Consider the following 50,234-nt stretch of genomic DNA (forward strand, 5'->3'; position numbering starts at 1 on the left):
CTGCTTCATCATGTCCTGAGTGCCACCACCCCATCCGTTGGTATCAAAATATTCCTATCGTAAGCTGGTTGATGCTAAGAGGAAAATGTGGTCATTGCCAGCATCCGATTAGCATTCGTTATCCAGCAATTGAACTACTCACCATGCTATGCTCTGTAGTTGTGGTCATGGTTTTTGGCGCAACCATACAAATGCTTTTTGGACTCGTCCTGACTTGGGTCCTGATTGCCCTCACCTTTATAGACTTTGATACACAACTTTTACCTGATCGCTTTACCCTGCCTTTGGCAGCACTTGGCTTGGGCATTAACACCTTTAATATTTATACCTCACCTAACTCAGCTATTTGGGGTTATTTAATCGGCTTTTTATGCCTATGGATTGTGTATTACTTATTTAAAGTGATTACTGGCAAAGAAGGTATGGGCTACGGTGACTTTAAGTTACTTGCCGCATTAGGCGCATGGATGGGGCCATTGATGCTGCCATTAATTGTGTTATTGTCATCTTTATTGGGTGCAATCATTGGCATCATCTTATTAAAGTTAAGAAATGACAATCAGCCTTTTGCTTTTGGGCCATATATTGCCATTGCGGGTTGGGTTGCCTTTTTATGGGGTGATCAGATTATGAAGATTTATTTAGGAGGTTAAGATGGCTTTTATTCTGGGAATCACAGGTGGTATTGGCAGTGGAAAATCTGCCGCAACACAATGGTTTGAGTCCCAAGGAATTCAAGTCGTCGATGCCGACATCGTTGCGCGTGAAGTCGTTGAAAAAGGCCAACCTACTCTCCAAAAAATTCAGCAAACTTTTGGAGACTGGGTACTTCAGCCCGATGGTAATTTAGATCGTCGTGCCCTACGCGAACATATTTTTCAGAACCCTGAAGCAAGACACATACTTGAGAAAATTACACACCCTGCCATTCGCCAATCGATTATTCAACAACTACAAAATCCAAAAAGTCCTTATGTGATTTTAGTTTCACCATTACTCTTTGAAACCAACCAACATGAATTGGTTAATCACACTCTATTAGTTGATGCGAGTGAACAAACTCAAATTCAGCGTGCAAGCCAGCGAGATGGGCAAAACCAAGAACAAATCCAGAAAATTATTGCAGCACAAATGCCACGCGAGCGTAAACGTGAACTTGCCAATGACATTGTGTTTAATGACGGATTACTCGAACATTTATATCAGCAACTAGAGCCTTTACATCAAAGCTATTTGAAGCGCACCAACTAATATTACATATTTTGCTGCTTAATTTTTTGTGTCAGGCTATCTTGTCTAAACCAGCGCCAAGGCTGTAAAGCGCCTATTCCCATACCTACTAAGCCCACAACAATTGATGGGCTTAATGACTCACCAAGTAAAGGTACAGCTAAAATAGCGGCAATGAACGGCGCCAAAGTGACAATACTTCCCGTTTTAAAAGCCCCAAGACGTTGAATGGCAGCCACATAAGTCAAAGTTGCAATAATAACGACAAATACGCCATGGAAAATACCCTGTATCGCTAAATGAACAGGACTAACTTCCATGAAATGCTTAGGTAAAAATAAAACATAGATAGGTAAATAAATAATTGCAGACCAAATCGCAACACTTGCCATAGAATGCCAAGCAGAGAGCTTCCACTGTTTAAGTAAAACAGTGAAAATACCCCACCAAATCGCACTAATGAAAAGAAGTAGGTCTCCAATTCCAAATGCAGAGCCACTTGTACGTAGCATCAAAATGCTCATGAATGCTAAGGCAGCGATCATGATTGCGAGACTCGCCCATGTGTGTTTATCAAACGGCTGTCTAAATAAAATATAGGCAGCTATAGCAGTACAGATTGGTATGCAGCCATTTAAAAATATTGCAGCATGTGCGGCTGGAGCATAAAGAAAAGCTGTATAAACAGTCAGACAATAGATGACACCGCCAATGAGCGCCAAAATAACCGCATGCTTACTCCATAAAAAAGCGAGATCTTTTTTATAAATTAATATAGGCATTAAAATCAGAAAGGCGATAGCGAAGCGCAGTGCGGCAATGTCCCAAGCACTGATGTGCCATTGTGCATTTAAACGAGCAAAAAGTGTAAACCCGCCCCAAATGCACATGGTCACCAATACAAAGAAATAACCTTGCTTACGGGGAGACATATGAAGACTGCTTAAAAACTAGAAAGGCAGCTCAATTATACCTCAGAACGCTGACGACAAGCCTCGTAAAGTGCCATACCTGTTGCCACGCTTACGTTTAGACTCTGTAAATTACCAGACATCGGAATATAAACTTTGTGATCACACTGTGCCTGAGTAATTGGGCGCAAACCTGTATCTTCAGCTCCCATCACAATCACGACTGGGCCAGAGAAATCACACTTTTGGATTGGCATTGCGCTTTCATCAAGCATAGTACCAATTACACGTACCTGAGTTGTTTCTTTCAGATGAGCCAATGTACGAGCTAAATTTGTGACTTGAATAAATTTAACTTTTTCAGCTCCACCCGCCGCAACTTTACGAGCCGTTGGGGTTAAACTTGCCGAACGATCACGCGGCACAATCACTGCTTGCACGCCCATTGCAGCAGCGGTACGGATACAAGCACCTAAGTTATGTGGATCTGTTACCTGATCTAATGCGAGCAATAAAGCATCTGGAGTTTCAGCCAAGATCTGATCTAGATCTTTTTCATTTAAAATCGGATGCGGACGTACTGCTGCAACCACGCCTTGATGAAACGGTAGACCTGCAAGTTTTTCAAGACTGTCACGGCTTGCCTTTTGTACACTAATTCCAAAAGGCTCTGCCAATTGCAAAATCTTTTGCAAACGTTGGTCATCCCGCCCTTTTAAAGTAAACAGGGTTAGCACACGTTCCGGCTCAAGTTCTAACAATGACTCCACTGAGTGAACGCCATAATAATATTCCGGTTTTGCCATGCTTGACCTCTAACAACGTTTGAGCAAAAAAATAAAAATCCTGCAAAGCCAACTTCACAGGATTTCTTTGGGCATAGTGTACCCGATTTAAACAGGAATTTCTTAGCCTTCTAAATGGCACACATAATCGAGCACTTCATCAGTCTCAATTTTAAAAACGCTGTTTCCAGGAACATAAAATGATTGACCAGCGCGGAACAATTCACTTTCATTGCTGTCTGCAATTTTCACGCGACATTCACCTGAAATAATTTCCATACGCTCAGGAACATGTGTTTCAAATGTTAAAGGCTGCTCAGTTGGTAAAATAACACCTAATGTTTTTTTCGTTCCATCTTCAAATTGCACGGTATGGCTGATACATGCTCCACCAAAATAAACATTTGACTTTTTGATGACCGTTACATGATCAAATTGGGTTGAACTCATGCACATTCTCCAGATAATGCCGCATTTATATAACTTATGTTGAATGTAGTTTAATTGTGCCTAAATAACTAATCAATCAGTTTTCATACGCATAGACTTGTAATTTCTACTGCTGTAGCTGAATTTTTTTAGTAAAAGCGTGGGGTAAATTTACTTCAATATTTCGATTGGTCAACATAATTTCACCTTATCTGCAAACTTCATCGTAAATTTCATCCAGAAAAACTCAGTAAACTTTCTGCGCTGTTGAATAATCAACTAGGAGCTGTAATTAATGATGAATCAACTTCTATGCCAACATGAAAGTTGTCTGGGTTATTTCGCATTGAAGCGGCCTCACAAGCTGGGAAATCGACGTTATTTCCATCAAAATGCCGACTAGCATGTACAAGCACACTTTATTTTAAAATCGGTCAAATACAATAACGCAGATAATGTTGGTCTATAACTCGTTTGTCCACATACTTTCCAGTGGCAACATAATCACCAATATGTACTTCAATATTATGAAAATACTGATATATTTTTTACTCGTCAAAATAAACTGGCAAGTAAAAAATATCTTTCTACACAATTAAATAAATGTATCCATGAATAATTCTGATAATTTTTGATATCGACGATTATTGCCAAATAATAAACGAACAAGAATCTTGCTGTTCTATAATTTCAGTTAGAATAATAGATCACTTGTAGCAAATTCAAAACTTCTCTATCTTTAACCCATAATTTGGCGCGTTGGATGCGTTTATGCTCACACATTTAACTTTAATTAATTTTGCATTAGCTGATCATTTAGCTATTGATATAGAACAAGGATTTAATGTTCTAACAGGTGAGACAGGTGCCGGAAAATCATTATTACTGGATGCACTTTCTGCCTGCTTAGGGGAACGTACAGATACAAATTATGTCCGCTATGGTTCGGACAAGGCGGATATCACCGCTGTTTTTACTTATCAGGACAATAGCCCAGAAGCAAAATGGCTACAAGATCATGAGCTAGATGATGATTCTGGGGAAATTCATTTACGTCGTGTTATTTTCGCAACTGGTCGTAGTAAAGCATGGGTCAATGGACGTCCGAGCAGCCTCTCTGAGCTTAAAGAATTAGGTCGTTTATTGGTTCAATTATATAGCCAGCACAGCCAACAACAGCTACTTGAGCCACCTTATCCAAAGCATTGGTTAGACCGTTATAACAATTTTTATGTAGAAGCGAATGATGTTCGTGAGGCCTATAGCACATGGCAACGCACAATTCGTTTACACCAAGCAGCTTTAGATGCTCAAGCAACTCGTCTACAACGTATTGCGACCTTAGAGCTGCAAATTGAAGAGCTTGAAGAGGTCATTCAAACTGATTACAAAGAAATCGAGCAAGAGTTCGATCGCCTCAGTCATCATGAACATATCATGCAAGATTGTAGCTATAGCCTGAATGCGCTTGATGAAGCTGAGCAAAACATTACTCAAGAAATGTCGTCGATCATTCGTCGTTTAGAATCTCATGCTGGACGTAGTGAACAGCTTTCTGAAATTTATAACTCATTATTAAATGCGCAAAGTGAAATTGATGATGCCACATCAAATTTACGTCAGTTCATTGATCGTCAAAGTTTTGACCCTGAAAGAATGGAAGAACTAAATTCCAAGCTTGAAGTTTTTCATCGTCTGGCACGTAAGTATCGTACTCAGCCAGAGACGCTCAAAGAAGAATATGAAACTTGGCAAAATGAGCTTGAACAGTTACATCAACTTGAAGACCCAGAGACTCTGGCAGAGCAAGTAGAAAAGTCACATGAGGAATTTTTAGAGAAAGCTCAGCATTTAGACAATATTCGTCGTGAAGCTGCTGCCCCACTTGCCAAACAGTTAACTGAACAAGTGAAACCCCTAGCACTACCAGAAGCCCACTTTGAGTTTAAGTTTGAACCCCTAGAACAACCAAGCTCAGAAGGTTTAAGCTTTATTCAACTTTTATTTACAGCTAATAAAGGTATACCCCCACAACCATTGGCTCGTGTGGCATCGGGTGGTGAACTTTCACGTATTGCACTCGTCATGCAAGTCATGAACGCGGAAAAAACAGAAGCCGAAGTTTTAGTGTTTGATGAAATTGATGTGGGGATTAGCGGTGGTACGGCTGAAGTGGTTGGACGTTTACTTGCCGACTTAGCTCAACATGTCCAACTTTTATGTATTACTCACCAAGCACAGGTCGCTGCGCAATCTGATCAACATTTGTTAGTTAAAAAGCAGCAAACTGACCCAGCCAGCAGTACCATTGTACAACTTGATGAAAATCAGATTATTTCTGAATTAGCACGTATGTCTGGCGGTGTTGAAATTAATGAAACGACCTTACAGCATGCTAAACAATTACGACAACTTAAATTTCAGGCTTCTTCAAATTAATAAAGAAAATGAGAGAAAAAGATTGGCGAAATCCGATTAACTCTTGTATGTTGATAAAAAGAACCTATATAGATAAAAGGGTCGTGAGACCCTCTAGCGACATTTTTTGAGGGAGAACCGCTTAGGTGACCAAACAATACATGACTCACCGTTGTCTGATTGCCCCGCCAGAACTGGCAGATGACTTTTTTGCAAATACAGTAATTTATCTTGCCCGTCACGATGAAGAAGGTGCTCAAGGCATTATCATTAATCGTCCTGCTGGCATTCAAATTAAAGAACTCCTGAATGATTTAGATATTGATGCAGACAATGTAAATCCACATGAGGTTTTACAAGGTGGGCCTTTACGCCCAGAAGCAGGCTTTGTCCTTCATACTGGCCAACCAACTTGGCACTCTTCTATTGCTGTGGGTGAAAATGTCTGTATTACCACCAGTAAAGATATTCTTGATGCAATTGCACATAACGAAGGTGTGGGTCGCTATCAAATCGCACTAGGTTATGCGAGTTGGGGTAAAAACCAGTTAGAAGATGAAATCGCTCGTGGTGACTGGCTTATCTGTGATGCCGATATGGATCTGATTTTCAACTTACCGTACGACGATCGTTGGGATGCAGCCTATAAAAAGATTGGGGTAGATCGCACATGGCTTGCTTCTGAAATCGGACATGCTTAATGACTGTGACACAATCCAAATCAATTATGGCTTTCGACTTTGGCACTCAAAAAATGGGGATGGCGATAGGTCAATCTGCAATTGAAAGTGCTAACCCACTACCGTTATTTGTGATGAAAGATGGAATTCCTAACTGGGACCAGCTTTTAAAAATTGTAAAAGAGTGGCAACCTGATTTGTTTATTGTTGGTCTTCCGTTAAATATGGATGATAGTGAGTCAGAGCTTTCTACACGTGCCCGCAAATTTGCAAGACGTTTACGCCATCAAACCAACATTGAAACTTGGATGGTGGATGAGCGCTTAACGACGCGTGAAGCAAGGGAAGAGCTCGGCTTCTACCAAGAACAAGGACGCGCAAAGAAATTATCAGCAGATAGTTTTGCAGCAGCCTTGCTGATCCAGAGTTGGTATCGAAATCCAGTCGGCTTAACGCCATAAAAATAAAAAAGCATGTTTTACACATGCTTTTTTATTGAGTAGAAAAACTTAAGCTTTTTATTTTTCAATAATATGTACTGTCGCAGTACGGCCAGAAACAAAAGCAAGCTGATTTTTTGGCGCTTCGTCTAACACAATTTTTACAGGTACGCGCTGCGCTAAACGAACCCAACTAAAGGTTGGGTTTACGTTTGCAAGCAATTTAGAACTGCTTGAACGCTCACGGTCTTCAATACCCGATGCAATACCTTGTACATGACCTTTAATTTTCTGACTATCACCCATTAACTGTACACTCGCTTCATCGCCAATATGAATACGGTCTAATTTTGTCTCTTCAAAATACCCTACAACATAGAGTTGTTTACGATCGAGCAATGCTGCAACTGCTTGTCCAACTTGAACATAATTACCAGGGCGCATATCAAAGTTAGAGAGTGTTCCATCTGCGGGTGCCACCACAGCGGCACGATGCATATTAAGTTCGGCTAAATGCAAGTTACTTGTCGCAGCTTCAACGAGTGCCTGTTGCTGCTTAATAGTTGCTTCTGCTTGTTCAATCGCAGCTTGAAGTTGTTCATGCTCTGCAAGGGATTGATCGCGAGTTGCAAAAACTTGATCTTGTTCTTGTTTAGAAATAGCACCATCCATTAAGTTTGAATAACGGTTTGCGTTTTTCTCGGCTAACTTAATGTTTGTACTCGACTTAATTAAGTTTGCCTTGGCTTGTGCTAAACCTGCTTGCGCCTGAGCAAATGCTGCTTTTGCTTTTGCCAAATCAGACTTTGCTTGCTCTACATCTAAAGCTCGGCGAGAGACATCAATTTTAAAAAGTACCTGACCTTTTTTGACAGTCTGGTTATCTTGAACCAATACTTCCGTTACAAGCCCTGCTACATCTGAAGAAACTTGAATGACGTCACCACGAACACGGCCATCGCGTGTCCACGGCGCTGCATTATAGTAATTCCACAAATGCACAATGGTATAGACCGCAATCATTAATGCGACAATCAAAATCACTGGACGGATGACTTTTTTCAACTCCAATTGATTCATTTCACTCACCTAACTCAATCTTTAATCTGGCAATCATCTTTAAGCACCTAACCCAACAAAAACTTGGTGTATCACCAAAAGTAATAAAAGGTAAAAACACAAATTGAAAATGCTGGGCAATGCAATCCAGCCTTGTGCAATCCATTTGTTAGTTAAAGGACTTAACAAGCGGAAACATATATATGCAAATAAGGCTTGGACGAGCAAAGCGGGCACGTAAATACCGTAGACATTAAACTCACCCATGCGCTGTGGCTCCTGTAAGCGTACGATCTGCATTCATTTGGTTTGATGAAACATGACACATGCTATAAGCAATATTATTTAGTGAAATAAATAATCTTTGGCGAATGGCCATATCTTCTATATTTGAAGCAAGCTGTTTTAGTTCAAACAAAGTCTGATGAATATGTTGTATTAATACATCTGCTTCATCTTTTTCATTCTCTTTAGCTCTAAATAGCTCATCTAAATCTTGTTGCAAACGCCCAATATGATGAGCCAGTTCTGAAGATGACTGAACCTGATTTGCTAACTCTTGCAAACGGGTTAAATCAACAATTGCACTTGATTCAACAAGTGCCTGATGAATTGATTTTTTAATCTCTTCTGACTGAACCATTTTGGTATTTAAAACACCTACACGGTCTAACATCGCACGCAAATGAACTTTGAATTCAATACCATAAGGGATATAAATCGCTTGACGCATTGCACGATAATGTAAAGCTAAAATACGATTTGCACTGGTATCTGGTGACATGGCACGTACTACATCTATCACAATGAGAGATACCAATACACCCATGACCATACCAAATGAACTGTCTAGGTAAGACACTGCATCCATGCTATAAGCATTGTGCAAGTTCAGACCCATCATGGTATTAATACCCAGCACCATGCCCACTGGCATGAGTGCTTGATTCGCCATCATAGAAACCGCAAATAAGAACATCGGTAATAAAACGAGTCCCAGTTCCCAAAATGTAGTGACATGAGGGAAAACACCAAAAGCATAAATAAACACTAAAACAGCCGATGCCACACTGCCCCATATAAAAATACGTAAGACAGGAACAGGGTTATCTAAGGCTGTTAAAATACAAGCGGTTACGGCCCCAATCTGTGCCATCATAAATCCAGCCTTCCAGCCAGACAGAATCCACACACCTGTCACAATAAATGTAATGAGTACCGCACTAATACCGCCTCTGACCGCTACCCCGTGATCTCGGTGTAAACTTGGGTAGGTCGTAGTCATTGGGGTAATGCTATCTGGAATCTCTTTATTACCCTGCTTGATGCGTTGCCATAAAACTTTTACAGCTAAAACATTACTAATAAAGTGGCGGACATCCATTTTCATGGCAGCCAATAAAACTTGCTGATGTTCAGAAGCCGAGTCATTTAAGTTCAAAAAGTCATTTTCAAACTCAGCAGGTAACTGCAAAACATTTTCATCAATCATCTGGTCTTTTTGTTCGAGAAAATGAATCACATGACATGAAAGCTGTTTTAATTTATCTGCATGACTTTCAATAAAATTCAGTTCTTGTAACTGTTTAATTCGTTCAGACAAAGCAACCAAGTTTGCAACTACCATCGACATTTGATGGAGCATTTCTTGCAAAGGCTTGGTCATGCCATGCAATTCACCTTTTTCATAACTCAAGTGAACTGCCAAAGCATGAATATCAGTTGTATCACGAGTAATTGCGGCTAAAAGCTGTGTATTGTTTTGCTGCTGGTCTGCATTTAACAAATTTGCAAATAGGTTTTCTGTATCTTTGAGTGTTTTAGTTACACGCTGCTTAATGGCTGAACCAATATGCATAGGCAAAATAGTTGCGGAAACCACGGCACTCGAAATCACACCAATTGAAATCTCAAGTACACGCGCCAAAGCAATATCAAAAATATTGTACTGATCAATATAAGTAATCGCGTTGTACGCAATCATTGCAGTTGAATAACCCGCCAGCATAAATGCATAACTGCGAGGCGTCCGGTCGAGTAAGGATACATAAAGCGCAAAGCCTACCCATAGTGATAACACTACCGTAAAGATCCACGGTGTATTAATCAGATGAGGCGTGATTGTTAACGCAACAATGGCGCCACCCACCGTCCCTAAAACACGATAGACACACTTAGACGACACCATACCCGAATAAGGGTTGGCGATAATCAGGACGGTACCGATCGACCACATTGGATTAATCAGGTCTAATTCAAACGAGACAAATAATGCCAACATGCCGGCAATAAATGTCTTTATTGCAAAAATTAGATCAAGCTTACTCGGGCGAAAAGCTAGTATTTGCTTTAATAACATGAACTCATCTCAAATACAGATTTGAACTGATGAGCATGCTCCTCATGCGTGCCCTTACCTTTTTAAAAAGACAACACGACTTTGTCATTTGCCTTATAGACAAATGAGTTAATGAGAGCATCCTTCAATACAATGATTTTTCCTACATCTTTGCATGATATGCCCAGATGATTTCAGTTTGACCGCTATTTAGGCGACCAAGCTTAGGAAAGGAGAGACATCGAGAAAGCTGGCAGAGTAAACCAATTTCTCGATTAGATATTTTGTTGCACAATTTTTTCAAATTAAAGTGATTTAGTCAACTAAAATATCTTTATTTGATAATTTGATATGTTTTTAGTTAATCATATATGATGTACGAATCAAGAGAACTTTTCTGATTCTGAGCGTAAAATATTTAAATCAGGTAGTTATCTTGCAATTGAGACAAAGCTTCAATTTTTCTGTTATAAGAACTCAAGTGTGACACTTTACTAAGGATACGAATAAGACATCATGGCAATTTCAAGTTTTGGCAAAATTTTAACCGTACTGGATTTATTTTCAGTTTCACGACCAGTGATTAATGTCGATATTATTTGCGAAGAACTTGGCTTGTCTAAACCGACCAGCTACCGTTATTTGAAAGAACTCGTATCTGCTGACTTATTAAAACGTATTAATGGTACTTCTGGCGATTACACTTTAGGCTCAAAAATAGCAGTTCTTGACTATGTATCAAGAACAACAGATCCACTCGTTCAAATCAGTACGCCATTTATGCGTAACATTGTTGAACGCACTGAACTCTGCTGTTTACTCACCTATTTAAATGATGACTATTGTATTGATATTCATCATGAGATTTTTAAAGATACAGAGCTACTTTCATATGGCCGAGGTTGTCCGCGTCCGATCTATGTTGGAGCATCACCAAAAACAATGGTGTCACATTTAAGTAAACAGCGCATGCATGACTACTATGAACGTTTTCAGAATGAGCTATCGCAGTCAGGTTTTGCTCTAGACGAAACAAGCTTTATTCAACGCATGCGTAAAATAAAAAAACAAGGCTTCTATTTCTCACAAGGTGAGATTGACCCTAATGTTTCAGGCCTTGCCGTTCCCGTTCGTTTTTCGAGTAAAGAAGTTCCTTTGGCTTTAACATTAGTTGCATCAAAGAATCGTTTTGACTTTTTAAATATTCAAAAACTGATTGAAATTTTGCAAGAAAATGCTGGATTGATTGAGCAGCGCTTTATGGAACTCTCAGAAAAAGGTGAGATATAAAATAGTATTTTTGATAATTTAAAGTTTTTTTACATTTTTAAGCATTGAAAAAACCAAAATATTCTCATATTATGATTTTAGCACCTATTGATGATTCTTTTCATCAGCAGCTCATCAATAGAAGGCTCTCCCTCAGAGGAATAAGCTCATGCAGCCATCATGGGCTTTTTTCTTGCCTAATTTTTAGCAAAAACTTATGAAAATTTGAACTGACGGAATGTCAGATTAATACGTGGTTGTAAAATTTTTGTCGAACGATTTAAATGATGTTGCCAATATTGTTGAGTTTCACCACGCATCACAATAAGTTGGCCCGGCTGTAACCACATTTCAACTTTTTCTTTAGTGTGAATATGCCTAAAAGAGAACTTTCTGGTCGCTCCAAAACTTAAAGAAGCAATGGTGGTTGTTCTAGCTAAAGACACATCTGAGTCGCTATGCCAAGCCATACCTTGCGTTCCATCCTCATAAAGATTGGCTAAGCAAGAATTAAATTTTTCTGAAAGAATTTGTTCTACCTGCTGTTTCAACTTAGCAAGCGCTTTGTCCCACGGCAAAGAATCCCGAAAAACACCAGAATACTTATATCTATAATGCTCGTCACCATACCAAGCAACTTTGCGGGGAGTAATGAAGTGCTTGCCGTATAACTTCGCTTCATCATGTCGCCATGCCAAATGTTGATACAAATACTGAAAATATTGTTCGGCCTCTTCAGCACCTAAAATACATCCATAGTCCTGAACTTCGCCATCATAAGGCAATAAATTTTCACAAGGTTCCGGAGAAAATAAATCTAGAGTCATGCAATCTCCCCTTGCTGCTTAGCTATCTCTCAAGCTAACAATGCCAGTTTAGCACCCTTTTGCCAATGGTATTTATTCATCATACCAATTACGTGAGTTACGCTATTTTTGCGCTTTGCAATAAAAAAGCCTTTCTCAAGGAAAGGCTTTTTAGAATCTTATTTGGTTTTATGGCTGCTTTAGATATGGCCACGCGGCTTTTAAATAAATAAACATTGACCACAAAGTAAGAATGACTGCTGTATATAACAAAGCATAAGCCAACATTTCTAAAGGCTGCCAGTTGAGTAAGAACACACTAATGGCAATCATTTGAAAGGCTGTTTTATATTTACCTACAGTTGACACTGCTACACTGGTTCGCGCACCCAGTTCTGCCATCCACTCACGTAGAGCAGAAACAGTAATTTCCCGTGAAATAATAACAATTGCTGCAAAGGCCATCGCAATGGTAGGTTTCCACTGTACTAAAACAATAAGTGCAGCTGCTACCATGAGTTTGTCTGCAACTGGGTCTAGAAATCGGCCAAATGCTGAAGTCTGGTTTAAAGATCGTGCCAAATAGCCATCAAACCAGTCGGTTATAGCGGCCAGCACAAAGATCGCAGTCAAGATAATATGACGAGTCATACTTCCTACGTGCTCACCAATACCTATTGCAGGCGGCCAATATGCAATCACCAAAAATACTGGAATAAGCGCGATACGCGCCAAAGTTAGGATATTTGGGATATTCAGGATTCGCCCTGTGGTCATAAACACCGCCAATTTAGTCTTCACGCATCTTTTAACAGACAAAGACACATACTTCAATATTGTATCTATCTGTAACAGCCACTTTATACGAAATATGTGAATCGAGAAAGTAGATTGCTTAGGTAAATACCGTAACAGTTTGCCTCAAAATTGCAATTAAATGATCACTTTGATCCCAAAGATATGCATATTCTGTCGAGTAACCTTCACTTGCATATTCCGTGACGACTTTATATTTAAACCAGTCACACAATTGATGCTGGACTGGGTTCACATATGTAATGTGCCACGTTAAAGAACTTGCAGGTGCAACTTGCTTAAACATTGGCAATACACCCGGCGGCCAAATGTCCATGAGAACAATCAAATCAGGCAATGTTAGTTGACGATTTTCATGTTGCTCTGGTGAGAACCTTGACCAACCACCAAAGTCTGGATACTCACTTGCTGTCACCGGATAATTACCCTCAGCCCAACACACTTCAAAGTGCTGAAAGCATTCAGGCATATGCTGACCAAAAGGAATGACAGATAAATTTTCAGGTTGTACATACGCAGGAGCAACGGGTTCTTGTTTAACCTTAATACTCGATGCACGAGATGCCCCAAAACTTGCAACCAAAATGGTTTGCACTGCGTCATCTTGCCATAAACGTGCCTCAAGCGTAGTGACTGACTTCCCCTCTCTTAAAACTTCAATAGTCAATCGGGCAGAACCTTGCTGTACAGGCCCCACAAAAGTAACACTACAACTTAATAATCTTTTATTTGAATCTTGAATATGGGAGCATGCTTTTTGCATTAATAGCCCAGCAACAAGGCCACCAAAAACCGTACGGCCCTGTAACCACCCTGCGGGTATATCAATCCATTCATTTTGTTTTACATCTTCAAATAGTTGTAATAATGACATGCATATCCCTAAGTCATGTGCGTGATTAGAAAGTATCTTTCATTATTTTGACCATCATGTGAATGGTCATTCAGCTATTAATTTACGAGCGCTTTTGTCACTCAAATTTTAAATACGTGGCTACTCATGTAAAATTTTATAAATTGTTCTTGCCATCACTTCCCCTAAGCCTGGCACTACCGTCAACTCTTTTTCCGATGCTTTTAACACGCCTTGAATGCCACCAAAATGTGTTAACAAATCTCGACGGCGTTTAGGCCCTAAGCCCGGAATTGCTTCTAAAACTGAAGTACTACGGCGTTTATCACGTTTAGCTCGGTGTTTGGTAATCGCAAAACGGTGAGCTTCATCACGGACCTGTTGAATCAAATGTAGGGCTTTATGATCTTCAGGTAACTGAATTTTTGTGCCGTCAGTAAAATGAAGCGTTTCAAGTCCCGGTTTACGCCCTTCACCTTTTGATACACCAATCATGAAAGCCTCAAGTCCAAGTTCTTGCATAACTTCCATTGCCATATGAAGTTGGCCTTTACCACCATCAATTAAAAGCAAGTCAGGCAGCATCGCCTTTTTATAGCGACGCGTTAAAGCTTGTCGCATCGCAGCATAATCATCGCCCGCAGTAATATCTTGAATGGCAAATTGTCGGTAGTCACGTTTACGCGCACCGCCTTGGTCAAACACCACGCATGATGCGATCGGTGCTTCGCCCATGGTATGACTAATATCGAAACATTCGATACGATCAATTGGACGGCCAACCACCTGCTCAAGCTGGTGGAAACGCTCATTGAGTTCTAAGTGGTTACTCAACTGACCTTTAATTGCATGCTGAACGTTCATTTCAGCAAGCTCTAACCATTCAGCACGTGTTTCTCGCACATTGCTCTTAATCTGGACTTTCTTTCCAAACTGCTGTGCTAAGGCTTCTTCCAGCTCTTTATGGTCAGACAAAGCAGTATTTACAATCAGTTCACTTGGTACTTCATCAGCAACCTGAAAGTAAAAGTTTGCCATAAAGTCACTTAGCATTTGTCCGAGGTCATCACCCAACATATCAGGGAAATAACTTTTACCACCTAGCATACGTCCGTTACGTACATGCATAATCTGTACACATGTCACACCAGCCTGATAGGCAATGGCCAAAATATCAGCTTCACCTTTCACTTTGAAAACAGCTTGCTGTGCTTGTACTTCACGAAGTAAAGACAATCGGTCTCGATAAAAAACGGCTTTTTCAAATTCAAGATCTGCCGCAGCCTGCTCCATTTTCGCAATCAGTTCTTGGTTTAATTCTTTGGTGTCACCTTGTAAGAACCGAATACTGTTATTCACATCTTCTTTGTAATCTTCTGGTGAAACCAAGCCTACACATGGGGCCGAACAGCGTTTGATTTGATATTGTAAACATGGACGTTTGCGCTGTGAGAAGTAACTGTTTTCACACTGGCGCACATTAAAAAGTTTTTGTAAAACCAGCAAGGTATCTCGCGCACTATAAGCACTTGGATAAGGTCCAAAGAACTTACCAATTTGGTGCTTACCTTTGCCACGTCCACTGGCAATTCGCGGATATGGTTTATCTGCCGATACAAAAATATAGACATATGATTTGTCGTCTCGCAGCATGATGTTATAAGGCGGACGATGTTGTTTAATTAAGTTTTGCTCTAAAAGCAGCGCTTCTGTTTCTGAACGCGTAACGAGCGTTTCAATATCATAAATTCTGGCAACTAAAGCTTGAGTTTTCGGATGCTCAATGGTTTTAACAAAGTAACTCGACACCCGATTTTTTAGGTTTTTTGCTTTACCGACATATAACAATTCGCCCTCTTTCCCTAGCATTTTATAAACGCCTGGAAGTTGGGTCATATGGGCTAAAATTTTTTCAATATGGGGACGAGCGTTTTGATTCACTATTGGCATGCATGGCTTAATACTGAATACCTAATGTGATGTTTTCATCCTTACTTTTCAAGTGCTTTACTGTGCCAGAACCCAAATTAGACAAGGGATGACAAAGTAGTCCGACAAAGTGTGTCGTAGGTCTTAAGAATCGAGACGATAGTAACTGTACTTCACGTCTTTTTCTTTATACACCGCATAGGTTTTTTGACGAAAATCTGAGAACCAGCCATTGCCCGTATAGCCAGCAATATGTCCGTAGGTATGACCACTGGTACGTTCAATAATATAAATATCGCCTTCTTGAGGACGGTTGAATGCCGGTTTGATTTTCTTATAGCCGTTCTTTTCTAGAGTATGCCCCCAGTCAGATGCAGCTACTGGATGCTTTGAAACATCTGCACCTGCTGCCTGTAAAGCAATACGGATATTCTTGGCGCATTTTTCTTTACTGTGCTTTGCTGACATGCTCTCAAGTTTGCTTGAGAACTTATGCAGATCGATATTTTGGTCTTCTACTTTATGTCTTTTAAAAGTCGATCGGCTATGCTTTTTAGTCTCAGCCGAAGCTTTGTTTAACATCGCTTTCGTTTTTAAGTCACCCTGAGAACTTTCTTCTTTTCTCAATTTAATGTGGTGAACATGTGCATGAGCTACGTGATGAGCATGAGCCATTTTGAAACCTACTTCCGCTAACCAGTCTTCGAAAAAACGGAGCAATTGTAGAAGCAAAATTATGCGTTGGCTTTTAATAGTTGTAACAAATTCCTAGCACTGTGAAATGGGTCACAAAAAAAATTATCGAATTTATTCTATAGAAAATCCCTTTCGAGCTTACTATAGATTGGTCAATCCCATCTATTTCAACACGATTGACCAAGCACTTATAGAGGGTTTCAGATTAGTTTAAATTATTTAAATAAACCGTACGCTCTGCAGTTTTTTGAATAAAGCACTGGGTATATTGCATCTCTTGATTTTGCTTACGCATATCAGCAGTCCAATAATCGGATTGCTTCTGGTAAGTTTCTAAGTCCTTTTCAGGAATTTCTTGCACACTTTTTTGTGCCAGTACTTTACATTCAACATCACGTTTTTTAAACCAATCCGATTGATCTTGTTTAAATTGAGTTTTTTTATCGGCACTCAATTTATCCCAAGTCTGATTTAAGCGTTCCACTTGCTTCGCTTTATCGCTATCCAATTCTTTTTTACGAACATCCATGGCTTCTTGAGCCAAAGCAGTCTGCTCTTCATTATTTTGTTCAGACATTTGTCGATTTTCTTCAATATTTTCGTCAATCAACTCATTTTCTTTAACATAAGCCGCATATTGCACAGCTTTAGTGGCAACGAAAACCAATCCTTCAATCACAGTGTTTTGACTTGGCAGATCAAACACCAACCCCTCTTTATCTGTTTTTGTGATGTTATAGAAAAATTCACCTTTCAATTGGTCATTTTCAAGAGTCAAAGATGATTCATTATCCGAAAAATAGTCATTAAGCGTTTGCGATTCTTCATTAGAGTGACGCAGTTCTTCAACATATGCTTTTTCCGCACGTTTTTGTAAACCTTTAGGAAATGAAACAACCAATTGGCTTTCACAGCTGAGTTGTGTATTTTTTTGGCTTTCATCTTCTAACGGTAAAGTACGAATATTTTTAATTTCAAACTTCAAACCTTGATTAATTTTATTAAGAATATCAGCATCAACCTGATATTGACTTTGTCTTAAGCTACGTTCGATTTGCTTCAAATATTCTTTTTTCAAAGAGGTTTGAATCTGATTTAAATTATCAGGGTGCGTACAGCTCCAATCCGAAATTGCCTCAACTTTTTCTGTTTTTGATTTTGGCTCTGGCTTAGATTTACCACATCCAGTTAATATTACTGCTGCACTAAATGTAGTTATTACTAAAGCTTGTTTCATCACCGTATTCATTTATATTCCACGCAAATTTTTAAAATTTATTAAGTACAAGAAAGGTATATATTTACCAGCCGCATTATGATCCCAATAATTAATATAAAATTCACCTAAAATTTTAAATAAAATACTCCCTACGCTAATAATCAGCGTTTTAAATGCATAAAAATAAATCTAAATGATTTAAATAATCACAATAAAAAACGCCCTTTCGGGCGTTTTAATTAAAATACATATGGACGTACAAAAATCAGGAAGAAAATTCCAAGCATGAGGAACCATTTTAAGAAGTAATACAACTTACGGTTTTTCGCTTTTAACGCTTTAGCTTTAATACGAATTTGGTACACATAACCAAAAGCTTTATTTAAACCACCTGTTTGGTCACCTGTTTCATTCGGTGAGCTTGCTGCAGTCATCACGTTACGGCCAAACCAATGGTTGAAACGTTCCATCCATTTCACTTTCATTGGACGCTCAACGTCTGCGAAGAAAATGATACGGTTTTGATCGGTCTTATTTTCAGCATAGTGAATATAAGTTTCATCAAACACAACACTTTGACCGTCACGCCAAGAGTATCTTTCACCATCAACGTCAATAAAACAGCGATCATCATTTGGTGTAATCAAACCCAAGTGATAACGAAGTGAACCTGCGTATGGGTCACGGTGTCTTACCAAACGGCTGTCAGGAGCAAGCTCGGTAAACATTGCCGCTTTAATGGTCGGTAATGTTTTGAGTAAAGCCGTTGTTTTCGGACAAAGTTCAGCAGCCGAAGGATGGCTTGACTCATACCATTTGAGGTAAAAACGTTTCCATCCTGTTTTAAAAAACGAGTTAAAACCTAAGTCATTATAGGTACTCGATGCTTTAATCCCACCTTGGTCATATAAAGCTTTCGCTTCGTCTCGAATCATTTCCCAATTTTCATCTAACACTTTTAAATCTTTGAAGTGTTGAGTATCGATATAAGGCTGATTCGGTACCTTTGAAAAGATGTACATTAAAAAGTTAATCGGTGCGAGCAAGGTTGAATGGTCAAAAAATTGACGATAAAACGAGTGACGCACTTTACCGCGATGTTGGATATACAATGCAGATATTACAAAAATCGCTAATACGATCCACTTAATCATATTGCTACTCTTTCAAAAGTTTAGGGCAACCTTACCTTAGTTTTCAAAGGTAATCGCAGCCGGAAGATTATTAATTGGCGCAAATTTTAACAAAATTGACTTATAAAAAGCGAATGTCAAAAAATTAAGTTAAATAGTAGGCAGCCCTATTGTAATAAAAATTTAAAATATACTGTATTTTTCCATAACATCCAGAAGGTTAAAATTCATCACAATTGTTACTGTTATTTATAGATGATTCTACGAACAATTGACATTTTTGACAGAAAGTTAACTTTTTAAAAATTACTCATTTTTATATAAAAATTTCATAATCCTAATGCCTTATAAACAAAAATTTAAATTAAAACAAATATCTTTGATTAGAACCTATCTTTATGATTTCTTTTATGCATTTAATAAAGATGAATTGAATAATAAATAAGATGACCCTTGCGTCACGGCTTGATACAACTTGTCAGGTTTTTTTTAGATATAGTTATCGTAAGATTAGCGAAGCATAAATGTGTACCGAAGTTGTGCACACGCTTCATAACATCAACTTAGAAGTCCTCCAAAACTAAGGAGATCAGGCATGATCCACGCTGGCAATGCCATTACCGTCCAAATGCTTTCGGACGGAATTGCAGAATTCCGCTTTGACTTACAAGGTGAGTCGGTCAATAAATTTAACCGTGCAACAATTGAAGATTTCCAAGCAGCGATTGCTGCTGTAAAAGCCAATAACGATATTAAAGGCTTAGTTGTAACTTCGGGTAAATCTACATTTATTGTTGGTGCAGATATTACTGAATTTGGCGAAAACTTCGCCCAAGGCGAAAAAGCAATTGTTGACTGGCTTATGCCTGTTCACGAGATCTTCAATAGCTTTGAAGATTTAGACCTTCCGAAAGTTGCTGCTATTAATGGCATGGCTTTAGGTGGCGGTTTTGAAATGTGCTTAGTGTGTGACTATCGCGTGATGTCAGAAGCTGCACAAGTGGGCTTACCAGAAATCAAACTCGGTATTTATCCTGGTTTCGGTGGTAGCGTTCGTTTAAGCCGTGTTATCGGTATCGACAACGCAGTTGAATGGATGGCAATGGCTGTTCCTAAAAAACCGGCTGCTGCACTTAAAGATGGTGCTGTAGATGCGGTTGTAGCTGCTGACAAATTACTTGAAGCTGCAACTGACTTGGTTAAACAAGCAATTTCTGGTCGTTTAAACTGGAAAGCAAAACGCCAAGAAAAACTTGATGCTGTAAAATTGAACCCGCTTGAACAAATGATGGCGTTCAACACAGCAAAAGGCGCAGTACTTGCTAAAGCAAACCCTGCTCAATACCCTGCTCCAAAATTATTACTTGATTCATTACAAGCAGGTGCAAGCCTTGCACGTGATGAAGCGTTAAAAGTTGAAGCTGAAGGCTTTGCGAAAGCAGCGATTACTCCACAAGCTGGTGCATTGATTGGTTTATTCCTCAATGACCAAGTTGTTAAGAAAACTGCTAAAAAACATGAAAAAGGTGCACACCCTGTAAACCAAGCAGCTGTACTTGGGGCTGGTATTATGGGTGGTGGTATTGCTTACCAAGCGGCAAGCAAAGGCACACCAATTATCATGAAAGATATTGGTAACCCACAACTTGCATTAGGTATGTCAGAAGCGAACAGCTTGTTAACTAAACAAGTTGAACGTAAGAAAATGAAACCTGCGCAAATGGGTGAAACTCTTGCACGTATCCGCCCTACTTTAAGCTACGACGAGTTTAAAGAAGTTGATATCGTAATCGAAGCAGTTACAGAAAATCCAAAAGTTAAAGAAATGGTACTTGCGGATACTGAAAAGAATGTCCGTGAAAATACGATTATTGCTTCTAATACGTCTACGATTTCAATCACGCGTTTAGCGAAAGCATTACAACGTCCTGAAAACTTCGTTGGTATGCACTTCTTCAACCCAGTTCACATGATGCCGCTTGTAGAAGTTATTCGTGGTGAAAAAACTTCTGAAGAAGCGATTGCAACGACTGTAGTGCTTGCTCAAAAAATGGGTAAAACACCAATCGTTGTAAACGACTGCCCAGGGTTCTTGGTTAACCGTGTATTGTTCCCTTACTTTGGTGCGTTTGACCTTCTTGTAAAAGACGGCGCAGACTTCCAACAAGTTGACAATGTAATGTCTAAGTTTGGCTGGCCAATGGGTCCTGCTTACCTCATCGACGTTGTTGGTATCGACACAGGTGTACATGGTGCAGAAGTCATGGCAGAAGGTTTCCCAGACCGTATGAAGCCAGACTACAAAGGTTCAATTCAAGCAATGTACGAAGCTAAACGTCTTGGTCAAAAGAATGACGTTGGTTTCTACAAGTACGTACTCGACAAGAAAGGCAAGAAAGCAAAAACTGTTGATCCAACAGCATATGAAATCATTGCTCCTTTCGTGACTGGTGAAAAACGCGAATTTGATAACCAAGAAATCATTGACCGTATGATGCTTGCTTTCTGTAACGAAACAGTTCGTTGCTTGGAAGACAACATCGTTGCAACTGCCGCTGAAGCAGATATGGCAATGATTATGGGTGTAGGTTTCCCTCCATTCCGTGGTGGTCCATGCCGTTACATCGACCAAACAGGTGTTGCTGAATACGTTGCGCTTTGCGATAAATATGCACACTTAGGTAAGGCTTATGAAGCGCCGCAAATGTTGCGCGACATGGCTGCTAACAACAAAAAATTCTACGGTTAAGGAGCGACGTGAATGGCTACTTTAAATCCACGTGACGTTGTGATTGTTGATGGCGTTCGTTCTGCCATGGGCAAATCTAAAAACGGTATGTTCCGTAATGTACGTGCCGACAGTTTATCTGCTGAACTTGTACGTGCGCTCGTTGCCCGTAATCAGTTTGATGTAAACGAAGTTGAAGACCTGATCTGGGGCTGTGTAAACCAGACTCTAGAACAAGGTATGAACATTGGCCGTAACATCGGTTTATTGGCTGACTTGCCTAAAACTGTTGCTGGTCAAACAGTGAACCGTCTTTGTGGTTCGTCTATGCAGGCAATCCATACAGCGGCAGCACAAATTGCGACTAACCAAGGTGATATTTTCATTATTGGTGGTGTAGAGCATATGGGCCACGTAGGTATGATGCACGGCATCGACCTTAACCCAGAAGCATCTAAACACTATGCAAAAGCATCTAACATGATGGGCTTAACTGCTGAAATGTTAGGTCGTATGAACGGCATTACTCGTGAAGAACAAGATGCGTTCGGTGTTGAATCTCACCGCCGTGCTTGGGCTGCAACTCAGGAAGGTCGTTTCAAAAATGAAATCGTTGGTGTTGAAGGCCACGATGCAAATGGTTTCAAAATCCTTTGCGACATCGACGAAGTGATTCGTCCAGATGCAAACCTTGAAGCATTCAAAGCATTAAAACCTGTATTTGACCCTAAAGGTGGTTCAGTAACAGCAGCAACTTCTTCTGCTCTTTCTGACGGTGCTTCTGCAATGTTGCTTATGTCTGCTGAACGTGCACAAGCATTAGGTTTAAAACCACGTGCTGTAATTCGCTCTATGGCAGTAGCAGGCTGTGACGCAGCAATCATGGGTTACGGTCCAGTTCCAGCGACTCAAAAAGCGCTTAAGCGTGCTGGCTTATCAATTGCTGATATTCAGACTGTTGAGTTAAATGAAGCATTTGCTGCACAAGGCTTGTCTGTTCTTAAGGGCTTAGGCCTTTATGACAAACAAGACATCGTGAACTTAAATGGTGGTGCAATTGCACTTGGTCACCCACTAGGCTGTTCAGGTGCTCGTATCACCACTACGTTGTTAAACGTAATGGAACAACAAGATACTCAAATCGGTCTTGCGACCATGTGTATCGGCCTTGGTCAAGGTATCGCAACGATTATCGAACGTGTTTAATTAACACCAAGATAAAAAATCCCCGCTCAATGCGGGGATTTTTATTTTACCGGCCTTTTAAACCATCTTGGATTTGTTGCTGTAATTTCAAAATATCATTTAAATTTACTTTCATCGTACCATCGCGATAAGCATCAACATTACTTCGGTTAATGTTCAACGGCTTTAACATTTCAAAAAGACCATTGGTTGGGTCAGAAGACTGAATCCCGCCCGCTACCGCTAGAATATATTCTCGTAAAAATGGAGAAAGTTGTGAGAGATCAGGCTGCGCCATAACGGGCTGATAATCTATGGTCGTCATCCCTTCTAGGACTAAAGCATTCTGTATATCGTTATGTATTTTATATTCATGGTGTTGTAGTGCTTGGCGTACCTTCTTATCTTCTTGAAACGGCACAAAGCCCACTTCATCACGTAGCTCAGATTCAGCCATAACGCGAATAGTGGGTAAAGTCGTTACTTCTTCTGCCTGAACAGTTGGTAAACCCATAAAAGCAAATGCAGCGATTAAAGCTGATTGTTTTAGAAAGTTCATAACTAGCTCCAAAAAATCAGTCATCCTATTTCAATCAAAAGATGAAGATTCAAATAAAGGTCTCTATAAATAGGCTACAACAAACTGCTTTTTGATTCAGTAAGGCTCAGATAAACGGTAAATATAATTAAAATTTTTAATGTAATAGTAAGGGACTTTCTTAATAAAAAACTGAATAGAAAAACCACCCTATAAATGAGTTATAACCATTTATAGGGTGAGATTTATCTTATAGATTTTATTTATTTTCTAACATTTCTTTTAAAGAGTCGACCAATTGAGGAAATGCCGTATAACCTTCCCGACCTAAAAAGTGCCCGCCATTAGGAACTGTAATGTACGGTGCATCAATATCCTTAGCCAATTGAATCGTTAAGTGTGGTGGAACCAAATCATCATTATCAGATAAATACACCAACTTTTTCTTTATGCCCTTAAAATAATTGGTGTCGACTTTGCTCTTTGTTATATAAGCTGTGAGAGGGGAAGAATCTGCAATTGGTCCAGAGAATCCGGATACTAAAATCATTCCTCCAATATTTTTATAATCATGTCTTTGCAAAAAGTGCAGTAAGGTAATGACACCCAAACTATGTGCCACAAAATAAGTATTTTCATTAACTTCTGGTATCTGTTCATCTAAAACCTTCTGCCAAGCATCTACATTGGGATGCTCAGAATCTGGAAATGGTATTAGGGTCACAGCCGTATGTTCATCTTCTATTTGATGTTTTAGGTCCAAGAACCAGTGATCATTTATAGAAGCTGAATAACCATGAAGTACAAATATTTGACGCATGTTCTTCTCCTGAAGTTCCAGTGTTTTGGCATTTGCAACAAATGACATCAATCCGAATAACACCAATAAAATGAGTTTTCTGATCATTGAACAAGTACCATTTTGAAAGATAAAAGCATGCTAAACTATGACACCACTGTTAAGGTCAAGCCTATTTTATGAACCTAGCTAAAGTCGCCGAACTTACAAAAGTTAGTCCGCGTATGCTGCGTTATTATGAAAGTTTAGGGCTGATACAACCGCATCGCGCAAGTAATAACTATCGCAGTTATACGCAAAAAGACATTGAAAATATTAAGAAAATTAAAATATTAAATGATGCTGGTATGACGTTAAAAGATATCCAAGTGTTATTACCGTGTTTTGATTTAGATGAAAGGGTATTTACGCTCTGCCCTATTGTTCAAGAAAAGCTACAAACAGAACTGATGCATGTATCTGAGCAGTTAAACAAACTACAAACTTCTCAAAGTTTATTACAATCTTTCTTGGTAAAAGGCAAAGCTGAGAGCATCAATACATAGTAGTTGATGCTCATGCTGTCATTATTCTTCTAGCTCATTTTCTAAAGCAGCCACGTTCTTTTTCTTAATACTTTCAATTTTTGCATTAAGCTTTAAAACATGCTGGTAAAGCTCGTTAAATTTTTTAACTTGGGCATTTTCATGAAAAAGAATCATATGATCTTTCTTTTGCCACGAATAATTTTTTAGAAGTTTAAACATTTCTTCTGCGTCATCTAAAATTTGTAGCTCAATCACAAAAATTGCATGATCCTGATCAGCCTTTTGCTGAGTTCCCAATTTCATTTCAAGAAGTTGTCTCGTATCTGCATCAACAGATAATTCCTGAATTTTAGCGAGAAAAGTCTTATGAATTGACTCATATTTAGATTGATATTTATCTGAAGCTTTTCGAACATCCGCCAACATCTTTTCTGTTTCGGCATATTTTTGCTTTTTATCAATATCCAAACGGTCAACATTTAAAAAAGTGTCCCACTTTGCAGCTTTTAGTTCTCTTAAATATTCATTGCGCGCATTGACGTTTTGAACCCAATAATTTAAAAGAAACTCAGAGACTTGCTTATAGTGTCCTGCAAGCCGTTTATCATGAATATCCAGTTGTACAGGTTTAGACCAATCTTGAGCCTGTTCATAAAGTTCACTCATTTTTTCACTCATCACCACATCGAACATTTCGCTACTGTCTTTAGCTTGTTGCTGTTGAATATGTTGATAGGAAAAAAAGACAATAGCTGCAATGACGACCAGACCTGCAATCGCAATCAAAATTCGGCGCATACGCACCTCCTATTTCCATTCTTATAGTTTTGCTCTTTATAGTTATAAAATAGAGCTCTTCGTTCTTTATATGTCATTTATTTCACAATACGCAACACTCTATTCGCTATTCAATGCTTTAAATCCTGATACATCACCCCTATTATGATGGGTAATTAAAATTTATGAGATTCTCCCATGCGTGTTGATGTCTGGTCTGATGTAGTTTGTCCTTTCTGTTACATCGGCAAAAAACGCCTTGAACATGTCGCGGCTGAAGCTGGTATTGAACTTGATATTCATTGGCATAGTTTCGAACTAGATCCAAATGCGCCAGCAACACATGACACTTCAAATACTGAGCGTTTAGCGAAAAAATATGGCCGTACCTATGAAGAGATGGAAGAAATGGAGCGCAACATTGCGGCCATGGCTGCCTCTGAAGGAATCGACTTCCAATGGCAAAAAGCCAACTCGGGCAATAGCTTTAACGCTCACCGCATTATTCACCTAGCCCAAAGTAAAGGCTTAGGTAACCAAGCAAAAGAAGCCTTTTTCCATGCTTATATGACTGAAGGTTTAGCGATTGGTGAACGTGAAGTGGTAGAAGAAATTGCTTCTCGTATTGGCCTTGATAATGCCGAAGTTGAATATGTACTCGATACGAATGAATTGGCTGATTTCGTTCGTCATGACGAAAAAATTGCGCACGAGCAACTCAACGTAACTGGCGTACCATTCTTTGTATTTGATCAAAGAGTTGCGCTTGCAGGTGCACAGCCTCGTGAAGTGTTTTTACAAGTGTTAGAACAAGCACAGCTCAAGGCAAATACTCAAGAAATCGAGCAAGAAGATGCGGCTGTTTGTAATGATGAAACATGTGATATTCCACAAAATAAACAGTCTTAACTGTAAAGTGTGAACAAATCGTATGTTTTATCACCGTTTTAGCAATAGAGCGTTCTAAAAAAAGAACTATTCAATTGTTTAAAATGCGTTTATGATTGCCACTTAGAATATTCGCGCTGTAATGTTCTGTTTTTTATGTGTTTAATGATCGGAATTTGAAGTTTCCCTGATCTAAAATCCCCCTAGTTTGGGGGATTTTTTTTGCTTAAAAATTCTCGCTACTAGCTTAAACTTTTTCATTTAATTCAAATATGTAAAAAAAGTTAAATTTACTTAACTTTTGTGTCGTCCTCTTGATTTTATTAGAAAAATCAACAAAAGTGACAATAACAACAAAACATAAAGATAGATATGAAAACATTTCACGTTATTACGTATCGGCAGCTTTTTGCACTTGTAACATTAGGATTTGGTTCAGTATGCATGGCTCATGCAGAAATAAATTCTTCGTCAACTCAGCAAGTAGAAAGTTTGCCATCTGGAGCTCAAACTCAAGAAAATAAAGATGAAAATCTTTTAGACCAAATCCCAAGGTGGATTGATGCAACTCCAACGATTTTTCCTGAGCAGTCCAATCACCCTATTGTTCCACCCATGGAACAAACTGAAGACCAAACTTGGTTTGATCGCAAGCAAAAGAAAATCCGCAATTGGGCCGATCATACATCTGAAAAAATTGACAACTGGTTTGGTGAAGTCGACCCTCAAAAACCAGCAACAGCAACGATCCGTGTGATGGTTGATAACTATTGGAATGAGTACGATAACTTTGAAATAAAGCCCAGAATTCGCGGTAAGATCAAGCTTCCTACACTAGAGAAACGTTTGAGCGTGGTATTTGGTGATGACTCATTAGATAATGAATTTAATAACAGTCCGGCCAATATCAACCAGAATCCAAATCAAGATTCAAACAAGAAAATTGATGCTAAACGCACACGAGATGACAATAGTTCAATCGCGTTACGATGGTCAAATTTCTCTAAAAAACTGCCGTTTGAAACAGATGCCGACTTGGGTATACGCTCTGGAGACGACGTAAATGTCCGTTTAAAAGCATCAAGAGATTGGCAATTACGTAATGATTTTAAATTTTATGCAGAAGAAATTTATCGATATGGTATTCATAGCGAAAATTATTTACGTACTAACCTAGAACTCACCCATGCTCGTCCAAATCAGCCAATATTATCCAATCAGTTCAGCTTAACGTATGCCGATGATCAAGACGATGATTTAACATGGGAGAACCGACTTTTCCGTGAACATAGTTTCTTTGCAAACAACCGTTTTAACTACGGTATTTATACCGGCGGTTATTACAATAGTAACGATTTACGTTTAAATAGTTGGGGACCATTTGTCTCATGGCGCCAACCTCTTTTACGTGAATGGTTCTTTGTACAAGGCGACGTCAATTACTTTAATGACCACCGTGAAGATCGTAATCATTTCGTGAGTACTTTCTTGCGTTTAGAAGCGCTGTTCTAATTGCTACGGACCACCTTGGAGGTTGCCTCCAAGGTGGTGAAAAATAAAATACTTTTAAATAAAAATTTAAGCTTTTTCCCTTACAATACTGAGCTAACTTTTGATTCCTGATTTTCAGAAAAATGAATCAATTCTCTTCTTTTTCATTTGAATATAAATCTAAAGCCTTACTTTGTATTTATAGTTTAGGTATGCTGGTTTTAATTCCTCATACGCAACTTTTCTCTAATTCTTTCAAGCATCCACGCTCTAAAAGACGATCTCTACATTCTTCTACGCTATTTATCAAAACTCCAAGATTCTCAGCATTTTCTGACCACTCACCCTGTGAAGCAGAAACAAATAATGATTCAGATGCCGCACTGATTCAGGACTTAATGGCCATATTTGGAAATGATACGTTATGGAATCGTGTAAGCCAGCATAAAGATCCTTATAAAACCTTGGGTAAGAAAAAGAAGAAAGCTTCAACCCCTCGTATTTCGGTTAGTAATCCACTTACCGCAAGCTGGGATACTATTTCAACATGGATACCTTTTGAAAATAATCTTGATTTAGGCTCAAACTCAGACAGTGATGTTTACGTCCAATTTCTTGCCAAGAAAAAATGGAATTTAAGACATAATATGAGCTTAGATACAGAGCAACTGTTCCGCTACGGCTCAACCAGCAGGAACTACACTGAAACAACACTGAACTTGACGCAAAAAATGCAGGACAATACCCTTTTTGCTAGTAAATTTAATATTAATAAAAGTGAAAATGAAGACTATAGTTGGGGTAATTGGACTTTTCAGCAATACGAATTTGTAAAAGATAATCGTCTCACTTACGGCGTTTATAGTGGTGGCGTATATGCTAAAAATGACATTCGAGTAAATAGCTGGGGGCCTTATATTTCATGGCGCCAACCTATATGGCGAGATTGGATTTTTATGCAAAATGATCTTAATTTTTTTAATCATATTGATGATGACCCTAAGCATCAACTTAGTGTCCAAATGAATTTAGAAGCTAATTTTTAACCAAAAACCATTAAGTTGTGGATAACTCTTTCTTTATCCACAAAAAAGCCCCTGACAATTCAGAGGCTTTTTTTATATCATAATTATTTCAACAACAAGCTATTAATACGCTTCACATAAGCTGCTGGGTCTTCTGGTAAACCACCTTCTGCAATCACAGCCTGATCAAAAATCACGTTTGCCAAATCATCAAACTGTTCTGAACCTTCAAGTTTTTTCACTAAAGGATGCTCAGGGTTAATTTCTAAAATTGGCTTGATTTCAGGAACAGCTTGACCTGCTTGTTTCAACATACGAATAAGTTGCGGTGATAACTCACCTTCACTTGTTACTAAACACGCTGGAGAGTCTACCAAACGGGTCGTTACACGTACTTCTTTAGTTTTAGCCTTCAACGAGTCACTTAATTTCTCAACCACAGGCTTAAATTGTTCAGCCGCTTGCTCAAGTGCCTTTTTCTCTTCTGCATCTTGTAAGTCACCTAAATCAACAGCGCCTTTAGATACATTCTTCAATGGCGTACCGTCAAACTCATGAACAAAGTTCATTGCCCACTCATCAACACGCTCTGCCATTAACAATACTTCAATGCCTTTTTTCTTAAACAACTCTAGCTGTGGAGAGTTTTTAGCAGCAGCTAAGCTGTCAGCAGTAACGTAATAAATGGCTTTTTGGCCTTCTTTCATGCGCGCTTTATAGTCTGCAAAAGAAGTTACCACTTCATCATTTGTTGAAGTTGCATAACGTAATAATTTTAAAATACGCTCGCGATTACCGAAGTCTTCACCCAAGCCTTCTTTAAGCACTGAACCAAACTCAGTGTAGAACGCTTTGAACTTTTCTTGGTCTTTTTCATCTTCTGATTTAGCCAAACCATCAAGTACTGTTAATACGCGGCGTGCATTACCTTCACGAATTGTTTTAACGTCACGGCTTTCTTGCAATAACTCACGGCTAACATTCAGCGGTAAATCTGCACTATCCACCACACCTTGTACAAAGCGTAAATAGTTTGGAATTAAGTTATCTGCATCATCCATAATGAAGACACGTTTTACATATAGCTTAATTCCCGCTTTTGCTTCACGTGTAAAAATGTCATGAGGTGCTTTACTTGGAATATAAAGTAACTGGGTATATTCCGTACTACCTTCTACACGGTTATGCGCCCAAGCCAGTGGCGCCACAAAGTCATGCGTTAAGTTTTTATAAAACTCAATATATTGCTCATCTGTCACTTCACTTTTGTTACGAGTCCATAAAGCACTTGCCGAGTTAATCGCTTCCCACTCGTCAGTTTTGACCATTTGGCCGCCTTTAGGCTCTTCACCCTCAGCGACTTCCTCTTCCTGCCAAACTTCTTTTTGCATTTCAATTGGCAAACTAATGTGGTCCGAGTATTTGTTAACGATCTGCTTAACTTTATAAGATTCTAAATAATCAAGCGCGTCATCACGCAAGTGAAGAATAATGTCAGTACCACGTGAAGCTTTATCAATTTGCTGAACTTCAAACTCGCCAGTACCACCACTAATCCAACGCACACCTTCAGATGCATCTGAGCCTGCACGACGTGATTCAACCGTAATTTTGTCTGCAACAATAAAACCTGAGTAAAAACCCACACCAAACTGACCAATCAGCTGAGCATCCGCTTTCTGATCGCCTGTCAATTTTGACATGAAATCTTTAGTACCAGATTTTGCAATGGTACCTAAGTTATCAATTGCTTCTTGTTGGCTTAAACCAATACCGTTATCAGAGATCGTTAAAGTTTTATCTTCTTTATTTAAGCTGATTCGTACATGTAAATCTGGATCATTTTCATAATATTCAGGATGATTGATTCCTTCAAAACGTAACTTATCACATGCATCAGATGCATTAGAGATCAGCTCACGCAAGAAAATTTCAGGGTTAGAATAGAGAGAATGCGTCACTAAATGTAAAAGCTGTGCTACTTCTGCTTGGAAACTATAATTTTGTGATGCTTGTTCACTCATAAATCACTCCTTAAATTTTGAAGTCTGTTTGTTCTCGAATGCTTTATGAATGGAGTATTTCTAGAATTTTTCAATCCTGAATATTAAAAAATTTTACTTTAATTAAAATGGGCCATGGCTTAACACTCTATCTTGCAGGATAGAATCCAACTGTTGTTGTCTCTGCTGATAAGCTTTGGAAATACAACTAACGTTGGCAGCGCAGGCATTTCTTTTTTTCAACCATTGTTGTTGAGTATCTTTTTGATTATCTCTGCCTCCCATCGGTAATGCATGTAAAACAATTTGATAGGTTGTTGCCATTTTCACATCTGCATCATTTAAAGAGCGGTTTTTACAAATACTCAGTTCTGTCTTAGTTTTTGCAGCATTACACGAAAAACTAGCAGCCTGTACATTATGGGCAAAAGCCATACCACTAAAAAGTGCTAGAGCTATGGCAAATTTTCTATTCATGAGATTATTCCTTTAAAGATATATAAAAAATAGTTTAAAAATAAAAGGTGAAAGAATATGTAGAAAACTGTCTGTTTTATGCTTTTTTTAGTGATGTTAAAAATAAAAAACCTCACATAAAATCTATGTGAGGTGCCTGAGTCTAGGTTTGTTATTATATTCTTTCTATTTATTATTATGCTTAAAATCTATAGCTATAACCTAAAGTATAAACAAATGGGTTAATATTTAAATCGAACTTATAATTAGCAATTGAAGGATCAATTGTTACTTCGGGGCTAATATCTGCATAACGAACATCTACAAATACTCCCCAGTTTTTCGCATCAGCAGGCTGAAAGTTAAAACCAACTTGCCCAGCTATACCAAAATCTTCTTTTACTTTCACAGCAACGCCTTGCTCATCCCAAGGAATGAATGCTGTCGCCCCTATACCAATATACGGTGTGAAACGAGTTGAGTTTTTAAAATGATATTTTGCAGTAATTGTTGGTGGTAATTGTTTAATACGAGCGGCATTCTTACCATCTAATAAAACATCATGATTGACGGGCGCTGCTAATAATAATTCAGCCGAAAAAGGAGATTCGCCAAAAAAGTATTCAACTGATGGTGTAAATGCATATTCATGATCAGCTTTTACTACGCCTAAAGGAGTTGTTGTATCGTCAGATGGAGCAATAACACTACCACCAAATTTTACTTGCCAATTACCAGCAAAAGTAAATGAAGACATCCCCATTAATGCAATAACCAACGCTTTCTTGAACACTTTAATATCTCCAACCTTATTTATATTTATAATAAACATTTATTTTAAATTGATGCAACACCTATTATAAAATTATTTTTATATTTATTTTTAAATAACTGTTTTAAATAAAATTATATATTAACCAACTATTTTAATTGGTTTTTATTCCAACCTTATTAATCAGAATTATTTTATATAACCAACCTTTTTAATATACTTTTAAATCCGAGCATTTTAATATAATTTATTTTGAATACATGTTTTATTTATTCCATAAAAAAAGCCTTCTTAATGATCACCTTTGGATAATTATTAAGAAGGCTTTAAATTTAATATATTATGAAAAATTATAAAATCATAGCTGCAATCCAGCCAAAAACGAGTAGAGGGATATTAAAATGAATAAATGTTGGAATAACAGTATCCCAAATATGGTCATGTTGCCCATCAACACCTAAACCAGCTGTAGGCCCTAGCGTTGAATCAGAAGCTGGAGAGCCTGCATCACCTAAAGCCGCAGCTGTACCTATCAGTGCAATCGTTGCTAATGGTGAAAAACCAAACTGTACGCATAAAGGAACGTAAATCACTGCCAAGACAGGAACACTAGAGAAAGATGAACCGATACCAATCGTGACAAACAAACCAATACAAAGCATTAAGAAAGCCGCAAGGGCACGATTATCACCAATAATTTCAACCACACCTTTTACCAGTTGATTAATATCACCCGTATGCGTCATGACTGATGCAAAACCCGCAGCAGAGATCATAATAAAGCCGACTAGAGCCATCATTCGCATACCTTGTACGAACACATCATCTGCATCTTGCCATTTAAAAATGCCTGCTGTAGACAAAATTGCGAAGCCCACTAGACCACCTAAAATCATTGAGCCAGAATAAAGCTGTGCAACTAAAGTGAGACCTATCGCCAGTAAAGCCATGAAAATTGTTTTTTTCGCAATGACAGGAGCTTGTTCTGCTTCATGTTTAAGTTCTTCTGCATCTGCTTTTAGATCTGCTGTTTCATCTTGTACTGTTGCACGTAGAGGTTTATCTAAATCAATTGTGGTTACAGGAGTAATAGCTCGATCAGCATAAATTCTTGGTTTACGGTAACTAATAAATACCGCAACTAAAGTACCTAACACCATACCTAAAACTGGAATTGCCATGCCAATTGGCATCATGCCTCGTTCTACATGTAAACCATAAGCAGCACCGATTTTGTTGATATTCCCCATCAAAATTTGTTCAAGGAAAATCGCACCAAAACCAACAGGTAGAAAAATATAGGTACCTACCAAGCCCAAAGTCAGAATACAAGCTGCTGCGCGACGGTCTAGTTTCAAGTGATTCATGACTCGTAATAATGGCGGTACGAGTACAGGAATAAATGCGATATGAACCGGAATCAGGTTTTGAGAGAAAATTGCAGAAATAAGTAGAATGCCTAAGAGTAAATATTTTACTTTGGTTTCACGGCTTTTCCCCGCTTCCATTCCTAATAAACCAATCAGCTTATGGGCAAGTAGGTCAGGTAAACCCGATTTAGAAAGAGCAAGTGCAAATGCACCTAATACGGCATAAGCGAGCGCAACTTCAGCACCATCACCAAGGCCTGCATTAAAAGCATCAACAGTTTGAGAAAGACTTAAACCCGAGACAAGACCACCAACAATGGCAGAAACCACTAATGTCAATACGACAGAAACACGTGCTAGTGAGAGTAAAAACATCACAGCAATCGCCACAACAACAGCATTCATCAACAAATTCAGAACAAAATAAAAGGCGATATTCTATCAGATTCGCATCTACGAAGCCGAAAATATCGCCAAATTAGCAGTTTTGTATATTAAACAATCACTTATTTGCTTTGTGATTGAATAAACTGACGAATATGAGCTGCTACTTTCTCAGCTTGACTTAAAATAGCCCAATGGTTTGCTTCAAGCTCAACATACTCAAAGTTTTCAACCCATTTTGGCATCGCTTCCGTAATATATTCAGGGCTCACAAAAGTATCGTATTTTAAAATAATTGCTTTAACTGGACACTGTGCATAACGCTGACGAGGTGCTGTTAAGCGAGGAATAAAATTAGCACGATATAAATTAATCCCGTATTTACCATCAGCAGAAATATTATTATTTAACGGTAAATTATCTTTTCGCTCTAAGTCTTTTAATATTTTACCCCACTTTTCTGGACTAAAAAGAGACCATACGGTTGGCGCGACAAATGGTAAATGGAAGGCACCGATATACCATGATTTTGTTAAAATTTTTAAGATCTTTGCAGGAGACGTTTTAAATTTATCTCTTAAGAACAACGCAGCGTGATCTAAACAAGGACCAGAAATGGTTGTGTAAGATAACAAGCGGCCTTTAAATTTAGGTTCAGTTGCAGACTCCCAAGACTGAATCGAACCCCAATCATGTGCAGCCATATGGAACTGTCGATTTGGCAGTACTTCATCGACCACTTCTTGTAAATCTAAAGATAAGCGCTCTAAACGATAATCGCGTATCCGTTTAGGAATAGATGACAAACCCGCTCCACGGACATCATAAGTAACGATATAAAAATCATTAATTAAATATTCAATGACCGATTCCCATACTTCCTGATTATCAGGATAACCATGTACTAAAACTAATGGAGTCTTTTTCTCATCGCCCCAAGCCTTGGCACATAGGGTTTGTTGATCAGTTGTTGTTACTGTATAAATCTTTGGCTGCATAATCATTTCCTATTTTGTTTTTCAATTGATCATGTCGTTAATCGGATAAAGCATTGCCATCAATATAAAAAAGATGATACTTATCTAGTATGACCAGTGTTGCAATAAAAAAAATTGACTATTATGGCTATTTTAAAAAAACTTCAGAACATTCCTTCTATCTCTAAATTCTTATTTAATTATTATCCTCCCTACCGTGGTGCAGGGATTCATATTGAAATCATGAATTTAGAACTTTGCCACGTTCGAGTAAAAATGCCCCTTAGCTGGAAAAACCAAAATTTAGTGGGAACACATTTTGGCGGTAGTCTTTATTCAATGGTAGACCCGTTCTATATGCTTATTCTTATGCACCATTTAGGACCAAAATATATTGTTTGGGATAAAGCAGCTGAAATTAACTTTTTATCACCTGGACGAAGTACCGTTTACGCTGACATTCGAGTCGACTTAGCAGAGATTGAGCAGATTCGAGAACTCGCCGAGAACTATGCGCCAGTTCTTAGAACATATCATCTCAATATTTTTGATGAATCTGGAGTAAGAATTGCTGAAGTACAAAAGACTCTTTACATCCGCCGCAAAAAAGCTAAAGCTTTCCACCAATAAAATAAGCGCTCAAAAGCGCTTATTTTATTTCAATAAATTCTATCTCTTCTCTTCATAGGCTGCGCCAGCACCACCACCGAGTGCACCACCAATTGCAGCGCCCGTATCACCACCAAAAATTGCTTTACCTACGACAGAGCCAATACCAGCACCAATTGCGCTGCTTGTTGTCGAACTTTTATTACTACCTTTAGCATTTGCCCCCACACCGGCGCCTGCTGCTGCACCAACACCCGCACCTAGACCACCACCTACATGGTTACCTACGCCACCACCCACAGCCCCGCCTAATGCAGCAGCACCAATACGCTGATCAGATGGGCTCATATTTTGACAGCCAGTAAACATAACCGCAGACAATACTAAAGTAGACACTAAACCAATTGTTTTCTTCATGACCATACTCACTCCATTGTGCTCTATTCCAAGCATAATCTTCTTTTATGGGGAATTTTATGAGTTTGTGTTAACACACTGTTGTGGACGATTGATATTTTGTAAAAGCCTTATAGAATCGATAATTAATTCATCTTAACGCGTATAAATTAAGCAAAAAAGAAGCCCTTAAAAACTTAAGAGCTTCTAATTTAGATACGATCAACGTAACTTAGTACTTCCCTTTTTTTTCCTCATAAGCAGCTCCAGCACTACCGCCAAGTGCACCACCAGCGGCAGCACCTGCCTCACCACCAATGACTGCTCCCCCTAAAAGTGCCCCTACACCTGCGCCAATTGCACTATTACGCGTAGTTTTACTATTGGAACCTTTTGCATTTGCAGCTACACCTGCACCTAATGCAGCTCCTAAGCCTGCGCCAAGGTTACCACCCAAGCTTTTACCCACTGCACCACCAGCACCACCACCAATCGCAGCAGAACCAATACGCTTACTTTCTGGACTTGCGTTTTGACAACCTACAAACAAAGTGCTCGACATTAAACCCACACCTGCAATCATCATCATTTTTTTCATTCGATTTACTCCAGTTTTCATAAGTAGGTAGCCTAATTTGCTTATGTGGAGTCTTTATCCCGCTTAAGTAATAAAATATTTGCTCTTTAATATTCTTATGTAATTACAACTTAAAATTGTTAAATAACTTTAAATAAAAAAGGCACCCTGAGGTGCCTTTTTTAATGCCAATCTAAACTTAGAATTGTTCTGAGTTTAATGCTTGGCTAAATGCTTGGTCTACTTCACTGAAGTCATTATGAAGTTCATGTTCTGCAGCTTCTGCTTCTTGACGGCGACGCTCTAAGTGGTACGCAAGACCAGTACCAGCTGGAATCAAGCGACCCACTACAACGTTTTCTTTCAAGCCACGTAAATCATCTTCTTTACCTGTTACAGCAGCTTCAGTTAACACACGAGTTGTTTCCTGGAACGATGCAGCAGAGATGAACGAGTCAGTAGAAAGCGATGCTTTCGTAATACCCATCAATTGACGTTCAAACTTAGCTGGGAACTTGTTCTGAGCCAATACAGCTTGGTTCTCTTGAACAACGCGGATGTAATCCACTTGCTCGCCTTTGATAAAGCTTGTATCGCCACCATCAGTGATATCAACTTTACGCAACATTTGACGTACGATAACTTCAATGTGCTTATCGTTGATTTTTACACCTTGGAGACGGTAAACGTCTTGAACTTCGTTCACGATGTAGTTTGTTAATGCAACTTCACCTTTCAAACGTAAGATGTCATGCGGGTTTTGTGGACCATCAGAAATAGTTTCACCACGGTTCACATGCTCGCCTTCAAACACGTTGATTTGACGCCATTTTGGAATCAACTCTTCGTAAATTTCAGAGCCGTCATCTGGTGTAATCACTAAACGGTTCTTACCTTTAGTCTCTTTACCAAAGCTTACGATACCAGACACTTCTGCCAAGATTGCATGCTCTTTAGGTTTACGCGCTTCGAACAAGTCAGCAACACGCGGAAGACCACCGGTAATATCACGAGTACGCGATGTTTCTTGTGGTACACGACCGATAACGTCACCCACACCAATTGTTTCGCCATCACGGACAGTTACAATTGTATTTTGTGGTAAGAAGTAGAACTGTTCAGTGCCATCAGTCATATCTAATACGATTGCTGGACGTAAATCTTTACCAGAAGCAGGACGTGCTGTTACAGGTAAGATTTCAACAGTTGTCATACCGGTTGCATCATCAGTTTTCGATGTTGCAGTTACACCATCAGCAATTTGGCTGAAACGTGCTTTACCAGCAACCTCTGTTACTAATGGATGTGTATGCGGATCCCAAGTTGCAACGATACCACCAGCCTCAACCATTTCACCATCTTTCAACAAGATGCTTGCACCGTAAGGAAGTTTATAACGTTCGCGCTCACGACCTAGCTCATCAGCAATACCAATTTCACCTGAACGTGAAACTGAAACTAAATGACCTTTCGCATGTTGTACAGTTTTCACGTTGTGGAAACGTACAGTACCTTTGTTACGTACTTGAACACTGTTTGCAGCAGAAGTTCGGCTCGCAGCACCACCAACGTGGAACGTACGCATCGTTAACTGTGTACCTGGCTCACCAATTGATTGCGCAGCCATTACACCTACTGATTCACCTGGGTTCACCAAGTGACCACGTGCAAGGTCACGACCATAACAACGAGCACATACACCGAATGTAGATTCACATGCGATTACTGAACGTACTTTAACTTCATCGACACCAGCTTCTTCAAGCTGAGCTGCGATTTTCTCGTCAATTAACGTACCGCGAGGTAATACAACTTCATCATCAGATGCACGACGTACATCTTCAGCAGTTACACGACCTAATACGCGGTCACGTAATGGCTCGATGACATCACCACCTTGAATGAATGGAGTCATCACCAAACCACCCGCTGTACCACAGTCAGGCTCGGTAATTACTAAATCTTGCGCTACGTCTACAAGACGACGAGTCAAGTAACCAGAGTTCGCAGTTTTTAATGCTGTATCGGCCAAACCTTTACGCGCACCGTGTGTAGAAATAAAGTACTGAAGTACTGTCAAACCTTCACGGAAGTTCGCTTTAATCGGTGTCTCAATAATCGAGCCATCCGGTTTTGCCATCAAACCACGCATACCAGCAAGCTGACGAATCTGTGCCGCACTACCACGGGCACCAGAGTCAGACATCATATAGATGCTGTTGAATGATTTTTGCTTCTCGTCTTCACCTTGTTTGTTTTTAACAACAGTGTAAGACAAGTTATCCATCATCGCTTTCGCAACTTGGTCGTTTGTACGCGCCCAGATATCGACAACTTTGTTATAACGCTCACCAGCAGTTACGAAACCTTGTTCGAACTGTTGTTCGATTTCACGAACTTCTGTTTCCGCTTTATCAATAATTGTGTGTTTTGTAGGTGGAATGAGCATGTCTTCCATACCTACAGATACACCTGAACGAGTCGCTTGACGGAAGCCCAAGTACATTAACTGGTCAGCGAAGATAACAGTATCTTTCAAACCAAGTTTACGGTAGCAAGAGTTGATTAACTTAGAGATGTTCTTTTTAGTCATCTCAAGGTTGATCATGTCAAAGCTTAAACCTTGTGGAACAACTTCCCAAAGCAAACAACGACCTGGTGTTGTATCAACGATAATCGTTTGGTGTTCACGTTCACCATTCTCATTGATAACAGTTTGATGCACACGCACTTTAACACGCGCATGAATCGCAACTTGACCAGTTGCAAGTGCACGGTTTACTTCGTGAGTATCAGCAAACACCATTCCTTCACCTTTGGCATTTACTGCATCACGAGTGATGTAGTAAAGACCCAAGACAACGTCCTGAGAAGGAACGATGATTGGCTCACCGTTTGCTGGTGACAAGATGTTGTTTGTTGACATCATCAATGCACGAGCTTCTAACTGTGCTTCAAGTGTCAATGGAACGTGTACCGCCATTTGGTCACCGTCGAAGTCGGCGTTAAACGCAGCACAAACGAGTGGGTGAAGACGGATTGCCTTACCTTCAATAAGAATAGGTTCAAATGCTTGAAGACCTAAACGGTGAAGTGTTGGTGCACGGTTCAACATCACTGGATGTTGACGAATTACAGATGCAAGAACGTCCCAAACTTCTGGAGTTTCACGCTCAACCATTTTCTTCGCAGCTTTAATGGTTGTTGCCTGACCTGAAGCTTGTAGTTTCGCGAAAATAAATGGTTTGAATAATTCAAGTGCCATTTTCTTCGGAAGACCACATTGGTGAAGACGTAAAGTAGGACCTACAGTAATTACCGAACGACCAGAATAGTCAACACGCTTACCTAACAAGTTCTGACGGAAACGACCTTGCTTACCTTTGATCATGTCTGCCAAAGATTTTAATGGACGTTTGTTAGAACCAGTGATTGCACGACCACGACGACCGTTATCAAGCAATGCATCTACAGACTCTTGTAACATACGTTTTTCGTTACGTACGATAATGTCTGGTGCTGCAAGGTCAAGAAGACGCTTCAAACGGTTGTTACGGTTAATCACACGACGATATAAATCGTTCAAGTCAGAAGTCGCGAAACGACCACCTTCAAGTGGAACTAATGGGCGTAAATCTGGTGGAAGCACCGGAAGTACATTCATTACCATCCATTCAGGCTTGTTGTTTGAATCCTTGAATGCTTCCATCAATTTCAAGCGTTTAGACGCTTTTTTCAACTTCGTTTCAGAAGTTGTTTGAGGAATTTCTTCACGTAAACGTGAGATTTCAGCTTCAAGATCGATGTCTTTCAACAAGTCTTGAACAGCTTCGGCACCCATTTTTGCAACAAATTCGTCACCGTGCTCTTCTAGAGCTGTAAAGTATTCTTCATCATTAAGAAGTTGATACTTTTCAAATGGCGTCATGCCAGGATCAGTAACAACGTATGATTCAAAATACAATACGCGTTCGATATCACGAAGAGTCATATCAAGTAATAAACCGATACGGCTTGGTAACGATTTTAAGAACCAGATATGCGCAACTGGTGAAGCAAGTTCGATGTGACCCATACGTTCACGACGAACTTTCGCTGTAGTTACTTCAACGCCACATTTTTCACAAATGACGCCTTTATATTTCATACGCTTGTATTTACCACACAAGCATTCGTAATCTTTTACTGGACCAAAGATTTTGGCACAGAATAAACCATCACGTTCTGGTTTGAACGTACGGTAGTTGATTGTCTCAGGTTTTTTAACTTCACCATGAGACCATGACTTAATCATTTCTGGTGACGCAAGACCAATACGGATACGGTCGAACTCAATTGGTGCATGACCATCTGAATCCGTTTTCTTACGCATGATATCGAGCAAGTCTTTCAATTTTTTTCTCCGTGTGTCGGGAAGCCTCGCTTACCCGACTGGGTCACAAATATTGTTTTTTCCTAAAAAATCGTGAGTCTTACGACTTAGTCACCATTTTTCAGTTCAATGTTGATACCTAAAGAACGGATCTCTTTGGTCAATACGTTGAACGATTCAGGCATACCCGGATCCATATAATGGTTACCATCTACAATATTCTTATAGATGCGAGTACGTCCTTCAACGTCATCCGACTTCACTGTAAGCATTTCTTGAAGGGTATATGCTGCACCGTATGCTTCAAGTGCCCATACTTCCATCTCACCGAAACGCTGACCACCGAATTGTGCTTTACCACCAAGCGGCTGTTGTGTAACAAGTGAGTAAGAACCAGTTGAACGCGCATGCATCTTGTCATCAACCAAGTGGTTCAACTTAAGCATGTACATGTAACCAACAGTTACTGGACGATCAAACTGTTCACCTGTACGTCCGTCAAACAATACTGTTTGACCTGTACGTGAAATGTCAGCTAATTCAAGTAAATCTTTAATTTGACTTTCTTCAGCACCATCAAATACCGGAGTAGCCAAAGGCACACCAGCGCGCAAGTTGCCTGAAAGTGCTAGGATTTCGTCATCCGTTAAGCTATCAAGATCTTCTTGCTCGCCACCGACTTTGTTATAAATCTTGTCTAAGAATTCACGTAGCTCTAGAACTGTACGTTGTTCTTTCAACATTTTTTCGATTTTGTCACCAAGCCCTCTAGCCGCCATACCCAAGTGAGTCTCAAGAATCTGACCCACGTTCATACGAGATGGTACACCCAGTGGGTTCAATACGATATCTACTGGTACACCATTAGCATCGTGTGGCATGTCTTCAACAGGTAAGATGTTAGAAACAACACCCTTGTTACCGTGACGACCAGCCATCTTATCACCAGGCTGAATACGACGTTTAACAGCTAAGTAAACCTTAACAACTTTTAATACACCAGTTGTTAACTCGTCACCTGTTGCAAGCTTACGTTTCTTCTCAGCAAATTTCTCATCGATTTCTGCGCTCTTCTCTTTCAAGAATACTTGAATTTGAGTTAAACGCTCAGCGATTGCTTCATCTGTTGGCTGGATTTCAAGTAAATCAACAAGCTCTAAACCAGATAATAAATCTTCAGAAAGTTTATCACCGCGTTTAGTTGAACCACCGCCATTAGACTCTTGGCCTTTAAGTAAACGAATTACACGTTCACGAGCCGCTTCTTCGAAGATTTTATATTCTTCTTTCAAGTCTTTACGGTAAGAATCAAGCTGTGCTTTTTCAATCGCTAATGCACGGTCATCTTTCTCTAAGCCATCACGAGTGAAGACTTGAACATCGATAACTGTACCTTTAGTACCAGATGGAACACGTAAAGATGAATCTTTAACGTCAGCAGCTTTTTCACCAAAGATTGCGCGAAGCAATTTTTCTTCAGGAGTTAACTGAGTTTCGCCTTTAGGCGTTACTTTACCAACTAAGATGTCACCAGCAGTAACTTCAGCACCGATATAAACGATACCTGATTCATCAAGTTTAGAGAGCGCAGCTTCACCTACGTTAGGAATATCAGCAGTAATTTCTTCTGCACCTAACTTAGTATCACGTGCTACACATGACAATTCTTGAATATGAATAGAAGTTAAACGGTCTTCTTGAAGAACACGCTCAGATAACAAGATCGAGTCTTCATAGTTGTAACCATTCCATGTCATGAACGCTACACGCATGTTTTGACCAAGCGCAAGTTCACCCATGTCTGTAGACGGACCGTCTGCCAAGATGTCACCACGAGCAACTTTGTCGCCCAAATTCACGATAACATTTTGGTTAATACAAGTATTTTGGTTTGAACGTGTATATTTGATGAGGTTATAGATATCTACACCCGCCTCACCAGCAACCATTTCATCTTCGTTTACACGAATAACGATACGAGAAGCATCTACAAATTCAATTGCACCACCACGATTTGCGATTACACACACACCAGAGTCACGTGCTACGTTCGCTTCCATACCAGTACCAACAAGTGGCTTGTCAGCACGTAAAGTAGGAACAGCCTGACGTTGCATGTTCGAACCCATCAATGCACGGTTCGCGTCATCGTGTTCAAGGAATGGAATAAGTGATGCAGCAACAGATACAACCTGCTGTGCAGAAACGTCCATATGCGTCACTTTTTCAGGTGGCATACGTACGAATTCACCTTGGTGACGAACAGAAACGAAGTCTTCTGTTAAGTTGCCATCTTTATCTACAGCAGAATCGGCCTGTGCAATAACAGTGCCTACTTCTTCAATAGCAGATAAATATTCAACCGCATCAGTTACACGACCATCTACAACTCGGCGGTAAGGTGTTTCCAAGAAACCGAAATCATTCGCTTTTGCATATACAGAAAGCGAGTTGATCAAACCAATGTTTGGACCTTCAGGAGTTTCAATTGGACAAACACGACCATAGTGAGTTTGATGTACGTCACGTACTTCGAAGCCAGCACGCTCACGTGTTAAACCACCAGGACCAAGCGCAGATACACGACGCTTATGTGTAATCTCAGATAATGGGTTGTTTTGGTCCATGAACTGAGATAATTGGCTTGAACCAAAGAATTCTTTGATTGCCGCAGCAACTGGCTTAGCGTTAATCAAGTCTTGTGGAGACAAGTTATCTGTTTCTGCTTGGCTTAAACGTTCTTTAACAGCACGCTCAACACGAACTAAACCAACACGGAATTGGTTCTCTGTCATTTCACCAACAGAACGTACACGACGGTTACCTAAATGGTCGATATCGTCTACTTCGCCTTTACCGTTACGGATTTCAACCAATGTACGTAATACATCGATGATATCTTCGTGCGACAAAATACCTTCAACTTCACGAGACTTTTGATCAGTACCAACTTCGTAAGGACGACCTAAACGACGGTTGAACTTCATACGACCTACTGGAGATAAGTCATAACGCTCAGAAGAGAAGAATAAGTTGTTGAACAAGTTTTCAGCAGCTTCTTTTGTTGGCGGCTCGCCTGGACGCATTACTTTATAAATTTCAACTAAAGCTTCTTCACGTCCTGCTGTTGTGTCTGCACGCAATGTATCAGCAACAAAAGAACCACGATCGATGTCGTTTGTGAACAGGATGTTAAATTGCTTAACACCACCTTCCGCTAACTTCACCATCACTTCATGGCTTAATAACGTATTCGCAGCAATTACTTCACCATCACGTAAAGTAATATCTTCAGCAGTAATACGCTCATATAAGTATTCATCAGGAACTGAAAGCTTAGTTAAACCTGAAGCTTCCATTTGACGTACATGGCGCGCGTTAATACGTTTACCTTGCTCAACAATGACTTTACCTTCATTGTCAGTAATATCAAATTGAGCCATTTCACCACGTAAACGCTCAGGAACAAGGTCAATTTGATAACTACCCATGTCTAGGTACACAGGTACTTTTTCGTAGAACAAATTCAAGATTTGTTCATTGTTATAACCTAGTGCACGTAACACAACAGTAGCAAGTAATTTACGACGACGGTCAATACGTACGTAAACTAGATCTTTTGCATCGAACTCGAAGTCTAACCATGAACCACGGTAAGGAATGATACGTGCTGAATACAACACTTTACCACTTGAGTGAGTCTTACCTTTATCATGGTCGAAGAACACACCTGGTGAACGGTGTAATTGAGATACGATTACACGCTCAGTACCATTGATTACAAAGGTACCATTTTCAGTCATGAGTGGCATTTCACCCATGTAGACTTCTTGTTCACGTACGTCTTTAATTGATTTAGTTTCGCGATCTTTAATAATCAAACGAATTTTTACGCGCATTGGTGCCGCATAAGTCGAACCACGTAAAATACATTCACGCACATCAAACTCAGGCTTACCAAGGCTATACTCAACAAATTCTAAAGCAGCATTGCCAGAATAACTTTCTATAGGAAAAACTGAACGAAATGCGGCCTGGAGACCGATATCTTCACGGTTTTTTGGAGATTTGCCACCTTGCAAGAACGTTCTATACGAATCGACCTGAATCGAGAGTAAGTACGGTGCTTCCATTACTTGGGGCAACTTACCAAAATTCTTACGGATCCGTTTCTTTTCGGTATATGAGTATGCCATCTGGAGTCCTCGGAAAGTAAACCAAGCCCGCCTGCAGAACGGGCTCAGAAGGAATTACACAGGCCGATATGGCCACCACTGCTTACAAATGCTGCAACTTTTAGTGGTACTAAAACACTTAACAATATTTTTTAAAAAGAAAAATATTGGTAAGCATTTGAAATTAATTGATTTATTTAGTTTTTTCTAAAAAATAAACAAAACTAACAAAAATCGAGCCGATTATTGTAACGCAAAAAGGCTGATGACCCAAGAGCCATCAGCCATTTTATGGAGCCGATTTAAAAACCGACTCCTTTTACAATTACTTAAGTGTAACTGTAGCACCAGCTTCTTCAAGTTTCTTCTTAAGTTCTTCGCCTTCTTCTTTAGAAACGCCTTCTTTAAGAACTTGAGGAGCACCTTCAACCAGGTCTTTAGCTTCTTTAAGACCAAGGCCAGTTGCTTCACGAACTGCTTTAATAACAGCTACTTTGTTAGCACCGAAAGAAGTCAACTCAACGTTGAATTCAGATTGTTCTTCAGCAGCTGCAGCAGCGCCACCAGCTGGAGCAGCAACAGCAACAGCAGCAGCAGAAACGTTGAATTTCTCTTCGAAAGCAGAAATTAATTCAACAAGTTCAAGAACAGTTTTTTCAGCAACTGCGTTTAAGATTTCTTCGTTAGTTAAAGCCATGAGAATAACTCCAAATGGATATTGAATGGTGTGTAAAATTGATTAAGCAGCTTCTGACTCGTTTTTCTCTTTGAGCGCTGTAATGAGGCGACCCAATTTCGAAATAGGAGCTTGAAGAACAGAGGCAAGCATAGTAAGCGCTTTCTCTTGGTTTGGAAGATTAGCAATTACGCTAACATCAGCACCTTGATAAACTTTGCCGTCAAATGCAGCAGCTTTTAATTCAAATGCTTTGTTAGTTTTTGCAAATTCTTCAAACAAGCGTGCAGCTGCACCCATGTCATCTTCAGAAGTTGAAAAACCTAGAATTGTTGGACCAACAAGGTTGTCGTTCAAGATATCAAATTGAGTACCTTGGAATGCGCGCTTAGCCAAAGTGTTACGTACGATACGTGTAGTTACACCTAACTTACGAGCTTCAACACGAAGTGTTGTTAATTGCTCTACGCTTAAACCTTGATAGTCAGCAACAACGGCTGCAAACGCTTTAGAAGCAACTTCACTTACTTCTGAAACGATCTGTTTTTTGTCTTCGATAAGAAGAGCCATTGTAAAACCTCCTAAGGTGATTTATGCACCCAATGGGCACACTCCCAATTCGTAAGCCTTTCGACTTACACGCGGAGGAGGAACAAATCACACCACCGCGTCTACGCAGGCTGGATTATTAAGAAAAGCCGCTATCCGAAAATAACGCCTTCTCGCCTGAGGTCTTTGACGCTGATAAATTCTCATTCATCAATTCAAAGTCCGCCTGATAAGCAAGAGTCAAAGCGTTGCTTTAACTGCGCAAAAATAGAAATTTATTTCTATTTTTGCTACCTACTCAATCAGGACTTTAAAATTCTGTACAGAACTAAGTTAAAACTTAGTTAGAAACGTTGTTTACATCAACAGTAAGACCAGGACCCATAGTTGAGCTCAAAGTGATCTTTTTGATGTATACACCTTTAGAAGTTGCAGGTTTTAACTTTTTCAAGTCAGCAACTAAAGTTTCAACGTTTTGGCGGATTGCAGCAGCATCAAAGCCAACTTGACCAATCGCAGCGTGGATAATACCCGCTTTGTCTACACGGTAACGAGCCTGACCAGATTTTGCGTTTTTAACAGCATTCGCAACATCAGGAGTTACAGTACCTACTTTAGGGTTTGGCATTAAACCACGTGGACCAAGAATTGTACCGAGCTTACCAACAACACGCATAGCGTCTGGAGCAGCGATCACAACATCAAAGTCAAGGTTTCCACCTTGGATGCTTTCAGCAAGGTCATCAAAACCTACAACATCAGCACCAGCTTCTTTAGCAGCTTCTGCTTGAGCGCCTTGAGCAAATACAGCTACACGTACAGTTTTACCAGTACCTGCAGGTAATGTAGTAGCACCACGAACAACCTGATCAGATTTACGTGGGTCTACACCAAGATTTACAGCAACATCCAAAGATTCTTTGAATTTTGCAGCAGGTAGGCTGTTAAGAACTTCTACCGCTTCTTCCAAAGTGTAAACTTTGTTTGCTTCAACAGCAGCAGCAATGGCTTTTTGACGTTTAGTTAACTTTGCCATGTCTTATAGCTCCACTTCCAAGCCCATAGAACGTGCAGAACCAGCGATGGTACGAACACGTGCGTCTAAATCAGCACCAGTTAAATCTGGCTCTTTAGTAGTCGCAATTTCTTCTAACTGAGCACGAGTCAACTTACCAACTTTAGTTTTGTTTGGTACAGATGAACCCTTTTGGATACCAGCAGCTTTCTTAAGAAGAATAGAAGCTGGAGGAGTTTTCATGATGAATGTGAACGACTTGTCGTTGTACACAGTAATCACTACAGGAATTGGAAGACCTGGTTCAACTTTTTGTGTAGCAGCATTGAATTCTTTACAGAATGCCATGATGTTTACACCACGTTGACCTAATGCAGGACCAATTGGTGGAGATGGATTTGCTTTACCAGCTGGAACTTGCAGCTTGATATAGCCGTCAATCTTCTTAGCCATTTTAAAATACCTCTGGGTACAAACGCCGCTAGGCTCCCCAATCTTTACGCAACACTACTGTTACAACAACAATGCCCGATAAAATCGGGCGCTTTTCAACCAATTGAGATTAAATCGTTTTTTCGACTTGACGAAATTCGAGTTCAACCTGAGTTGGTCGATTAAATACATTAATCGTCAACGTTAAACGTGACTTTTCGTATTGAACCTCTTCCACCACACCCTTAAAATCAGTGAATGGGCCATCAATAACGAGTAATTCTTCACCTGGTTCAAACATCGTCTTAGGACGTGGAGCTTCACCAGTATTACGTACACGCGCAAGAATCGCATCTGCTTCACGTTGAGTGATTGGCGCAGGTTTTTCAGGTGTACCACCGATAAAACCTAATACTTTCGGACATTCTTTAACAATATGCCAAGTATCGTCATTCATTTCCATTTCAACTAACACATAGCCAGGAAAGAATTTACGCTCAGACTTACGTTTCTTGCCATCCTTCATTTCTACCACTTCTTCGGTAGGAACAAGGACATCACCAAAGCTATCAGCAACAGCGCTACGCTGGATTCGTTCTGTAAGCGAACGCAACACTTGTTTTTCATAGCCAGAGTAGGCATGAATAATGTACCAACGTTTCATAGCTCTTTTACCCGATAATCAACTTAATTAACCAACCCAAACCATAGTCAAAGCACCATAAAACCAATGATGCAACAACTACAACCAATAGAACCTGCCACGATGTAGTGACTGTTTCTTGTTTTGTTGGCCAAGTTACTCGACGCAATTCGACTCGTGCATCTTTTAGCAAACGAACGAAGCCTTTACCTTGATGGGTGGCGTATAATAAACCTAAAGCCACAACGATACAAGCTAAAATTGCACCAACGCGGACCCAAACATTATTTGCAGGTGCCCAATACGCTGGCAAGTGCTGATTCACCATAGTAGCCGAAAGCAACAATGCAATTGCAATCACCCATAGAACAATATCTAGAGGCGAACCAGAACGAACAACTTCAGCAGAATTATTTCTTTGAGGAATTGGCGCGTCGCTCAATGCGTCACGCGATTTATCATTCGACATTTTTGTACTCGTCGTAGAACTCGCGACTTATTATATGAACAACTAAGCCAGCATCAAGCTTTTTATTTCAAAATATGGCAGGTCAGGAGGGACTCGAACCCCCAACATTCGGTTTTGGAGACCGACGCTCTACCAATTGAACTACTGACCTATAATGCAAGTTGAGAGCCAAAGCCCTCAACTTGAGACGTAATCCGTCACTATATTATGCTTATGCAGTTACTTTCGCAACAACACCAGCACCTACAGTACGACCACCTTCACGGATCGCAAAACGTAGACCTGGGTCCATTGCGATTGGGTGGATTAATTCTACTGACATTTCAACGTTGTCACCTGGCATAACCATTTCAACGCCTTCTTTCAACTGGATTGCACCAGTTACGTCAGTTGTACGGAAGTAGAACTGTGGACGGTAACCATTTAAGAATGGAGTGTGACGACCACCTTCTTCTTTAGAAAGTACGTATACTTCTGCGTCGAATTTAGTGTGCGGCTTGATTGTACCTGGTTTAGCAAGTACTTGACCACGCTGTACGTCTTCACGCTTAGTACCACGAAGTAATACACCACAGTTCTCGCCTGCACGACCTTCGTCAAGAAGTTTACGGAACATTTCTACGCCAGTTACAGTTGTTTTAACTGTATCTTTAATACCAACGATCTCTACTTCTTCACCAACTTTAACAATACCTGATTCTACACGGCCTGTTACTACAGTACCACGACCAGAAATTGAGAATACGTCTTCGATCGGCATTAAGAATGCTTTGTCGATAGCACGTTCTGGTTCTGGGATGTAAGAGTCAAGAGCTGCTACAAGAGCAAGAACTGATTCTTCACCGTAAGGACCTGCTTCACCGTTAAGAGCAGCAAGAGCTGAACCACGGATTACTGGAGTGTCATCACCTGGGAAGTCATAAGTAGAAAGAAGTTCACGAACTTCCATTTCTACTAATTCAAGTAATTCTTCGTCATCAACAAGGTCGCATTTGTTTAAGAATACGATGATGTAAGGTACACCAACCTGACGAGAAAGAAGGATGTGTTCACGAGTTTGTGGCATTGGACCGTCAGTCGCAGCACATACAAGGATCGCGCCGTCCATCTGAGCAGCACCAGTGATCATGTTTTTAACGTAATCGGCGTGGCCCGGGCAGTCAACGTGTGCGTAGTGACGAATTGGAGAATCGTATTCTACGTGTGAAGTATTAATTGTAATACCACGTGCTTTTTCTTCAGGTGCTGAGTCGATTTGTGAGTAATCTTTCGCTTCACCGCCGTAAGTTTTTGCACAAATAGTTGCAATCGCAGCAGTTAAAGTTGTTTTACCATGGTCAACGTGACCGATTGTGCCCACGTTTACGTGTGGCTTATTACGTTCAAACTT

The 50,234-nt window shown here is 39.7% G+C and carries 45 protein-coding genes, 1 tRNA gene and 2 pseudogenes (1 of these 48 only partly in view); 13 read left to right on the forward strand and 35 right to left on the reverse strand.

What is annotated here, in order from left to right; all coding sequences use genetic code 11:
- Together ACLCEG_RS13510 and coaE are read left to right on the forward strand one after the other, a co-directional pair.
- Window positions 1-653 carry the 3' portion of a prepilin peptidase gene (locus ACLCEG_RS13510; protein ID WP_410567894.1) on the forward strand. Its footprint begins 208 nt before the window's first position, so the window shows 653 of its 861 coding nt (coding positions 209-861); its start codon lies off the left edge, out of view; its stop codon occupies window positions 651-653.
- A 1-nt stretch (window position 654) separates the two neighbouring features.
- Window positions 655-1,251 (forward strand): dephospho-CoA kinase, encoded by a 597-nt coding sequence (coaE, locus tag ACLCEG_RS13515; protein ID WP_410567896.1) that lies wholly within the window; start codon window positions 655-657, stop codon window positions 1,249-1,251.
- A gap of 2 nt (window positions 1,252-1,253) precedes the next feature.
- Here the strand turns inward: coaE and ACLCEG_RS13520 are convergent, their stop codons facing one another.
- The 4 genes and pseudogenes from ACLCEG_RS13520 to ACLCEG_RS13535 form a co-directional block, all read right to left on the reverse strand.
- Window positions 1,254-2,162: a DMT family transporter gene (locus ACLCEG_RS13520; protein ID WP_410567898.1), complete on the reverse strand. Its 909-nt coding sequence runs from the start codon at window positions 2,160-2,162 to the stop codon at window positions 1,254-1,256.
- 35 nt (window positions 2,163-2,197) lie between these two features.
- The gene (gene rlmB / locus ACLCEG_RS13525; RefSeq protein WP_191105729.1) at window positions 2,198-2,947 is read right to left on the reverse strand and encodes a 23S rRNA (guanosine(2251)-2'-O)-methyltransferase RlmB; all 750 of its coding nucleotides are present in this window, start codon (window positions 2,945-2,947) and stop codon (window positions 2,198-2,200) included.
- A 102-nt stretch (window positions 2,948-3,049) separates the two neighbouring features.
- Complete coding sequence (locus ACLCEG_RS13530) at window positions 3,050-3,376, reverse strand: pyrimidine/purine nucleoside phosphorylase (RefSeq protein ID WP_000099685.1); 327 nt, start codon at window positions 3,374-3,376, stop codon at window positions 3,050-3,052.
- Window positions 3,377-3,482: 106 nt separating this feature from the next.
- Window positions 3,483-3,888: pseudogene (locus ACLCEG_RS13535) on the reverse strand (tetratricopeptide repeat protein); the annotation flags it as partial.
- A gap of 238 nt (window positions 3,889-4,126) precedes the next feature.
- Here ACLCEG_RS13535 and recN point away from each other — a divergent pair.
- The 3 genes from recN (at window position 4,127) to ruvX (ending at window position 6,914) form a co-directional block, all read left to right on the forward strand.
- Window positions 4,127-5,794: a DNA repair protein RecN gene (gene recN / locus ACLCEG_RS13540; protein WP_410567901.1), complete on the forward strand. Its 1,668-nt coding sequence runs from the start codon at window positions 4,127-4,129 to the stop codon at window positions 5,792-5,794.
- A 125-nt stretch (window positions 5,795-5,919) separates the two neighbouring features.
- The gene (locus ACLCEG_RS13545; protein WP_004699090.1) at window positions 5,920-6,474 is read left to right on the forward strand and encodes a YqgE/AlgH family protein; all 555 of its coding nucleotides are present in this window, start codon (window positions 5,920-5,922) and stop codon (window positions 6,472-6,474) included.
- The gene (gene ruvX, locus ACLCEG_RS13550) at window positions 6,474-6,914 is read left to right on the forward strand and encodes a Holliday junction resolvase RuvX (protein WP_004699093.1); all 441 of its coding nucleotides are present in this window, start codon (window positions 6,474-6,476) and stop codon (window positions 6,912-6,914) included. The genes ACLCEG_RS13545 and ruvX overlap by 1 nt, the downstream gene beginning before the upstream one ends.
- Window positions 6,915-6,971: 57 nt before the next feature.
- Here the strand turns inward: ruvX and ACLCEG_RS13555 are convergent, their stop codons facing one another.
- Genes ACLCEG_RS13555 through ACLCEG_RS13565 form a run of 3 tightly spaced genes read right to left on the reverse strand, consistent with a single transcriptional unit; the run spans window position 6,972 to window position 10,311 of the window.
- A complete protein-coding gene (locus ACLCEG_RS13555) occupies window positions 6,972-7,973 on the reverse strand; it encodes an HlyD family secretion protein (protein WP_019456779.1) in 1,002 nt (333 codons plus the stop codon).
- A 39-nt stretch (window positions 7,974-8,012) separates the two neighbouring features.
- Entirely contained in the window at window positions 8,013-8,219 is a 207-nt protein-coding gene (locus tag ACLCEG_RS13560; protein ID WP_004699097.1) for a DUF1656 domain-containing protein, read from the reverse strand.
- Window positions 8,212-10,311, reverse strand: coding sequence for an FUSC family protein (locus ACLCEG_RS13565; protein ID WP_039251216.1), 2,100 nt, complete (start codon window positions 10,309-10,311; stop codon window positions 8,212-8,214). Before ACLCEG_RS13565 ends, ACLCEG_RS13560 begins: the two co-directional genes overlap by 8 nt.
- A 495-nt stretch (window positions 10,312-10,806) precedes the next feature.
- Between ACLCEG_RS13565 and ACLCEG_RS13570 the strand changes: the two genes are divergently transcribed.
- On the forward strand, window positions 10,807-11,580 hold the full coding sequence (locus tag ACLCEG_RS13570) for an IclR family transcriptional regulator (RefSeq protein WP_004699103.1): 774 nt from the start codon (window positions 10,807-10,809) through the stop codon (window positions 11,578-11,580).
- A gap of 194 nt (window positions 11,581-11,774) precedes the next feature.
- Here ACLCEG_RS13570 and ACLCEG_RS13575 read toward each other — a convergent pair whose 3' ends face one another.
- The 8 genes and pseudogenes from ACLCEG_RS13575 to lpxO all read right to left on the reverse strand — a co-directional run bounded on the left by ACLCEG_RS13575 (window position 11,775) and on the right by lpxO (window position 19,032).
- On the reverse strand, window positions 11,775-12,386 hold the full coding sequence (locus tag ACLCEG_RS13575) for an alpha-ketoglutarate-dependent dioxygenase AlkB family protein (RefSeq protein ID WP_039251217.1): 612 nt from the start codon (window positions 12,384-12,386) through the stop codon (window positions 11,775-11,777).
- 168 nt (window positions 12,387-12,554) lie between these two features.
- Window positions 12,555-13,142 (reverse strand): CDP-diacylglycerol--glycerol-3-phosphate 3-phosphatidyltransferase, encoded by a 588-nt coding sequence (gene pgsA / locus ACLCEG_RS13580; protein WP_004699108.1) that lies wholly within the window; start codon window positions 13,140-13,142, stop codon window positions 12,555-12,557.
- A gap of 118 nt (window positions 13,143-13,260) precedes the next feature.
- Window positions 13,261-14,055 carry a thioesterase family protein gene (locus ACLCEG_RS13585; RefSeq protein ID WP_191012500.1) on the reverse strand — a complete coding sequence of 265 codons (795 nt, stop codon included), beginning with the start codon at window positions 14,053-14,055 and terminating at the stop codon, window positions 13,261-13,263.
- Window positions 14,056-14,175: 120 nt separating this feature from the next.
- Window positions 14,176-15,975, reverse strand: a complete 1,800-nt coding sequence (gene uvrC / locus ACLCEG_RS13590) for an excinuclease ABC subunit UvrC (RefSeq protein ID WP_039251231.1) — start codon at window positions 15,973-15,975, stop codon at window positions 14,176-14,178.
- A 132-nt stretch (window positions 15,976-16,107) separates the two neighbouring features.
- Entirely contained in the window at window positions 16,108-16,638 is a 531-nt protein-coding gene (locus tag ACLCEG_RS13595) for a CHAP domain-containing protein (RefSeq protein ID WP_240061873.1), read from the reverse strand.
- 226 nt (window positions 16,639-16,864) lie between these two features.
- Window positions 16,865-17,908, reverse strand: coding sequence for a lysozyme inhibitor LprI family protein (locus ACLCEG_RS13600; RefSeq protein ID WP_240287753.1), 1,044 nt, complete (start codon window positions 17,906-17,908; stop codon window positions 16,865-16,867).
- Window positions 17,905-18,037: pseudogene (locus tag ACLCEG_RS13605) on the reverse strand (hypothetical protein). The gene ACLCEG_RS13600 and the pseudogene ACLCEG_RS13605 overlap by 4 nt, the downstream one beginning before the upstream one ends.
- 80 nt (window positions 18,038-18,117) lie before the next feature.
- Window positions 18,118-19,032, reverse strand: a complete 915-nt coding sequence (gene lpxO / locus ACLCEG_RS13610; RefSeq protein ID WP_004699120.1) for a lipid A hydroxylase LpxO — start codon at window positions 19,030-19,032, stop codon at window positions 18,118-18,120.
- Between the two features lie 574 nt (window positions 19,033-19,606).
- On the opposite strand from lpxO, the gene fadB reads away from it, so the two are divergent.
- On the forward strand, window positions 19,607-21,760 hold the full coding sequence (gene fadB / locus ACLCEG_RS13615; protein ID WP_004699123.1) for a fatty acid oxidation complex subunit alpha FadB: 2,154 nt from the start codon (window positions 19,607-19,609) through the stop codon (window positions 21,758-21,760).
- 12 nt (window positions 21,761-21,772) lie between these two features.
- The gene (fadA, locus tag ACLCEG_RS13620; protein WP_002157046.1) at window positions 21,773-22,945 is read left to right on the forward strand and encodes an acetyl-CoA C-acyltransferase FadA; all 1,173 of its coding nucleotides are present in this window, start codon (window positions 21,773-21,775) and stop codon (window positions 22,943-22,945) included.
- Between the two features lie 46 nt (window positions 22,946-22,991).
- On the opposite strand, the gene ACLCEG_RS13625 is transcribed toward fadA, so the two are convergent.
- Both ACLCEG_RS13625 and ACLCEG_RS13630 read right to left on the reverse strand, forming a co-directional pair.
- Window positions 22,992-23,483: a hypothetical protein gene (locus ACLCEG_RS13625; RefSeq protein WP_410567905.1), complete on the reverse strand. Its 492-nt coding sequence runs from the start codon at window positions 23,481-23,483 to the stop codon at window positions 22,992-22,994.
- Between the two features lie 238 nt (window positions 23,484-23,721).
- Window positions 23,722-24,369: an RBBP9/YdeN family alpha/beta hydrolase gene (locus ACLCEG_RS13630; RefSeq protein ID WP_410567907.1), complete on the reverse strand. Its 648-nt coding sequence runs from the start codon at window positions 24,367-24,369 to the stop codon at window positions 23,722-23,724.
- A 71-nt stretch (window positions 24,370-24,440) separates the two neighbouring features.
- Between ACLCEG_RS13630 and ACLCEG_RS13635 the strand changes: the two genes are divergently transcribed.
- On the forward strand, window positions 24,441-24,806 hold the full coding sequence (locus tag ACLCEG_RS13635) for a MerR family transcriptional regulator (protein ID WP_191107103.1): 366 nt from the start codon (window positions 24,441-24,443) through the stop codon (window positions 24,804-24,806).
- Window positions 24,807-24,827: 21 nt separating this feature from the next.
- Here ACLCEG_RS13635 and ACLCEG_RS13640 read toward each other — a convergent pair whose 3' ends face one another.
- Window positions 24,828-25,586, reverse strand: a complete 759-nt coding sequence (locus tag ACLCEG_RS13640; RefSeq protein ID WP_410567908.1) for a hypothetical protein — start codon at window positions 25,584-25,586, stop codon at window positions 24,828-24,830.
- A gap of 177 nt (window positions 25,587-25,763) precedes the next feature.
- Here ACLCEG_RS13640 and ACLCEG_RS13645 point away from each other — a divergent pair, with 177 nt between their 5' ends.
- From ACLCEG_RS13645 to ACLCEG_RS13655, 3 genes are all read left to right on the forward strand, one after another.
- Complete coding sequence (locus tag ACLCEG_RS13645; protein WP_410567909.1) at window positions 25,764-26,474, forward strand: DsbA family oxidoreductase; 711 nt, start codon at window positions 25,764-25,766, stop codon at window positions 26,472-26,474.
- Between the two features lie 351 nt (window positions 26,475-26,825).
- Complete coding sequence (locus ACLCEG_RS13650) at window positions 26,826-27,965, forward strand: hypothetical protein (RefSeq protein WP_410567911.1); 1,140 nt, start codon at window positions 26,826-26,828, stop codon at window positions 27,963-27,965.
- A 122-nt stretch (window positions 27,966-28,087) separates the two neighbouring features.
- Entirely contained in the window at window positions 28,088-28,990 is a 903-nt protein-coding gene (locus tag ACLCEG_RS13655; protein WP_410567913.1) for a selenocysteine synthase, read from the forward strand.
- 83 nt (window positions 28,991-29,073) lie between these two features.
- On the opposite strand, the gene htpG is transcribed toward ACLCEG_RS13655, so the two are convergent.
- The 5 genes from htpG to ACLCEG_RS13680 form a co-directional block, all read right to left on the reverse strand.
- Window positions 29,074-30,993 carry a molecular chaperone HtpG gene (gene htpG, locus ACLCEG_RS13660; protein WP_410567915.1) on the reverse strand — a complete coding sequence of 640 codons (1,920 nt, stop codon included), beginning with the start codon at window positions 30,991-30,993 and terminating at the stop codon, window positions 29,074-29,076.
- A gap of 102 nt (window positions 30,994-31,095) precedes the next feature.
- Window positions 31,096-31,449, reverse strand: coding sequence for a lysozyme inhibitor LprI family protein (locus tag ACLCEG_RS13665; protein WP_004699150.1), 354 nt, complete (start codon window positions 31,447-31,449; stop codon window positions 31,096-31,098).
- 181 nt (window positions 31,450-31,630) lie between these two features.
- A complete protein-coding gene (locus ACLCEG_RS13670) occupies window positions 31,631-32,221 on the reverse strand; it encodes an OmpW/AlkL family protein (RefSeq protein ID WP_191000806.1) in 591 nt (196 codons plus the stop codon).
- 329 nt (window positions 32,222-32,550) lie between these two features.
- On the reverse strand, window positions 32,551-33,975 hold the full coding sequence (locus ACLCEG_RS13675; RefSeq protein WP_004699154.1) for a Na+/H+ antiporter family protein: 1,425 nt from the start codon (window positions 33,973-33,975) through the stop codon (window positions 32,551-32,553).
- A gap of 101 nt (window positions 33,976-34,076) precedes the next feature.
- On the reverse strand, window positions 34,077-34,958 hold the full coding sequence (locus tag ACLCEG_RS13680; RefSeq protein WP_081408178.1) for an alpha/beta fold hydrolase: 882 nt from the start codon (window positions 34,956-34,958) through the stop codon (window positions 34,077-34,079).
- A gap of 117 nt (window positions 34,959-35,075) precedes the next feature.
- Here ACLCEG_RS13680 and ACLCEG_RS13685 point away from each other — a divergent pair, with 117 nt between their 5' ends.
- Window positions 35,076-35,561 carry a DUF4442 domain-containing protein gene (locus ACLCEG_RS13685; RefSeq protein ID WP_077162854.1) on the forward strand — a complete coding sequence of 162 codons (486 nt, stop codon included), beginning with the start codon at window positions 35,076-35,078 and terminating at the stop codon, window positions 35,559-35,561.
- Window positions 35,562-35,600: 39 nt separating this feature from the next.
- Here the strand turns inward: ACLCEG_RS13685 and ACLCEG_RS13690 are convergent, their stop codons facing one another.
- The 12 genes from ACLCEG_RS13690 to tuf all read right to left on the reverse strand — a co-directional run.
- Window positions 35,601-35,957: a hypothetical protein gene (locus ACLCEG_RS13690; protein ID WP_025469071.1), complete on the reverse strand. Its 357-nt coding sequence runs from the start codon at window positions 35,955-35,957 to the stop codon at window positions 35,601-35,603.
- Between the two features lie 211 nt (window positions 35,958-36,168).
- Window positions 36,169-36,534, reverse strand: coding sequence for a hypothetical protein (locus ACLCEG_RS13695; protein WP_004699161.1), 366 nt, complete (start codon window positions 36,532-36,534; stop codon window positions 36,169-36,171).
- Between the two features lie 178 nt (window positions 36,535-36,712).
- Window positions 36,713-40,906 (reverse strand): DNA-directed RNA polymerase subunit beta', encoded by a 4,194-nt coding sequence (rpoC, locus tag ACLCEG_RS13700; RefSeq protein ID WP_004699163.1) that lies wholly within the window; start codon window positions 40,904-40,906, stop codon window positions 36,713-36,715.
- Between the two features lie 86 nt (window positions 40,907-40,992).
- Window positions 40,993-45,081, reverse strand: a complete 4,089-nt coding sequence (gene rpoB / locus ACLCEG_RS13705) for a DNA-directed RNA polymerase subunit beta (protein ID WP_004699165.1) — start codon at window positions 45,079-45,081, stop codon at window positions 40,993-40,995.
- Window positions 45,082-45,385: 304 nt separating this feature from the next.
- Window positions 45,386-45,757: a 50S ribosomal protein L7/L12 gene (gene rplL, locus ACLCEG_RS13710; RefSeq protein WP_001229360.1), complete on the reverse strand. Its 372-nt coding sequence runs from the start codon at window positions 45,755-45,757 to the stop codon at window positions 45,386-45,388.
- Window positions 45,758-45,799: 42 nt separating this feature from the next.
- Window positions 45,800-46,306, reverse strand: coding sequence for a 50S ribosomal protein L10 (rplJ, locus tag ACLCEG_RS13715; RefSeq protein WP_002157004.1), 507 nt, complete (start codon window positions 46,304-46,306; stop codon window positions 45,800-45,802).
- A gap of 319 nt (window positions 46,307-46,625) precedes the next feature.
- A complete protein-coding gene (gene rplA, locus ACLCEG_RS13720) occupies window positions 46,626-47,321 on the reverse strand; it encodes a 50S ribosomal protein L1 (protein WP_019456806.1) in 696 nt (231 codons plus the stop codon).
- A gap of 3 nt (window positions 47,322-47,324) precedes the next feature.
- Window positions 47,325-47,753 carry a 50S ribosomal protein L11 gene (gene rplK, locus ACLCEG_RS13725; RefSeq protein ID WP_001074682.1) on the reverse strand — a complete coding sequence of 143 codons (429 nt, stop codon included), beginning with the start codon at window positions 47,751-47,753 and terminating at the stop codon, window positions 47,325-47,327.
- A gap of 109 nt (window positions 47,754-47,862) precedes the next feature.
- Window positions 47,863-48,396 (reverse strand): transcription termination/antitermination protein NusG, encoded by a 534-nt coding sequence (nusG, locus tag ACLCEG_RS13730; RefSeq protein ID WP_003654499.1) that lies wholly within the window; start codon window positions 48,394-48,396, stop codon window positions 47,863-47,865.
- A 7-nt stretch (window positions 48,397-48,403) separates the two neighbouring features.
- Window positions 48,404-48,844, reverse strand: a complete 441-nt coding sequence (gene secE / locus ACLCEG_RS13735) for a preprotein translocase subunit SecE (protein WP_004699177.1) — start codon at window positions 48,842-48,844, stop codon at window positions 48,404-48,406.
- Window positions 48,845-48,919: 75 nt separating this feature from the next.
- A tRNA-Trp gene (locus tag ACLCEG_RS13740) sits at window positions 48,920-48,995 on the reverse strand.
- A gap of 60 nt (window positions 48,996-49,055) precedes the next feature.
- Window positions 49,056-50,234: elongation factor Tu (gene tuf, locus ACLCEG_RS13745; RefSeq protein ID WP_019456510.1), on the reverse strand; the 1,179-nt coding region annotated here is incomplete at its 5' end.

The sequence above is a fragment of the Acinetobacter sp. H1(2024) genome (assembly GCF_046557555.1).
Classification (GTDB): domain Bacteria; phylum Pseudomonadota; class Gammaproteobacteria; order Pseudomonadales; family Moraxellaceae; genus Acinetobacter; species Acinetobacter seifertii.

What these genes read in the sequence shown, in the direction of transcription:
- coaE (WP_410567896.1), top strand. Translation starts at nt 655, where the DNA reads ATGGCTTTTATTCTGGGAATCACAGGTGGTATTGGCAGTGGAAAATCT.
- ACLCEG_RS13520 (WP_410567898.1), bottom strand. Translation starts at nt 2,162, where the DNA reads ATGTCTCCCCGTAAGCAAGGTTATTTCTTTGTATTGGTGACCATGTGC.
- rlmB (WP_191105729.1), bottom strand. Translation starts at nt 2,947, where the DNA reads ATGGCAAAACCGGAATATTATTATGGCGTTCACTCAGTGGAGTCATTG.
- ACLCEG_RS13530 (WP_000099685.1), bottom strand. Translation starts at nt 3,376, where the DNA reads ATGAGTTCAACCCAATTTGATCATGTAACGGTCATCAAAAAGTCAAAT.
- recN (WP_410567901.1), top strand. Translation starts at nt 4,127, where the DNA reads ATGCTCACACATTTAACTTTAATTAATTTTGCATTAGCTGATCATTTA.
- ruvX (WP_004699093.1), top strand. Translation starts at nt 6,474, where the DNA reads ATGACTGTGACACAATCCAAATCAATTATGGCTTTCGACTTTGGCACT.
- ACLCEG_RS13555 (WP_019456779.1), bottom strand. Translation starts at nt 7,973, where the DNA reads ATGAATCAATTGGAGTTGAAAAAAGTCATCCGTCCAGTGATTTTGATT.
- ACLCEG_RS13560 (WP_004699097.1), bottom strand. Translation starts at nt 8,219, where the DNA reads ATGGGTGAGTTTAATGTCTACGGTATTTACGTGCCCGCTTTGCTCGTC.
- ACLCEG_RS13565 (WP_039251216.1), bottom strand. Translation starts at nt 10,311, where the DNA reads ATGTTATTAAAGCAAATACTAGCTTTTCGCCCGAGTAAGCTTGATCTA.
- ACLCEG_RS13570 (WP_004699103.1), top strand. Translation starts at nt 10,807, where the DNA reads ATGGCAATTTCAAGTTTTGGCAAAATTTTAACCGTACTGGATTTATTT.
- ACLCEG_RS13575 (WP_039251217.1), bottom strand. Translation starts at nt 12,386, where the DNA reads ATGACTCTAGATTTATTTTCTCCGGAACCTTGTGAAAATTTATTGCCT.
- pgsA (WP_004699108.1), bottom strand. Translation starts at nt 13,142, where the DNA reads ATGACCACAGGGCGAATCCTGAATATCCCAAATATCCTAACTTTGGCG.
- ACLCEG_RS13585 (WP_191012500.1), bottom strand. Translation starts at nt 14,055, where the DNA reads ATGTCATTATTACAACTATTTGAAGATGTAAAACAAAATGAATGGATT.
- ACLCEG_RS13595 (WP_240061873.1), bottom strand. Translation starts at nt 16,638, where the DNA reads ATGGCTCATGCTCATCACGTAGCTCATGCACATGTTCACCACATTAAA.
- ACLCEG_RS13600 (WP_240287753.1), bottom strand. Translation starts at nt 17,908, where the DNA reads ATGAATACGGTGATGAAACAAGCTTTAGTAATAACTACATTTAGTGCA.
- lpxO (WP_004699120.1), bottom strand. Translation starts at nt 19,032, where the DNA reads ATGATTAAGTGGATCGTATTAGCGATTTTTGTAATATCTGCATTGTAT.
- fadB (WP_004699123.1), top strand. Translation starts at nt 19,607, where the DNA reads ATGATCCACGCTGGCAATGCCATTACCGTCCAAATGCTTTCGGACGGA.
- fadA (WP_002157046.1), top strand. Translation starts at nt 21,773, where the DNA reads ATGGCTACTTTAAATCCACGTGACGTTGTGATTGTTGATGGCGTTCGT.
- ACLCEG_RS13625 (WP_410567905.1), bottom strand. Translation starts at nt 23,483, where the DNA reads ATGAACTTTCTAAAACAATCAGCTTTAATCGCTGCATTTGCTTTTATG.
- ACLCEG_RS13630 (WP_410567907.1), bottom strand. Translation starts at nt 24,369, where the DNA reads ATGATCAGAAAACTCATTTTATTGGTGTTATTCGGATTGATGTCATTT.
- ACLCEG_RS13635 (WP_191107103.1), top strand. Translation starts at nt 24,441, where the DNA reads ATGAACCTAGCTAAAGTCGCCGAACTTACAAAAGTTAGTCCGCGTATG.
- ACLCEG_RS13640 (WP_410567908.1), bottom strand. Translation starts at nt 25,586, where the DNA reads ATGCGCCGAATTTTGATTGCGATTGCAGGTCTGGTCGTCATTGCAGCT.
- ACLCEG_RS13645 (WP_410567909.1), top strand. Translation starts at nt 25,764, where the DNA reads ATGCGTGTTGATGTCTGGTCTGATGTAGTTTGTCCTTTCTGTTACATC.
- ACLCEG_RS13650 (WP_410567911.1), top strand. Translation starts at nt 26,826, where the DNA reads ATGAAAACATTTCACGTTATTACGTATCGGCAGCTTTTTGCACTTGTA.
- ACLCEG_RS13655 (WP_410567913.1), top strand. Translation starts at nt 28,088, where the DNA reads ATGAATCAATTCTCTTCTTTTTCATTTGAATATAAATCTAAAGCCTTA.
- htpG (WP_410567915.1), bottom strand. Translation starts at nt 30,993, where the DNA reads ATGAGTGAACAAGCATCACAAAATTATAGTTTCCAAGCAGAAGTAGCA.
- ACLCEG_RS13665 (WP_004699150.1), bottom strand. Translation starts at nt 31,449, where the DNA reads ATGAATAGAAAATTTGCCATAGCTCTAGCACTTTTTAGTGGTATGGCT.
- ACLCEG_RS13675 (WP_004699154.1), bottom strand. Translation starts at nt 33,975, where the DNA reads ATGAATGCTGTTGTTGTGGCGATTGCTGTGATGTTTTTACTCTCACTA.
- ACLCEG_RS13680 (WP_081408178.1), bottom strand. Translation starts at nt 34,958, where the DNA reads ATGATTATGCAGCCAAAGATTTATACAGTAACAACAACTGATCAACAA.
- ACLCEG_RS13685 (WP_077162854.1), top strand. Translation starts at nt 35,076, where the DNA reads ATGGCTATTTTAAAAAAACTTCAGAACATTCCTTCTATCTCTAAATTC.
- ACLCEG_RS13690 (WP_025469071.1), bottom strand. Translation starts at nt 35,957, where the DNA reads ATGAAGAAAACAATTGGTTTAGTGTCTACTTTAGTATTGTCTGCGGTT.
- ACLCEG_RS13695 (WP_004699161.1), bottom strand. Translation starts at nt 36,534, where the DNA reads ATGAAAAAAATGATGATGATTGCAGGTGTGGGTTTAATGTCGAGCACT.
- rpoB (WP_004699165.1), bottom strand. Translation starts at nt 45,081, where the DNA reads ATGGCATACTCATATACCGAAAAGAAACGGATCCGTAAGAATTTTGGT.
- rplL (WP_001229360.1), bottom strand. Translation starts at nt 45,757, where the DNA reads ATGGCTTTAACTAACGAAGAAATCTTAAACGCAGTTGCTGAAAAAACT.
- rplJ (WP_002157004.1), bottom strand. Translation starts at nt 46,306, where the DNA reads ATGGCTCTTCTTATCGAAGACAAAAAACAGATCGTTTCAGAAGTAAGT.
- rplA (WP_019456806.1), bottom strand. Translation starts at nt 47,321, where the DNA reads ATGGCAAAGTTAACTAAACGTCAAAAAGCCATTGCTGCTGCTGTTGAA.
- rplK (WP_001074682.1), bottom strand. Translation starts at nt 47,753, where the DNA reads ATGGCTAAGAAGATTGACGGCTATATCAAGCTGCAAGTTCCAGCTGGT.
- nusG (WP_003654499.1), bottom strand. Translation starts at nt 48,396, where the DNA reads ATGAAACGTTGGTACATTATTCATGCCTACTCTGGCTATGAAAAACAA.
- secE (WP_004699177.1), bottom strand. Translation starts at nt 48,844, where the DNA reads ATGTCGAATGATAAATCGCGTGACGCATTGAGCGACGCGCCAATTCCT.